This is a genomic window from Paenibacillus sp. 01T442 (assembly GCF_056398345.1).
Genome location: NZ_JBFTPF010000009.1, coordinates 1 through 57,671 on the forward strand (window position 1 = coordinate 1; position 57,671 = coordinate 57,671).

General features: G+C 45.5%; 53 protein-coding genes (1 of these 53 running past the window's edge). 46 read left to right on the top strand and 7 right to left on the bottom strand.

Translation table 11 applies throughout. The annotated features are described in order from the left end of the window. Positions 1 to 159 precede the first annotated feature (159 nt). The 28 genes from AC1DLM_RS10255 (at position 160) to AC1DLM_RS10390 (ending at position 31,938) form a co-directional block, all read left to right on the top strand. The gene (locus AC1DLM_RS10255) at positions 160 to 663 is read left to right on the top strand and encodes a hypothetical protein (protein WP_477569902.1); all 504 of its coding nucleotides are present in this window, start codon (positions 160 to 162) and stop codon (positions 661 to 663) included. 205 nt (positions 664 to 868) lie between these two features. Beyond that, complete coding sequence (locus AC1DLM_RS10260) at positions 869 to 1,783, top strand: DMT family transporter (protein ID WP_477569903.1); 915 nt, start codon at positions 869 to 871, stop codon at positions 1,781 to 1,783. A gap of 142 nt (positions 1,784 to 1,925) precedes the next feature. Beyond that, positions 1,926 to 2,570: a chromate transporter gene (locus AC1DLM_RS10265; RefSeq protein ID WP_441986938.1), complete on the top strand. Its 645-nt coding sequence runs from the start codon at positions 1,926 to 1,928 to the stop codon at positions 2,568 to 2,570. A gap of 19 nt (positions 2,571 to 2,589) precedes the next feature. Then, positions 2,590 to 3,132: a chromate transporter gene (locus AC1DLM_RS10270; RefSeq protein ID WP_477569904.1), complete on the top strand. Its 543-nt coding sequence runs from the start codon at positions 2,590 to 2,592 to the stop codon at positions 3,130 to 3,132. A 336-nt stretch (positions 3,133 to 3,468) separates the two neighbouring features. After that, positions 3,469 to 4,104 (top strand): helix-turn-helix transcriptional regulator, encoded by a 636-nt coding sequence (locus AC1DLM_RS10275; RefSeq protein ID WP_477569935.1) that lies wholly within the window; start codon positions 3,469 to 3,471, stop codon positions 4,102 to 4,104. A gap of 16 nt (positions 4,105 to 4,120) precedes the next feature. Further along, on the top strand, positions 4,121 to 4,924 hold the full coding sequence (locus tag AC1DLM_RS10280; protein WP_477569905.1) for a pyruvate, water dikinase regulatory protein: 804 nt from the start codon (positions 4,121 to 4,123) through the stop codon (positions 4,922 to 4,924). Positions 4,925 to 4,969: 45 nt separating this feature from the next. Then, on the top strand, positions 4,970 to 5,935 hold the full coding sequence (glpX, locus tag AC1DLM_RS10285) for a class II fructose-bisphosphatase (RefSeq protein WP_477569906.1): 966 nt from the start codon (positions 4,970 to 4,972) through the stop codon (positions 5,933 to 5,935). 97 nt (positions 5,936 to 6,032) lie between these two features. After that, positions 6,033 to 6,698, top strand: coding sequence for a hypothetical protein (locus AC1DLM_RS10290; protein WP_477569907.1), 666 nt, complete (start codon positions 6,033 to 6,035; stop codon positions 6,696 to 6,698). Positions 6,699 to 7,348: 650 nt separating this feature from the next. Further along, positions 7,349 to 8,434 carry a Gfo/Idh/MocA family protein gene (locus AC1DLM_RS10295; RefSeq protein ID WP_441986933.1) on the top strand — a complete coding sequence of 362 codons (1,086 nt, stop codon included), beginning with the start codon at positions 7,349 to 7,351 and terminating at the stop codon, positions 8,432 to 8,434. Positions 8,435 to 8,584: 150 nt separating this feature from the next. Continuing rightward, positions 8,585 to 9,367, top strand: coding sequence for an SDR family NAD(P)-dependent oxidoreductase (locus AC1DLM_RS10300; protein WP_441986932.1), 783 nt, complete (start codon positions 8,585 to 8,587; stop codon positions 9,365 to 9,367). Positions 9,368 to 9,869: 502 nt separating this feature from the next. Beyond that, positions 9,870 to 10,991 (top strand): glycoside hydrolase family 88 protein, encoded by a 1,122-nt coding sequence (locus AC1DLM_RS10305; RefSeq protein WP_477569908.1) that lies wholly within the window; start codon positions 9,870 to 9,872, stop codon positions 10,989 to 10,991. Then, positions 10,984 to 12,144, top strand: a complete 1,161-nt coding sequence (locus AC1DLM_RS10310) for a DUF2264 domain-containing protein (protein WP_441986930.1) — start codon at positions 10,984 to 10,986, stop codon at positions 12,142 to 12,144. The genes AC1DLM_RS10305 and AC1DLM_RS10310 overlap by 8 nt, the downstream gene beginning before the upstream one ends. A 257-nt stretch (positions 12,145 to 12,401) precedes the next feature. Beyond that, complete coding sequence (locus AC1DLM_RS10315; RefSeq protein ID WP_441986929.1) at positions 12,402 to 13,511, top strand: glycoside hydrolase family 172 protein; 1,110 nt, start codon at positions 12,402 to 12,404, stop codon at positions 13,509 to 13,511. Between the two features lie 99 nt (positions 13,512 to 13,610). After that, a complete protein-coding gene (locus AC1DLM_RS10320) occupies positions 13,611 to 16,130 on the top strand; it encodes an Ig-like domain-containing protein (RefSeq protein WP_477569909.1) in 2,520 nt (839 codons plus the stop codon). Beyond that, positions 16,090 to 16,458, top strand: a complete 369-nt coding sequence (locus tag AC1DLM_RS10325; protein ID WP_477569910.1) for a hypothetical protein — start codon at positions 16,090 to 16,092, stop codon at positions 16,456 to 16,458. Before AC1DLM_RS10320 ends, AC1DLM_RS10325 begins: the two co-directional genes overlap by 41 nt. A 197-nt stretch (positions 16,459 to 16,655) precedes the next feature. Then, a complete protein-coding gene (locus tag AC1DLM_RS10330) occupies positions 16,656 to 17,354 on the top strand; it encodes a DUF1961 family protein (RefSeq protein WP_477569911.1) in 699 nt (232 codons plus the stop codon). Positions 17,355 to 17,426: 72 nt separating this feature from the next. Then, positions 17,427 to 17,672, top strand: coding sequence for a Beta-galactosidase C-terminal domain (locus tag AC1DLM_RS10335; protein ID WP_441986926.1), 246 nt, complete (start codon positions 17,427 to 17,429; stop codon positions 17,670 to 17,672). Positions 17,673 to 17,802: 130 nt separating this feature from the next. Then, a complete protein-coding gene (locus tag AC1DLM_RS10340; protein ID WP_441986925.1) occupies positions 17,803 to 18,771 on the top strand; it encodes an ABC transporter permease in 969 nt (322 codons plus the stop codon). Positions 18,772 to 18,788: 17 nt separating this feature from the next. Further along, a complete protein-coding gene (locus AC1DLM_RS10345; protein WP_441986924.1) occupies positions 18,789 to 19,667 on the top strand; it encodes a carbohydrate ABC transporter permease in 879 nt (292 codons plus the stop codon). A gap of 41 nt (positions 19,668 to 19,708) precedes the next feature. Then, positions 19,709 to 21,244, top strand: coding sequence for an extracellular solute-binding protein (locus tag AC1DLM_RS10350; RefSeq protein ID WP_477569912.1), 1,536 nt, complete (start codon positions 19,709 to 19,711; stop codon positions 21,242 to 21,244). Positions 21,245 to 21,330: 86 nt separating this feature from the next. Further along, positions 21,331 to 23,127 (top strand): cache domain-containing sensor histidine kinase, encoded by a 1,797-nt coding sequence (locus AC1DLM_RS10355; RefSeq protein ID WP_441986922.1) that lies wholly within the window; start codon positions 21,331 to 21,333, stop codon positions 23,125 to 23,127. A 5-nt stretch (positions 23,128 to 23,132) separates the two neighbouring features. Beyond that, a complete protein-coding gene (locus tag AC1DLM_RS10360; protein ID WP_477569913.1) occupies positions 23,133 to 24,221 on the top strand; it encodes a helix-turn-helix domain-containing protein in 1,089 nt (362 codons plus the stop codon). 121 nt (positions 24,222 to 24,342) lie between these two features. Next, positions 24,343 to 25,617 (top strand): hypothetical protein, encoded by a 1,275-nt coding sequence (locus AC1DLM_RS10365; RefSeq protein ID WP_441986920.1) that lies wholly within the window; start codon positions 24,343 to 24,345, stop codon positions 25,615 to 25,617. Positions 25,618 to 25,873: 256 nt separating this feature from the next. After that, on the top strand, positions 25,874 to 27,529 hold the full coding sequence (locus AC1DLM_RS10370) for a PucR family transcriptional regulator (RefSeq protein WP_477569914.1): 1,656 nt from the start codon (positions 25,874 to 25,876) through the stop codon (positions 27,527 to 27,529). A 122-nt stretch (positions 27,530 to 27,651) separates the two neighbouring features. After that, complete coding sequence (gene ald, locus AC1DLM_RS10375; RefSeq protein ID WP_477569915.1) at positions 27,652 to 28,767, top strand: alanine dehydrogenase; 1,116 nt, start codon at positions 27,652 to 27,654, stop codon at positions 28,765 to 28,767. A 7-nt stretch (positions 28,768 to 28,774) separates the two neighbouring features. Then, complete coding sequence (locus AC1DLM_RS10380) at positions 28,775 to 28,969, top strand: hypothetical protein (RefSeq protein ID WP_441986917.1); 195 nt, start codon at positions 28,775 to 28,777, stop codon at positions 28,967 to 28,969. Positions 28,970 to 29,307: 338 nt separating this feature from the next. Next, on the top strand, positions 29,308 to 30,954 hold the full coding sequence (locus AC1DLM_RS10385; protein WP_441986916.1) for a hypothetical protein: 1,647 nt from the start codon (positions 29,308 to 29,310) through the stop codon (positions 30,952 to 30,954). Between the two features lie 24 nt (positions 30,955 to 30,978). After that, positions 30,979 to 31,938: an acetylxylan esterase gene (locus AC1DLM_RS10390; protein ID WP_441986915.1), complete on the top strand. Its 960-nt coding sequence runs from the start codon at positions 30,979 to 30,981 to the stop codon at positions 31,936 to 31,938. Between the two features lie 27 nt (positions 31,939 to 31,965). Here the strand turns inward: AC1DLM_RS10390 and AC1DLM_RS10395 are convergent, their stop codons facing one another. Both AC1DLM_RS10395 and AC1DLM_RS10400 read right to left on the bottom strand, forming a co-directional pair. Further along, positions 31,966 to 32,874 (bottom strand): helix-turn-helix domain-containing protein, encoded by a 909-nt coding sequence (locus AC1DLM_RS10395; RefSeq protein ID WP_441986914.1) that lies wholly within the window; start codon positions 32,872 to 32,874, stop codon positions 31,966 to 31,968. 1 nt (position 32,875) lies between these two features. Then, positions 32,876 to 33,082 (bottom strand): YrzA family protein, encoded by a 207-nt coding sequence (locus AC1DLM_RS10400; protein ID WP_436237274.1) that lies wholly within the window; start codon positions 33,080 to 33,082, stop codon positions 32,876 to 32,878. 182 nt (positions 33,083 to 33,264) lie between these two features. Between AC1DLM_RS10400 and AC1DLM_RS10405 the strand changes: the two genes are divergently transcribed. The 6 genes from AC1DLM_RS10405 to AC1DLM_RS10430 all read left to right on the top strand — a co-directional run bounded on the left by AC1DLM_RS10405 (position 33,265) and on the right by AC1DLM_RS10430 (position 41,260). Then, entirely contained in the window at positions 33,265 to 35,019 is a 1,755-nt protein-coding gene (locus AC1DLM_RS10405; RefSeq protein WP_441986913.1) for an ABC transporter ATP-binding protein, read from the top strand. Further along, entirely contained in the window at positions 35,003 to 36,823 is a 1,821-nt protein-coding gene (locus tag AC1DLM_RS10410; protein WP_441986912.1) for an ABC transporter ATP-binding protein, read from the top strand. The genes AC1DLM_RS10405 and AC1DLM_RS10410 overlap by 17 nt, the downstream gene beginning before the upstream one ends. An 86-nt stretch (positions 36,824 to 36,909) precedes the next feature. After that, positions 36,910 to 39,123 carry a GDYXXLXY domain-containing protein gene (locus AC1DLM_RS10415; RefSeq protein WP_477569916.1) on the top strand — a complete coding sequence of 738 codons (2,214 nt, stop codon included), beginning with the start codon at positions 36,910 to 36,912 and terminating at the stop codon, positions 39,121 to 39,123. A 42-nt stretch (positions 39,124 to 39,165) separates the two neighbouring features. Then, positions 39,166 to 40,032, top strand: a complete 867-nt coding sequence (locus AC1DLM_RS10420; protein ID WP_441986910.1) for an EamA family transporter — start codon at positions 39,166 to 39,168, stop codon at positions 40,030 to 40,032. Between the two features lie 108 nt (positions 40,033 to 40,140). Continuing rightward, the gene (locus AC1DLM_RS10425) at positions 40,141 to 40,770 is read left to right on the top strand and encodes a hypothetical protein (protein ID WP_056614876.1); all 630 of its coding nucleotides are present in this window, start codon (positions 40,141 to 40,143) and stop codon (positions 40,768 to 40,770) included. An 88-nt stretch (positions 40,771 to 40,858) separates the two neighbouring features. After that, positions 40,859 to 41,260, top strand: coding sequence for a hypothetical protein (locus tag AC1DLM_RS10430; RefSeq protein WP_441986909.1), 402 nt, complete (start codon positions 40,859 to 40,861; stop codon positions 41,258 to 41,260). Positions 41,261 to 41,581: 321 nt separating this feature from the next. Here AC1DLM_RS10430 and AC1DLM_RS10435 read toward each other — a convergent pair whose 3' ends face one another. The 4 genes from AC1DLM_RS10435 to AC1DLM_RS10450 all read right to left on the bottom strand — a co-directional run bounded on the left by AC1DLM_RS10435 (position 41,582) and on the right by AC1DLM_RS10450 (position 44,972). After that, positions 41,582 to 42,823 carry a threonine synthase gene (locus AC1DLM_RS10435; protein WP_441986908.1) on the bottom strand — a complete coding sequence of 414 codons (1,242 nt, stop codon included), beginning with the start codon at positions 42,821 to 42,823 and terminating at the stop codon, positions 41,582 to 41,584. 34 nt (positions 42,824 to 42,857) lie between these two features. Further along, on the bottom strand, positions 42,858 to 43,604 hold the full coding sequence (locus AC1DLM_RS10440) for a YheC/YheD family protein (protein WP_441986907.1): 747 nt from the start codon (positions 43,602 to 43,604) through the stop codon (positions 42,858 to 42,860). Then, a complete protein-coding gene (gene panD, locus AC1DLM_RS10445) occupies positions 43,597 to 43,998 on the bottom strand; it encodes an aspartate 1-decarboxylase (protein ID WP_441986906.1) in 402 nt (133 codons plus the stop codon). Before panD ends, AC1DLM_RS10440 begins: the two co-directional genes overlap by 8 nt. A gap of 209 nt (positions 43,999 to 44,207) precedes the next feature. Continuing rightward, a complete protein-coding gene (locus AC1DLM_RS10450; RefSeq protein ID WP_441986905.1) occupies positions 44,208 to 44,972 on the bottom strand; it encodes a sulfite exporter TauE/SafE family protein in 765 nt (254 codons plus the stop codon). A gap of 184 nt (positions 44,973 to 45,156) precedes the next feature. Here AC1DLM_RS10450 and AC1DLM_RS10455 point away from each other — a divergent pair, with 184 nt between their 5' ends. Continuing rightward, positions 45,157 to 46,482 carry an MFS transporter gene (locus AC1DLM_RS10455; RefSeq protein WP_441986904.1) on the top strand — a complete coding sequence of 442 codons (1,326 nt, stop codon included), beginning with the start codon at positions 45,157 to 45,159 and terminating at the stop codon, positions 46,480 to 46,482. Positions 46,483 to 46,566: 84 nt separating this feature from the next. Next, positions 46,567 to 47,001 (top strand): GNAT family N-acetyltransferase, encoded by a 435-nt coding sequence (locus AC1DLM_RS10460; RefSeq protein ID WP_441986903.1) that lies wholly within the window; start codon positions 46,567 to 46,569, stop codon positions 46,999 to 47,001. A gap of 83 nt (positions 47,002 to 47,084) precedes the next feature. Here AC1DLM_RS10460 and AC1DLM_RS10465 read toward each other — a convergent pair whose 3' ends face one another. After that, positions 47,085 to 47,981 (bottom strand): helix-turn-helix domain-containing protein, encoded by an 897-nt coding sequence (locus AC1DLM_RS10465; RefSeq protein ID WP_441986902.1) that lies wholly within the window; start codon positions 47,979 to 47,981, stop codon positions 47,085 to 47,087. Positions 47,982 to 48,127: 146 nt separating this feature from the next. Here AC1DLM_RS10465 and AC1DLM_RS10470 point away from each other — a divergent pair, with 146 nt between their 5' ends. From AC1DLM_RS10470 to AC1DLM_RS10515, 10 genes are all read left to right on the top strand, one after another. Then, positions 48,128 to 49,261, top strand: a complete 1,134-nt coding sequence (locus AC1DLM_RS10470) for a Gfo/Idh/MocA family protein (protein WP_441986901.1) — start codon at positions 48,128 to 48,130, stop codon at positions 49,259 to 49,261. A gap of 39 nt (positions 49,262 to 49,300) precedes the next feature. Beyond that, complete coding sequence (locus AC1DLM_RS10475) at positions 49,301 to 50,971, top strand: DUF4091 domain-containing protein (RefSeq protein ID WP_477569917.1); 1,671 nt, start codon at positions 49,301 to 49,303, stop codon at positions 50,969 to 50,971. Between the two features lie 165 nt (positions 50,972 to 51,136). Next, positions 51,137 to 52,033, top strand: coding sequence for a LysR substrate-binding domain-containing protein (locus tag AC1DLM_RS10480; RefSeq protein WP_441986899.1), 897 nt, complete (start codon positions 51,137 to 51,139; stop codon positions 52,031 to 52,033). Between the two features lie 137 nt (positions 52,034 to 52,170). Then, a complete protein-coding gene (locus tag AC1DLM_RS10485) occupies positions 52,171 to 53,052 on the top strand; it encodes a transporter substrate-binding domain-containing protein (RefSeq protein ID WP_477569918.1) in 882 nt (293 codons plus the stop codon). A gap of 40 nt (positions 53,053 to 53,092) precedes the next feature. Further along, a complete protein-coding gene (locus tag AC1DLM_RS10490) occupies positions 53,093 to 53,869 on the top strand; it encodes an amino acid ABC transporter permease (protein WP_441986897.1) in 777 nt (258 codons plus the stop codon). Further along, the gene (locus AC1DLM_RS10495) at positions 53,866 to 54,576 is read left to right on the top strand and encodes an amino acid ABC transporter permease (protein ID WP_441986896.1); all 711 of its coding nucleotides are present in this window, start codon (positions 53,866 to 53,868) and stop codon (positions 54,574 to 54,576) included. Before AC1DLM_RS10490 ends, AC1DLM_RS10495 begins: the two co-directional genes overlap by 4 nt. After that, positions 54,573 to 55,325: an amino acid ABC transporter ATP-binding protein gene (locus tag AC1DLM_RS10500; RefSeq protein ID WP_441986895.1), complete on the top strand. Its 753-nt coding sequence runs from the start codon at positions 54,573 to 54,575 to the stop codon at positions 55,323 to 55,325. Before AC1DLM_RS10495 ends, AC1DLM_RS10500 begins: the two co-directional genes overlap by 4 nt. Before the next feature lie 34 nt (positions 55,326 to 55,359). Then, the gene (locus tag AC1DLM_RS10505; protein ID WP_441986894.1) at positions 55,360 to 56,370 is read left to right on the top strand and encodes an LLM class flavin-dependent oxidoreductase; all 1,011 of its coding nucleotides are present in this window, start codon (positions 55,360 to 55,362) and stop codon (positions 56,368 to 56,370) included. 20 nt (positions 56,371 to 56,390) lie between these two features. Further along, on the top strand, positions 56,391 to 57,578 hold the full coding sequence (locus AC1DLM_RS10510) for a M20 peptidase aminoacylase family protein (RefSeq protein ID WP_441986893.1): 1,188 nt from the start codon (positions 56,391 to 56,393) through the stop codon (positions 57,576 to 57,578). After that, on the top strand, positions 57,575 to 57,671 hold the start of the coding sequence (locus AC1DLM_RS10515; protein WP_441986892.1) for a DinB family protein. Its footprint extends 380 nt past the window's final position; only the first 97 of its 477 coding nucleotides appear in the window; its start codon is at positions 57,575 to 57,577; the stop codon falls past the right edge of the window. The genes AC1DLM_RS10510 and AC1DLM_RS10515 overlap by 4 nt, the downstream gene beginning before the upstream one ends.

Here is a 57,671-nt window from a genome sequence, read left to right on the forward strand (position 1 = left end):
GGCTTTTGCTGTCGCTGCATCATATTAGGCCAAGCTCTCGAATATAGATGAGTAAACGAGGCGATAAAGTTAGCTACCTTTTCAAAGTAAAAGGATGGCTGTTTTTATTTTCATGCATATACTAATCCTACAAAGGCAGGAACGAAAGAGGTGATCTTGGTGGGAACACGGTTATTATCGGAAAAGTTAGTGAAAACTCGCTTTCCCCATTTAAGGTACATCCGAATTCACACTTCAGATAAATATAAGGCGACCATTTATGCATGGACGGAAGATATGCAGCTATCTAAGCAAGATGAACTGAATGTGGAAAAGTATGCAAACGCTTACTTGTATCCGTATGTGGTCTTTCAAGTGAAGGCGTATAACGCGGTGCGAGCAGACAAAGTGCCATTACTGCAAGAAGTTCCTTCCGAAATTGCACTAACTGCACTTCGCTCAAACTTGAATCAATATGGGATTCTAGCTGCGATCAATCGGCAATTTCCTTATGGGCGGCTACGATTTAAGCATTATGACGTCATTAATAGCATCATTCATTTTGACTTCGATGCGCTTAGGCGAATGGAGGAGCAAGAGAAGGGAAGCATGCTGCTGTATTTGCATGAAATGATTCCCCTCGGTTGTTTTTGTGAGGTGCGTTTTCAGGAAGATGAGATGTAGCATCAGTTGAATCACACTGTAGTCTCACAATTGCGCTTGATAGTTCACCTGAGGTCTCCGAGAAAACGGAGACTTTTGTTTGCGTTTTAATATTAATGCTTGCCAACGCTATGCTTTAGTATGTATCTTTTTCCAAGAGGCATTTCAAGACTGTCGTTCCTCTTATAAAAATCCATAACGTTAACTTAAAGGAGATACATATGCCATGTTGAAACAATCACCGTATTTCTTATTAATCCTAGCCACTTGCATTTGGGGAGGTAACTTTGTGGCAGGTAAGGCACTCGTCTTACATATTCCTCCAATTACTTTGGCGGCAGCACGCTGGATGATTGCTTTCTTGTGTTTACTACCATTTTATGGAAAAACAGCCTGGCGACTCAAACATGAATTTCTCGCGAATTGGAAAATGGTTCTATTCCTCTCCCTGACAGGAGTAGCCGGATTTAACTCACTCACGTATATCGCTGTCCAGTACACGGGCTCCATCAATGCTTCATTAATGAATTCGGCGACACCTATATTCGTTGTTCTCATTACTTGGGCTGTTATGAAGGAAAGACTTGCCTGGTGGGCGCTGCCTGGTATTGGTGTATCGATCCTAGGTGTGTGTTGGATTATTAGTCAAGGGGATTTGTCTGCGCTCCTCCGGTTATCCGTCAATCAAGGTGATATGTACATGCTAATCGCTGTCTTATGCTGGGCCTTATATTCAGTGGGCATGAAAAAAATGGCTGGTCGCTTTCCTTCAAGCCCATTTTTACTGGTGCAAGTAACCGTTGCTCTCGTGGTGTTGATTCCAAGTTCATCCATCGAGTGGATCATCAAGGCACCTAAGGTGTCGTGGAGTCCCGCCTTGGTAAGCGGGTTACTTTATGTGGGAATCTTCGCGTCCATCGTAGCTTTCTTGAGCTGGAATAAAGCCATAGAGCTTGCTGGTCCCCAGCGTTGTGCAGGATTTCTCAACTTCATACCATTGTTTAGCGCAATCTTTGCAACCACCTTTACGGGGGAATCTTTGCAGCTATATCATCTGTTGGGAGCCTTATCCATCGTGTTAGGTGTGTATTTGACGAATAGGGCTATGAAGCAGCAAATGCGCCCCTTTTTATCAAAGTGAATATAACTGGTTGCAGGCATTGTGGGGGAATTGGGTGGAAGTCCCAGAATATAAGCAAATATTTGTAAAGAGATTACGATTATTGATTGGATTCTCCCTCTACTTTAGTTCAATATAGAATTAAGTGGAGGGGGAGAACAAAATGACAGGGAACACATTCAGCAAGTTGATTCGCCTATTTTGGACATTTCTTCGGATTAGCCCGCTTACATTTGGTGGCGGCTATGCCATGCTACCTGCCATTCAACGAGAGGTAGTCTTCACGAAGAATTGGATGTCAGACGCGGAAATGTCAGAGCTCCTGGCCATCTCCGGTGCAGCCCCTGGTGGAGTTGGTGTCAATGTATCTGCGTTGGTCGGTTATCGTCTCGCAGGCATTGCAGGAGCCATCGCGGCTGTCGTAGGGATTACACTACCGACCTTTCTGATCGTCCTCGTGCTAAGTGTGCTTTACGCTTGGCTTGAGCATTACCCGAAAATGCAAGCCCTCATGGAGGGGATTCATGCTGCGATTATAGGTCTTATTGCGGCAGCCGCGTACAAAATGGCAAAATCTTCGATCTTCGATCGGATTACCCTCCTTATAGCAGTAGGAACTGTGATAGTCATGCTCGTCGTTCAGGTATCGCCTCTCGTGTTGATCACACTCGGCGTAGTAGCCGGTCTCGTCGCCATGTATCTTAAGAACAAATGGGGCATGGTAAAACCTCCATCTCATACAGAACTACCTGCATCAAATAATGCTGACAACAAGACCGCTGAATGGTTTATGGCGGATGGGATCTAAGGGACGAGGTGATTCGTAGATGCTACTCCAATTATTCATCGCATTTCTCAAAATTGGTCTCGTATCCTTTGGCGGCGGCTATGCCATGATTCCTGTCATCCAGCTTGAGGTCGAGCGGCATCACTGGATGACGGAAGAACAATTTTATCATGTGATTGCCTTGTCTGGCACCAGCCCTGGTCCCATTGCAACGAATAGTGCCACGTTAATTGGTTATGAGACAGCGGGTATCCCTGGGGCTATTCTTGCAACGTTAGGCATGGTACTGCCGTCTTTGGTGGTCATCATCCTCGTATCGGCCTTCTTGTTTCGTTGGCACTCGCATCCGTGGTTCAAATCATCCTTTTACGGTCTCAAGCCTGTTGTGACAGGTTTTATCATCTATGCAGCGCTGCATTTTGGCCAATCATCCTTCGGAACGGTAGATACAGGAGTCACGTGGAAACAAGTTGCAACACTTCTCATTGCGTTCGGTGCTTTTATGGCGATTGTAAAATATAAAGTGCATCCATTTGTTGTTATTGTTGGGGCTGGCGTTCTGGGAATCGCTTTTTTCTTGTAAAAAGTTGTCCGTTTCGACAGTTCCTGAGAACGGGAGATCTAGTTGCCGCTGGCGGACGGATCTAAGTCGATTTTATCGACTTAAAGGAATTGAAGGAGGAATCTGGACGCCTCAATGTCGATTACAGTCTTATTGATTGTTCACCCCTAATCCTTACCTCCAACCTCTATGAGGTGATGGGTAAGGATTTTTTCTATTTTCCGCTTGTTAAAGTGATAAAAAATTCTTTTATGGGCAATAAACATCTTTATATTTCAGATAAATGTTATATAATGTACAATATAAAACAAATAGAACATACTATATAACAGTACTTTGTTGCTTTAGGAGGGAAACATCATCGAACTTACGGCTCGCCAGTTAGAAATAATTGATCTCGTCGGCAAATATGCACCTATTACTGGAGAACGCATCGCTGAGTTGCTGGGGGTTAGTCGACCGACCATTCGCTCGGATCTAGCAGTCTTAGTCATGTTAAGGCATATTGATGCCAAACCAAAGGTGGGCTATTTTCTCGGAACAGCAGCACACGACGTCCATGCACCAAGCAAGTTGATCGAGTCCTTGAAGGTGAAGGACGTAATGGGCATTCCCGTTTTGCTTCGGGAAACAGTCACCGTTAGTGATGCTGTTGTTGCCCTTTTTCTCGAAAATGTGGGGAGTTTGATGATAGTTAATCAAGAGGGTGCACTAGCAGGCGTGGTTTCACGAAAGGATTTACTCAAGGTTACGTTAGGACAAGCAACGGCAACGGCAATGCCAGTCTCGTTGGTGATGACCAGACAACCGAACATTGTTACGGTGAACCCTGAAGATAACGTACTGGAAGCAGCACGGAAGATGATTCATCATGAAGTGGACACCTTACCCGTCGTCAAGGCAATTGAGGGCCGGGAAGGGCTGGAAGTTGTAGGCCGAATTACGAAAACAACAATGACCAAATTGCTGCTGGATGTAGCGCTAGGTACGTAAATCAGGGGGAATTTACATGGGAGAGAAGCTGCATACCATTTTCGTATGTTCGGATTCGGTAGGAGAAACAGCAAATACGGTTGTTCAAGCAACGATTCGGCAGTTTAATGCAAGTCAGGTTGTCGTGAAGCGACATGGATCCATTCGAACGGAAGATGAAGTACGAACGATCGTAGAAGATGCCTCGCGAGCGAAGGGGTTTATCGCCTACACGCTTGTATTGCCTGAATTAAGAGAAATGATGCGGCAAGAAGCTATCCGATTGAACGTGAATGCCATCGATATTATGGGCCCTATGATGCAAGCCTTTATTGACACGTTTAAGGATTCGCCTAAGCGTAAAGTCGGGCTGCTCTATCAGTTAGATGAACAGTATTATCAGCGGGTTGAGGCGGTAGAATTTACAGTCAATAGTGATGATGGCAAAGATCCTAGCGCAATGAAACAGGCCCATATCGTCCTGATCGGACCATCACGAACATCTAAGACACCGCTTAGCATATATTTGGCGCACAAAGGATTTAAGGTGTCGAATTATCCTTTAGTTCCAGAGGTTAAACCGCCTAGTCTCTTATTTGAGCTAGACCCGAAGAAGCTTGTCGGACTGACGATGAGTGTGGATAAGCTGATTGGTATTCGTACAGAACGGCTGAAAGCCGTTGGTCTTCCTTTTGGAGCTAAATATGCGACGAAAGAGCGCATAGAGGAAGAATTAGCTTATGCCATGAATCTGTATCGTGATCTGGGTTGTTCGATTATTGATGTGAGCGAGAAAGCTATTGAGGAAACAGCAGGCTTAATTTTGGCGGAAAGATCATAACGCATCAAACACGAATCAAACCAATTTCGAGAGGGTGGATCGCTTATGCACAGAGACTTATCTTTGGAAATCGTACGGGTAACAGAGGCAGCAGCTATTGCATCATCTAGCTGGACAGGGAAAGGGAATAAGCATGATGCGGATGGAGCCGCAACTTCCGCGATGCGGGAGTATTTCAGTGCTGTTCCTTTTCGGGGGACAGTTGTTATTGGTGAAGGGGAAATGGATGAAGCGCCAATGCTTTACATTGGAGAAGAGGTAGGCAGTGGCGTTGGACCTGAATTTGATGTTGCCGTTGATCCATTAGAAGGAACTGATATTGTGGCTAGCGGTCGGAATAATGCCATATCTGTTGTGGCTATCGCAGAAAAGGGCAATCTCCTCCATGCCCCTGATATGTATATGGCGAAGCTGGCGGTTGGTCCGCGATTGGCTGGCAAGCTGAGTCTTGAAGATCCTCTTGAGGTGACCATTCAAAAAGCGGCAAGCATTCTGCATAAGGAAATTTCAGAGCTGACGGTCTCCATCCTGGATCGCAATCGACATGCTGAACACATTATGATCTTACGTAAACTAGGAGTCAAAATTTATTTACTCAGCGACGGTGATGTGGCAGGCGCGATGGCGGTGGCGTTCCCAGAAACTGGGATCGATCTGCATGTAGGTTCGGGGGGAGCTCCCGAAGGTGTCCTTGCAGCAGCAGCATTGCGGTGTATGGGTGGCGAATTGCAAGGGCGTTTGCTGCCTGAGAATGAAGAAGAACATCAACGTTGTCTAGCCATGGGGATTGCGGATCCATCGAAAGTGTTAAGTATGCAGGACCTTGTGGGCGATTCCGATATTATTTTTGCGGCAACTGGGGTCACATCAGGTGATTTCTTAGATGGTGTCAAATATGGCTGGGGCGGTCGTGCGCAAACCCATTCGGTTGTGATGAGAGCCCAGACGCAGACCGTGCGTTTTATCCAATGTGTTCACCAGTTGCATGAGGAGCAACGCGGGAGTGCTTAATTCTAAAGAACAACGGAACTAGGAATATCATCAAATACATGTGCCAAGTTCCCCCCTGCATATACTTGTGTTGAGAAGATGCGAAAAGAGGGATAACATGAGCTTGTCTTCAATTGATTTTCTTTCCGTCGTCCGCAGTTGCATACCTGAAGAGGCCGAGATTGTCGTGCTGAAGCAGGAGGGAGATCCCGCGGCGATTCTATACGCCGATGTGGATGGTGATGGGTTTCCGGAAATCACAGCCCTATATAGATATTTAGACCATCAATATTTGTTTTCCTTGAAAGAGTACTCCGGTAATTGGTTTCCAATCGGGTCGGCATCAACAGGAAGAGATCTTGCTGTGAAGGACTTTGCTTCAGCGCCAGTTTCACGCAAAGAAGGCTGGGATGTCCTGATTGGTTGGGAGCGGGCGGATGAACCGATAGCAGAACTGGATATTATTCAATGGACGCAAACAGGTTTTCAGCGTGTAATTCCACCTGGTACGACCTATTCTCATTTGGAAATCGAAGATATGCCGACGCGGAATGGTCCAGATGGCTTATGTGAAATTGCCCTATGGACGCAGGAGCAAGGTCAAGCTTACCAGGTAGAAACGTATCGCTGGGATCCCTACCGGCTTGTGCCGACAAGTGATGTGCATGCCTACTATTTCCAAAAAGTTGCTCGCTACTACGAGAATTTAACGCAGGAACAACCGAATGAGGGGCTGTATCGAAGTTATTTGGAGGATGCTCAGAAGCGGGCAGGCGGTAGTTAGGGAAGTCAAGTATGTGCCAGGAGAAATTTCCTCCTGGTTTTTTTGTCGTGTTTGAGGTCTGGGGGAAGCGGAGCTTTCACCCTTGATTAATAGGTTGAGATGATGTGTGACAAGCTGGTTGCAGTAGAAATTGGTTTGAGTGGAGTAGGAGTAAGAGTAAGAGTAAGAGTAAGAGTAGTAGCAGGAGTAGTGTGCTCGTTTGAGTAGCTAGCTTTTAAATAACTGTAAAAAAATTACTGTTAAAATTGGCGTTTTATCCAAGATTTAACGAATAGATGGAAAAAATACAGCTAATATCAGGGAGATTGGCCGTTTTGGTGGATTATTGCGGAAATTAGCAGTAGGAAATCCATCTAATGCTCCCAGATGGGGAGAAGCAGTAAAATTAACTACCTAAAATCCATTAATTTGTTTAGTGCAGCGGAAAAAGGCTGGATGGGAGCGCTGAGATCCAGCATCCACCTCACATGTCCACATCACAGCTCCGTATCTGATGTCCACAATCAGTATCCCCATGACGTGTCGCAATTTCTGAGTGTCATTGTCCGAATGTTAGACTTAAAATAAGCGTTTTCATGTGCTACATTTAAGAAAGTTGTCTAGATATCATATATTTGCATGCAAGGAAAAAACCTACTGGAGGTCTTCACATGTCACGTAAGTATCGTATTGGTATTATTGGTTGCGGTGGAATTGCAAATGGTAAGCATTTGCCTAGTTTGAGCAAGTTGTCAAATGTTGAATTAGTCGCATTTTGTGACATCATCCAAGAGAGTGCAGCAACAGCTGCAGCGAAATATGGGATTGAAGGCGCGCTCGTTTGCGAAGATTATAGAGAAGTATTGCAAGATGCTACGATTGATATCGTGCATGTATTGACACCGAATATTTCACATGCGGAGATTTCAATTGCAGCTCTTGAAGCTGGCAAGCATGTTATGTGTGAGAAGCCGATGGCCAAAACAGCTGAAGATGCGAAGCGCATGGTTGAAACAGCGAAACGCACTGGCAAAAAGTTGACCATTGGTTATAACAACCGTTTCCGTCCGGATAGTCAGCATTTGAAAAACGTATGTGCTGATGGTGAGCTTGGTCACATTTATTTTGCTAAGGCACATGCCATTCGTCGTCGTGCTGTACCGACATGGGGTGTATTCCTTGACGAAGAGAAGCAAGGTGGCGGTCCGTTAATCGATATCGGTACACATGCACTTGATCTTACGCTTTGGATGATGGACAACTATAAGCCGAAGGTTGTATTGGGTACGTCCTACCATGAATTGTCCCACAAAGAAAACGCTGCTAACGCTTGGGGACCTTGGGATCCTAGCAAGTTTACGGTAGAGGATTCCGCTTTCGGGATGATCGTGATGGAGAATGGTGCAACGATTATTCTTGAATCCAGCTGGGCGTTAAACACACTTGAAGTAGACGAAGCGAAATGCTCGTTGAGCGGGACTGAAGGTGGAGCGGATATGAAAGGCGGCCTTCGCATCAATGGTGAGAAGCACAGTCGTCTTTACACAACCGAGGTTGATTTGAAAGCAGGCGGAGTTGCTTTCTACGATGGTAAAAGCGAAAGCGCAGCTGATGTAGAAATGCGTACTTGGATCAACGCGATTGATCAAGATATTGATCCGGTTGTTACGCCTGAGCAAGCTTACGTTGTATCGCAAATTCTTGAAGCTATTTATGAGTCCGCTCGTACGGGCAAAGCTGTTTATTTAAACCAATAGAAATGGTAATGGAAAACCATGAGGATGATACGTCCTGATGGTTTTTCTTTACTTTTAATTTAGATGATATTTGAAAAATGGCGCAGTGATGGCGTATGCTTATCAATAGATTGCTATTATTTTGTTATTGAGGGAAAGGAAGCGAACCATATGCAATTAGGCTTGCAAAATAAGGTGGCTTTAATCACCGGGGGAAGCAAAGGGATTGGACTTGCTACCGCCATTTCTTTGTCCCGCGAAGGGGCGAAAGTGGCTATACTTGCGCGAAATGTAGAGCAGCTTCAGGAAGCTGCAATCCAAATTGCCAATCTAACCGAAGGCGAAGTTCTCACGATAGGGGCGGATGTGACATCGGAAGCTGATTGTCAGAGAGCAATTGAAGAGACGGTTCGACGTTTTGGCGGTTTACATATTCTTGTGAATAATGCTGGGACTTCCGCTGCTGCACCTTTTGAACAAGTAGGTTCGGCTGTGTGGCGCCAAGATTTGGAGTTGAAATTATTCGGGGCTATCCATTGCTCGCAATTTGCGATTCCACATATGCGAGAAGCAGGCGGCGGCTCAATCGTGAATGTTACAACATCCGCTGCCAAAACACCTCCAGCCTCATCGCTTCCTACATCGGTTAGCAGAGCAGCTGGTTTGGCTTTAACGAATGCGATGAGCAAAGATTTGGGATCGGCACAGATTCGGGTCAATACCGTATGTATTGGAACTATTCGCAGTGACCAAATCGAGAAGGTTTGGAAAAAGCATGCTCCAGAGCTTACTTGGGAGGAGTTCGCAAGTGATCCGCGGCATGATATTCCATTAGGCCGTATTGGTAATGCAGAGGAAGCGGCGAATGTGATTACCTTTTTAGCCTCAGATGCAGCATCCTACGTAACGGGGACCTCTGTGAATATTGATGGTGGAAAAGGCGCAGCCTTATAAAAGTTCAAATAGAACAAAGCCTATGTCTCTCCGTTAAAGGAAAGCCATAGGCTTTGTTCTTTCTTCTATGTTTTTTAGGGCATGGTGCTAGGATTAAATTCTACGTTTCTTTCTTAGATACCAGATGATCTCAGAGATAGCATCCCGTATTGAAGTGTTAAAGTGAAAAGCTAATGTCATTGTCATAAGCAAGAAACCTCCCTAACCCTGAAAGAATGTCATGCATGAATAGTATTACGTAAGAAAATCGACGTTGGTTCTATTTTTTTTTAGTGGGTTAAGCCTATTTTTAAAAATAAAGCACCTCACTGATTCACTTCACCGATCGATAGTATTTGGGCATCAACGCTCTTGTCCAAAAATGACGTGAAAATCATTAATTTTGCTTGACAGGTTAAACGTTTCAATTTAATCTAAATGTAAGTGTTAAACGTTTAACACGCTCGTGAATTTGAAGCAGGTACTGAGCAACCTATAACAAGGGATACGGAGTGATTCTATCATGTGGAAACAAGCTATTGAGGATGCTTTGCAGAAGACGAAAGTGAATATTGAGCGTTTCGGGGATCAGTTCCCTCATGTCAGTGAGAACGATATTTATCATTTGAATCCGAATACCGATTGGACGGATGGCTTCTGGTCAGGGATTTTGTGGCTGAGCTACCAGTATAGCGGTGACAAAGTATTCCAAAAGGCTGCACAGAAAACGGTAGCGAGCTTTAAACAAAGACTTGAAAATAACGTTGGATTGGATCACCATGATATTGGCTTCCTATATTCCCTTTCTTCGAAGGCGCAGTGGATTCTTGAGAAAGATGAGAATGCGAAGCAACTTACTTTGCAAGCTGCTGATGTTTTGATGAAGCGTTGGAGACCGAAGGGCCAGTACATTCAAGCTTGGGGACCTGAGGGTGACGAGCATAATGGCGGACGGATTATTATCGATTGCCTATTAAACCTACCGTTGCTTTATTGGGCATATGAACAGACCGGAGATACGAAATATAAAGAAGTAGCAGTCATCCATGCTGATTTGTCACGCCGTTATTTGGTTCGTGGGGATGATTCCTCCTACCACACGTTCTACTTCGATCAAGAAACAGGGGAACCACTTCGCGGTGGAACGCATCAAGGTTATCAAGATGGATCTACTTGGACAAGAGGACAGGCGTGGGGAATTTACGGCTTTGCGCTTTCATACCACTATACGAAAAATCCATTATACTTAGAGACAGCCAAACGTTTAGCGCGTTATTTCTTTGAACGTTTACCTGAAGATGATGTTGTATATTGGGATTTCAATGCACCAATTAATGCCGAGACGAAGCGTGATAGTTCTGCTTCTGCGATTGCTTCAGCAGGGGCTTTGGAGATTCTTGAGCATTTGGCAGCAGATGATCCTGATCGTGCGTTTTTGGAAAATGGCGTTCAGCGCTCGATGGCTGGATTGGTGAAATCCTACGCTACAATTGGCAAGCCGGATGCACAAGGTTTCCTTGAGCGCGGTTCATACAGTGTTCGCGGCGGGGCTGCACCGGATGATTATGTCATTTGGGGTGACTACTATTACTTAGAAGCTCTGCTTCGTCTAGAAAAAGGATTCAAGGGGTATTGGTATGAGTAATTCACAACCGGCTGTGGCAACAGATCGCGCCTATTGGATTCAGACGATGCTTCGCATCGCTGAGCCTGTCCTTCGGGCGCTAGCAAGTAGACAACTTAGAGCCACCATGCCAGTTGAATGTAAAAGAGAAGAGCAACGCGCGTTCACGCATCTCGAAGCGTTCGGTCGTACCCTCGTCGGGATGGCACCTTGGTTAGAGACACCAGCATTAGATGCCGAGGAGGAACAGCTTCGTCAGGCGTACGGTAATCTCGTTCGAGAAGCGATGGATGCGGCAACGGATCCGGAATCACCGGATTTCTTGAACTTTGCTCAGGGGATGCAGCCAATCGTAGATACCGCATTCTTAGCGCATGCTATTTTACGTGCGCCGAATACGCTTTGGCATAGCTTGGACCCTCGCGTTCAAAAGAATCTCGCTGCCGCGATGAAATCATCACGCACTCGCAAGCCAGGCTTCAATAACTGGCTGCTTTTCGCGGCGATGACGGAAACCGCGCTTGGTGCTATGGGCGAGGACTGGGATCATATGCGTGTTGATTTTGCACTAAAGCAGCATGAACAATGGTATCTAGGCGACGGCATGTATGGTGATGGCGTGGATTATCATGCGGATTACTACAACAGCTTCGTTATTCAGCCGATGATGGTGGATATCATTGAGCATGTGCAAACGTATTATGCCGATTGGGGCAAAATGCGTGAGAATATCCTGAAGCGCGCGCAGCGATATGCGGCGGTTCAGGAGCGCATGATTTCGCCAGAAGGCACATTCCCAGCGATTGGGCGTTCGTTAGCTTATCGCTTCGGAGCTTTCCAATCGCTAGCGCAGACCGCACAGCGGCGCGAGCTGCCTGTCGGCGTTCAACCGGCTCAAGTACGCGGAGCTTTAACTGCTGTCATTCGCAGATTGATTGAAGCACCAGGCACCTTCGATGAAGGCGGTTGGCTGCAGATTGGACTATGCGGACATCAGCCAGAAATTGGCGAGCCGTACATCTCAACAGGTAGCTTATACTTATGCTCTGCAGTCTTTCTACCGCTGGGCTTGGCAGCGAATGATGAGTTCTGGCAAGGTGCGGATGTACCGTGGACCTCACAGCAAGTTTGGTCGGGTCAGACGGTTGCCATAGATAAAGCGTTATATGAATAAATACAAAGCACGTACTCGTCCCGATGGGATGGGTACGTGCTTTTTTTAACAGCATAACGCTCTAGCAGGGGACATCGGTGCTGCGAAAGGGAACCAGGTTCCTCTACTTGGGCGAGGTGCGTGAATGATGAAGTACCGTTCGATGTCTATGCAAATCGGGAGATTGCCTCATTGTTTGATTCTCAGACCACCCATACAATTAGAATTATGAAGCAGGGGCAACTTCCCTAAGACCACTAAACCAAGGAGAGATCTTAATGGGCTTATTGGATGAATTGTATCGATTTCAGGATTGCCGAACACTTCGAGTTTCGAGCTACGACCGATCGGGAGGAAATGACGATTATATCAGTATTAAAGCTGGGGAAACGGCGGTGCTTGCCCATCTTCAAAATGCGGGGATCATCAAGCATATCTGGATCACAATCAATGCGAAGGATCCTATGTACAATCGCAATCTGATTGTGCGCATGTATTGGGACGGGGAATCGGAACCAAGCGTACAAAGTCCGATCGGAGATTTCTTCGGGCAGGGTTGGGGTGAGAATTATCCATTTATCTCCTTACCAATAGCTGCGGCTCCTAAGGGAGGAAAAGGATTGAATTGCTACTTCCCCATGCCATTCGCCCAAGGCGCAAAAATCACAATAGAGAACGATTCAGAGTTTGATGTTCCTTCTTTTTATTATTACATCGATTATGAGCAGCATGCTTCGATACCGGATGATGCAGGACGATTTCACGCCTGGTGGAATCGGGAAATAACCGAACCGTCAGGCGAGCAAGAGAACGAGTGGGGACTTATGGGTGAACCACCGAAAAATCAAACGGATGAAGGCAATTATTTGTTTGCAGAAATTGAGGGACGTGGGCATTTTGTCGGCGTTAATTACTATGTCGATAGTCCAGGACCGATGTGGTATGGAGAAGGCGACGACATGTTTATGGTGGATGGTGAACCCTGGCCGGGATCCCTTCATGGCACAGGTACGGAGGATTTCTTCAATTCTTCTTGGTGCCCGAACGAGTTGTATGCCCATCCTTACTTCGGGTACGCCCGAGTACCTGATAAGCTCGGCTTCATGGGACGGACCCACTGTTACCGCTTCTTGTTGGAAGATGCCATTCATTTCCGCAAATCGCTCCGGTCTAGTATTGAGCATGGGCATGCCAATGTACTGACATTAGATATCGCCAGTGTGGCCTACTGGTACCAAAGTGAGCCGCACAAACCGTTTCCAGCGATTCCGCAGAGATCATTGCGTCAAAATATGCCGGTTATTACGGCGAGCGACGTTCACCGTTGGCGAGATGTGTGGAGAAAGTCCAAAGGTTCTGGCAAGCTTTGGGGGCATGAGTTGGAGTGAGTTAGGCCATCCGTCGGAGAAATCCCCCCTGATTTGCGCGGCATGACACGCTTATGCGGTTATGTATACATAGAATCACGATGAGGAGGTAAGTAGTGGATGAAAAGAATGGTCACGAGTATGTTGATCGGTTTCATGATGTTGCTTGCGTTATTGCTTGTTGGAAGCGCTGCAATGGCAAGCGGTGAACAGCAGATTATTAAGCCTGCTGCTGCTGGTGCGGCGACGGGCAGCTTATTTTTCCCGTTGGATTATGCCTTTGACAGTCCTGATATCGCTCTCGATTCTACCGGAGTGCCAGTAGGCGGTGCGGGAACGAACAATGCGCCTGCTTACTCCACAAGCCGGGTTGGTTATCTGGATCTAGGACCGAATTGGGCGAATGTACGAATCACTTCAACTTGGACGAAGTACAGAGCATCAAGTACCGGCGATATGACTCCTTACACCGAAATATGGTGGGACAATGATATCGACATGACGAATGATAGTGGCCTAACAGAAACTCGCATTAACTTCAACAGCGTACAAGGTCTTCCCAACACAGGAACGACAACTCCTTGGATACGGGACAATGATGTCAGCAGCAGTCCTGTTGAGCCTTTGGGACGGTATATGATGCTCCGCTCTCCGATCAACATGACAAACAGAGCAAGTGAGTATGCTATTGTCGGATATCTTTTTGAAGAGTCCATCAAAGTCATTACCCCTCCCTTAGCTGGGCAGGCGAGCGGAAGTCAGTTTTTCCCAATGGACAGATCTTTTGATGGACAGCCGACTCTCAGTCCGTTAACTGGGGATCCTACGGGAGGCGTAACAGGCATAGATGCGCCAGCATACGCAGACAGGGTCGGTTATATTGATTTTGGATCAGACTGGAGCAAGGTAAGGATAACTTCAACGTGGACCAAGTACAGAGCCTCAAGCACAGGGAATCAGACCCCTTATGCATCACTTTGGTGGGATGATGATACGGATACTACAAATGACAATGGTTTTGCGGAAACTCGGATCAACTTCAACAGTGCGCAAAACCTTTCTACAGGATCGACCACACCATGGATAAAAGATAATGATGTCAGCAGCAACCCTGTGGCACCAAAAGCCAGATACTTGTTAGCCCGCAGTCCTCTTACGATGACCAACAGGGCTAATGAATACGCAATTGTCGGGTGGATCGACGAAAATGGAAACGGAATCCAGGACTCGTTAAATCACCCTGTTAGTGGAATAACGGTTACGGGAGCCAGTGGAGCAACCAGTATATTAACGGGAAGTACGCTGCAGATGTCAGCTGCTGTACAGCCTTACAATGCGACAAATAAGAATGTTACCTGGTCGGTTGTCAATGGAACTGGCAGCGCTACCATTAATGCAAGCGGCTTACTCACAGCGGTATCGGACGGGAATGTAACGATAAAGGCAACTGCACAAGATGGATCGGGTGTATTCGGAACTCTCGAGATTGCTATTTCACAATACAGTCAACTGATATTGCCCGTTCAAGGAGCAACCTCTATCTATTATATTGATTTGCAAGCTTCATTCCCGAATGTGAATTGGCAAACACTTGAACGTTTGTACATTCCTGCCGGTAATTATCAATACATGAAACTTGGTAATCTTCCGCAACGAACTGCCAGCAATCCTCTGATTATCAGCAACTATGGCGGGCAGGTCAAAGTCAGCGGCACGTACTCGTATACCTTATCGATCGAAGGTGGTAAGCACTGGATATTAACGGGCAAATATGACAATGCGCTCAAAACCGGAAATATCAATTTCCAAGGGCATCTGAATGGAAATTATTCGACTTCAGATGGCCAATATGGGATAGAAGTTGGCCGCAACACTTCCAACGGCATCAGCGTAAGCAAGAATGCTACGAACTTTGAGCTATCGCATATAGAGGTCGCCAATGCCGGTTTCGCTGGCCTATTGATTAAAACGGACGGTGTTCCGACTGCCACTATGGATGGCGTTAAAATCCATGATATGTACATCCACGATTCGGAATCGGAAGGCATGTACATCGGTAATACCAGCAGTGATATCAGCAAGCAGCATATTTTTACCAATCTGGAAATCTATAATAACAGGGTATTGAGGGCGGGGACAGAAGGCATACAGCTGACCAATATGGGTGATGGCGTGAAGGTCTATAATAACGTTGTCATCATGAACGCGTTGGATTGGAAAGATCCGTTCCAACAATGGCAGGACGGTACGTTCCAGTATGGGCAAAGAACAGGCAGTGCTGAGATTTATAACAACGTATTCATCGGTACGGCGAGCACACTCTTTACGTTAAGATTTTCTGCGGCTCCCGGAGAGACGCCGGATCCTACGGATGAAGTGGTGATGCATGATAATTACTTCTCCCATAGCAGAGATATTCTTGCCTATATTCATGATACGCCTTCCAATTATGCATCTAAATTCAGGTTTGAAAATAATGTGATTCGACAAATCAATTTCCATTACGATGAAATTCCTGGCGGACATGTGAATTCGAACAAAATGTTCTATGTTTCTGACAATACGCACAATCCGATGGTCTTCACGAACAATACGCGAGATGGAGGTCAAGTATTTTGGAAACAACGGGACCGTAGGTAATATTTCCGCATCGGGCAATACCACAGTAACAAACTTGGCTCCGATTAAATTCAAGGATGTAACGCCTTTCACTTCCACTTTTGACTGGAGCTTGGTAGAGAGATGGGATGACTATTCGGATTTATACGCGGTTCCGATCTATTTTAATTATGGTGATTATGTGTATGATTTCCCGACAGGCAATCTGTACCAAAACATAGAAGCGGGGACCCATACGGGTAAAAATCCTGCCACGAATCCTACCACATGGAGTCTTCTGACACCGATGAAGAATGATTTCAGACTGGATCCGACATCGCCTTACCAGGGAATGGGCCTTCTGCCTTAATGAGCTGGGAAAATACTGCCTCCATGTAAGATCAAGCCGTTCTGCATATTCAGAACGGCTTGTTTTGTAATAAAATCATGCTATCCTATGCAATTCGGAAGATCTCCTCATTGTTGGGTGCAGGCAACGGACATAGAAAAAAGATAAGTGAACGTCTATTATTAGTAGGAGACATTCTTGAAAGGGGAATAAAGACAATGACGAAAGAAAAGCGAACGCTAATCTACGAAAACAAGCTGGCATCGATTGAGGATATTCGGGGCTTCAAGTTAGAGGGACAGGCCAAAATCTCATTTCCAAACGGCAGGATGCGGATGGAGAACGCTCTTGACCCAAACTTGGGGCAAATGGCCAACTATGTATTCTGGTGCCCGGAGGAATTTCCTGGAGACATTCAGGTAGAGTGGGATTTCTGGCCAGTCAAGGAGCCGGGGCTGAGTATGATGTTTTTTGCTGCAGCCGGAATGAAGGGTGAAGATTTGTTCGACCCCATTCTGAACGAAAGGTACGGACAATATGAGCAGTATACCCATGGAGACATCCGCACGCTGCATATCGCGTATTTCCGACGAAGGTACCCTGAAGAAAGAAGCTTTCATATCAGCAACCTGAGGAAAAGCTCCGGCTTTCATTTAGTGGCCCAAGGAGCCGATCCGATCCCGAATGTGGAGGATTGTATGCCGCCCTATCATCTGATGCTTAGGAAGCAGGGGGCTAAGGTCCATTTTGCAATTAACGAACTGCCTATATTGGAGTGGGAGGACGATGGCAGGACATTCGGTCCCATTCTGGGTAGTGGCAAAATTGGTTTTCGTCAAATGGCGCCTTTAATCGCCGAATACGCGAATTTACAAGTTTACCGTCTGGATGAAGACGGAACAACCCGCAAGATTTAGGAGGAGAAAAGCCTATGTATTTCGGTGCATGTTATTATCCGGAGCATTGGTTAGAAGAACGTTGGGAAACAGATGCCCGGTTGCAGTGAAGCGGGCATTACCCCGATCTTGTTCGGATTACCTGAAGGCGTCGAAGCTATGGTCAGAGTTGGAACTGACGATAGCGGAAGGAAAATTCTCTTTGTCATCAACCATACGGAAGAGGTAGTAACCGTTAACCTTGATACCACATATACCGATGCATTGACGGACAGAGCTGTCAGTGGAGTGGTCGTACTGAACCCCCAAGATGTGATGGTACTGTATGTTCAGCAATAAGGTTTTCAACAACCTAAGACGATTCCTATGCTTTTCGGTTGATCCCCTTATTGTTTCGTGTAAACGCTTCACTTACAATTTAAGTAAGAAGACATCAAGGTACATCTTAGAAAAGAGGGAGGCGAACTTCATGAGTACTGCACCGACAAGTGCGAAGGATGCGGCGCTTCAGAATAAGCACACGCGACTTGCCGGAACCCCAACATTTCGTTATATGAGGCGTTTTTGGCCGTTTTATGCGATGTTGGCGCCAGGTATTTTATACTTTTTAGTATTCAAGTATGTTCCTTTATTAGGAAGCATTATAGCGTTTCAAGAGTACAACTTGTATGGGGGCTTTTTGCAAAGCGAATGGGTAGGCTTCAAATGGTTTCAACAGTTTTTCGAGTTTGTACACTTCCGACGGCTGTTATGGAATACGTTGGCCATTAGCTTTTATCAACTGATCTTTGCTTTTCCTGCTCCCATCATACTTGCCATTCTCTTGAATGAGATCAGAAGCATGGCGATGCGCCGAACCATACAGACCATCGTTTATCTGCCTCATTTTCTATCGTGGATCATTATTGCGGGCTTCGGTTACATGCTCCTGTCCCCCCAGATCGGACTTATTAATCACATGGTAAAGGCCTTCGGTTACGAGCCCATCTTTTTCCTGCAAGAGCCGAGTTGGTTCCGTACGATAGTTGTCAGCTCTGGCATGTGGAAGGAAGCGGGGTGGAGCGCAATTGTTTTCCTAGCAGCTATTGCTGGAATCAATCCTTCGTTGTACGAAGCTGCTCGAATCGATGGAGCTAGTCGCTGGAGACAGCTCCTGCATGTAACGCTTCCGGGTATGATGCCGGCGATCATGCTGCTTCTGCTATTGAAAATCGGGCATACCCTCGATCTGGGCGTCGAGCAAATCTATGTCTTCCTGAGTCCCATTACATATGAAGTTGGGGACATTATCGATACGTACGCTTATCGGGAAGGCATTCTCAAAGGTGAATACAGCATGACAACGGCGATTGGTTTGTTTAAGTCAATTGTCGGGTTCGTACTATTGATTGTTGCTAACCGAATCAGTCGCAGCACGACAGGCGAGCGTTTATTCTAAGAGAGGAGGAACAAGCGATGCGCTATCGTCTCACATTCGGAGAAAAAGTCTTCGATGCGCTTAACTACATCGTACTGCTCATTGCGTGCGCTGCGGTTATGCTGCCCTTCCTCTATATCATCGCAAGCTCGCTTAGTTCGCCAGAGGCGCTGATCCGGGGGGAGGTCACTTTTTGGCCCAAAGGTTTAAATGTTACGAATTATCAAGTTGTGATGGAAAATAAAGTGTTCTGGAGATCATTTGGCATCACCCTATTCATCGTCGTTGTCGGAACGGTGGTCAATATGTTCATGACAGTCGTAACGGCATATCCGCTCGCTAAGCAGGGTCTTAAAGGAAAAAATATCATTTTGTTGCTGATTGTGTTCACGATGATCTTCCAAGCGCCAATGATTCCGACATACTTAATTGTAAAAAATCTTCACTTGCTGAATACGGTATGGGCTTTAATTATTCCTGGTGCGATTTCGGCCTTCAATATGTTCATATGCCTGACATTCTTCCGGTCGCTGCCAGAGGAACTGTTCGAGGCAGCCCGTGTAGATGGGATGAAGGAGTTCTCCATTTTGTGGCGAATTGCAGTTCCCTTATCAACCCCAATCATGGTGACTTTAATTCTCTTTTATGCCGTCAGTCATTGGAATAATTACTTTTCCGCTCTTCTGTACATTAACGATTTCAAACAGAGGCCGTTGCAGCTGTATCTTTACAATTTGATTGCACAGTTCAACATGAACGAGGAAATGGCATCGCTAGTTGAATCCAACGTCGTTCTTTCACCCCAAGGTCTGCAGATGGCTACAATTCTAGTCGCGACAGTTCCGATCCTTTTGGTTTACCCTTTCATCCAGAAGCACTTTATCAAGGGTGCACTCATCGGTTCGATCAAAGAATAACACGCTTTGATTTATAAACAAGATCTGAGAGGAAGGTTTATATGAGAAAAGGGTTCAAGCAAACAGCATTTATTTTGTCCGCTTTCTCGCTACTAGCTGCAGGCTGTGGAAACAGGGAAGAGAATACGGTCAGCACGCCAGCAGCAACTAAAACGGCAGAAGCAACGCAAGCACCTACCGCAACACCAGCGGCACCGGTTAAAATCAGGATGTTTGCTTCCGATCAGTCACTTCCTCCATTGGATGCGAATGATCCCAACATTCTCTTCATGGAGAAGAAAACGAACACGGATGTGGACTTGGTATCCCTACCTCATTCGCAGTATGAAGACCAGCTTAAATTGAAATTTGCATCCGGCGATTTCCCAGATGTCTATCAATCCTGGTCTGGTCCTGAAGCCGACCTGATTGCCGCAGGCAAGGTTCTTGAACTGAACGATCTGATCGATAAATTTGGTCCTAACTTGAAGAAGAATATTCCCCAAGCTGCATGGGATGCAGTATCTGTTAACGGTAAAATTCTAGCCATTCCGCAGCCTTCCAGTAATTCGAATTCAACGCTGTACGTGCGTCAAGACTGGTTGGATAAGCTAGGACTGCAGGCTCCGAAAACTTCGGAAGAATTGATGACTGTGCTGAAAGCATTCCGGGATAAAGACCCGAACGGAAACGGCAAGAAGGATGAGATCCCATTCTCCATGCGGGAGAAATTCACTTGGGGCGACAATATCTTCGGGATGTGGGGTGTCAATAACTCCTATACGGAAGTGTATTACAACAACGAAGTGATCATCCAGAATATTCATCCTAATATGAAGCAATCACTTGGATTTATCAAATCGATGGTGGATGAAAAAGTAATGGATTCTGAGTTTCTGACGAATTCCAGAACTGTTTGGGAACAGAAAATCAAATCCGGGTTGGTCGGCATGTGGTCGCACACCCAACAACTGGCATGGCAATGGCAAGCGGATTTAGACAAAACGATTCCTAACGAAAAACCGAATGTCGTCGCTATTCCGACTCCGCGAGGTACAGGTTATGACGGTCCTCTGGGCACCCGCTGGAGCCCGGTTGCCAAAACGTACATCATCATGAAGAGTACCAAAAATCCGGAAGCAGTCATCAAGTATTTTGATTGGCTGATGAGCGAAGAAGGCCAGATGTTCACCGATTTGGGGCAAGAAGGAGATTCGTATAAAAAGGAAAACGGCAAGATCGTAGTTGACACAGCGAAGATGGAGAAAAATAAAGCGTTTAACGTGATCTTCAAGATTCATGGTACGAATCCAGCGGTAGAGGAAGCCAAGCTGAGCAATCCTGCTGCTTTCGCCAAGTTGAAGGCTGCATGGGCTGTAGGCGATAAAGAAGGGTTTAAGAATGAGGCTGTAGGTATGCCAGCAGCCAAAAACACGTATAACATCGATACGATGTTCCTTGAAGAAGGCAGCAAAATTGTACTTGGCAAAGCACCTGTTGAACACTTTGACGAATTCGTGAAAACCTGGCGCAAGCAGGGCGGGGATCAGATGGTCAAGGAGCGTACAGACTGGTACAATAAAAATAGGAAAAAATAGGTCATTGGGTTTGGAAAGCAACCCTCGATCGGGTTTCCCGGGAGAGGGTTGTTCTTCTTCACCTATATGGGGGTGCAGACGCAGAAGTGTGGAAGAAAATACATGCCTCCTTAAAATGGAAGCTGGTTAGCCTGCTCATCGTTATCATTGTGTCAATGGTGTCGATGATCGGGTTTTTCAGCTATTACGATACGTCTCGGACCATACGGCAGGACGTTTCACATTTCAGCGAGCAGATCTTGCGCCAAGCCAATCTCAATCTGAACCGGCAGTACATGGAATATGAACGTGGACTTCTGGTTCTTGGAACAAGCAATGAGTTCACGGAGTGGCTTAAAGTTGATCCAGCGGATCGCTTCGAGCTCATTTCCGGTTTTCATTCTTTGGAGCGTAATTACTTGCGGTCTTTTCTAGTGCGCCAGCCTGAGATTATGTCTATATCCATGCTATCGGATAAGGGCGGCGAATTTAATTATGCACTCACTTTTGGGTTATCCAAGGATTATTCGATGGCCAACGAGCCATGGTTGAGTGAAGTCGGTCGGCTCGAGAAGGTCCATCATCGTGTCGTTCAAAGTACCGCATACGTAAATTATAAAAATAATCCGGAGCAAGTACTCCTCTTGTCGATGGCTGGACAATTTGGTGAGCCTGAGGCCAAAGGGTTCCTGAAGATGGATATTTCACTGGAACCAGTGCAAACCATTCTCAACCAGATGCAGCTTGGGGATAAAGGCATAGGTCTCATTGCCAAACCTGATGGAACCATCTTGGTTCACCAGGATCAATCGAAAGTGGGCAGCGTTCTGGAACCTGATATTACCGAACAATTGACTGCTCAAAGCGGTACTTACCTTCGGAAAGAAACACAACAGCTGATTGTATTCGATACGATCCCTTACACCGGTTGGAAAACGGTCGCGATTCTTTCCAATCAAGATATTACGTCCAGCATCAACAGGGTTCGTAACGTCACGATCGGGATCGCATCGACGGGAATTATACTTGCAATCATTCTTGTCACGTTGGTTGCCACTTCGATTACAAGCCGTTTGTCCAAACTCAGGTCCCATATGAAGCGGGCTCAGTATGGGAATTTCAGGGATCGCATTCATATTGAAGGTACGGACGAAGTGTCGGATTTAAGCCATTCCTTCAATCGGATGTTGAATGAACTCGAAGACTCGATCCTACAGTTGACGGAGACACAGTTGATGCAGCAACGAGCTGTATTTTCTGCGATGCAGTCCCAGATTCGCTCTCATTTTTTATATAATTCACTAGAGTCTATTAATTCTATGGCTCATTTAGCTGGACATTCGGACATCGAGAAGACCTCCATCTCGTTATCCCGCATGCTTAGATACACATCCAACTACCAGGATATGCTTGTGAAGTTGGAGGATGAAATTGCGCATGTCAATCATTATATGAATATAAGCCGGATCCGTTTTGGAGAGGAAGTCAGCTACCAGATTCACATACCAGAAGACTGCCGAGAGGTACTCTGTTTAAAGGTTATTCTTCAGCCAATTGCGGAGAATGCGATCAAACACGGCATTGAAACCACTGGTGAGCCGACGCATTTGGAGGTATCAGCGCAGCGGGACGGTGACTTCATCTCGATCATTTTTGAGGATAATGGTAAAAACTATGACGAAGAGAAGCTGGAAGCTTTCCGTATTCGACTGCTTAAGGTGACGCCATCGCAAGAAGAGTACGCATCGCTAACGAATGTCGGTCTCTTAAACGTTCACTTCCGTTTGCAAGCCTTTTACCAGATGAATGGTGTAGGTGTGGCAATTGATAAAGGAAGCCGTCTTGGAGGCGTTAAGGTCACTGTAAGGATTCCCCATAGATTCAACAGCCCAAAGGAGCGATAGCTGAAATGTTCCGTGTACTTATCGCAGATGACGAGCACCTTATACGGTCGAGTTTAACTAGTAAAATCGAGCAATTCAGCGAGGAAACCGTTGTTTCTGGCTTGGCAGCCAACGGTGTGAAGGCTCTGGAATGGCTGGAGGAACATTACGCGGATATCTGCGTGACGGATGTCAAAATGCCGCTGATGGGCGGACTGGATCTGATTGCGAAGGTCAACGAGAGATATCCGTGGATGATTTCTGTGGTCGTTTCCAGCTATGATGAATTTGAATTTGCCAAAACGAGCATGCAGCTCGGTGCCATCGATTATATTATCAAGCCTGTGGACCAGGAACAGTTGAATGGAGCACTTGCCAGAGCAATTGGTGAGGTGTCCTCGCAGCGGCGAGCAGAAGCCGCCATGCTGTTCATGCGATCGATTCCTCATCATCAGGACATGCTGCAACGATGGGTGCTGCAAATTCAGACCGTTCAACTCGAGACGCTTCCGCTCCTAGTCGTGGATACATTGGATATGTTGGAAAGTCTAGCAGGGGACCGATTCTATTTGTTAAATCCACTCTCCATGGCATGGTTGGAAATGATTGTGGAAGAGCTGAAGAAAGAAAAGGTAAAGATCGAGCTTCAAGAGGGCAAGGATTTGGGCCTGTGGGAGAAGACGATTCTACATGATAAAGTGCGCAGCTATTTTCGGTTGTGTGCTGTTCGCCGTCTGGAGGAAGGGGCACAGCGGATTTTTGCAGTCACGCAAGCCGTTAAGGACCAACCTTCCCGCAGGGCGATAGAAGAGGTAAAAGCGTTCATCAACGAACATTATGCGGATAAGCTGAATCTGCAGGAAATTGCGGATCGGGTTGCAATTAGCAGGAATCATTTCGCCCATTTATTCAAACAGGAAACCGGTACGACGGTTTGGAACTATTTGATTCAAATCCGAATGGGGAAAGCGAGAGAATTGCTTCTTGGGACCGATAAGCGAATTTATGAGATTGCACACGATGTAGGATACGATAATAGTGTTCATTTTTCTCAGGTATTTAAAGAACAGTTTGGCTTAACTCCCGCCGAATTCAAAAAACGAATGGAGCGCTAAGTCAGATTCATTTTCCGACTATTCCGATATATATCGTGCCATGCCCTCATTGTGACGCGGAATCGATTCTCCTACAATGAAATTAAAGCGATCTCATTGATTAGTTCATAGGAGGAATAGCATGAGTCAATTCTATAAAGTAGAGCAATCTAACGGAAATTGGTCGTTTATATCGCCACAAAACAAACCCTTTTATTCCGTTGGTGTAAATGGTGTACATAATCAGATCGTGGATCAGGCACATTGGTTGAAAACAGATCTGGTACACAAATATGGCGGAAATCGAGAATGGTTTCCCAAATGGGCTACGGAAAAGCTAAGCCAGGTTGAGCAGTTCGGCTTCAATACATTAGGCGCTTGGCATGAACCCTATTATTGGGGAAACGGTACGCCGAAAACGGTTGAAATCCGCATGTCTAGATTTGCTCCGAAGGTGAATACAGATTGGGGGACAGGTTTCCCTGATGTATTCGATCCCAAATTCCATGCTTCTGTGGAACGCGCTTGTCTGGATTGCTTTATGAGCGGGCGTGGCGAAGCATTATTGAACGATCCGGGTGTTATCGGGTATTATACCGATAATGAAATACATTGGTGGGGACACGGGGGCCAATGGGGCAACAATGACCCTGGCAACGGTGCTAACGATACGAGCTTAGTTGACGACTATTTGGAACAGCCGGCAAGAGGGTACGGCAAGATGGCTTGGATCGAAATGTTGAGGAAACACCACAGCTCGATTGAGGTTTTGAATGAGACATGGGGAGCAGAGTATACGGACTTTGAAGATTTGGCGCATATTGCGGTTTACCGAGCGGATCATCCGCAAGCGCTGGAAGCGGATAAAATGGCTTTCCTTCGTCAGATAGCAGACGTGTATTACCAAACGACATCGGCTGCGCTCAAGCGATATGATCCAAACCGGCTTAACCTAGGAGACCGGATGGTTGGAACGAGCACACCAGAGGTTGTTTTTGATGTGATGAAGGACTATGCCGATGTCATTACGTTGAACTTTTATAGTTTCAACCTGCCTGAACGGTGGATGCGTCACATTCATGAGCGAACCGGATTACCGATGATGATCACAGAGTTTAGCTTTTGTGCAGGTGCGGAAGCTGGATTTCTGATCAATACGAACGGTGCCCGCAATGTTATTGTCAGGTCTCAGGCTCGCAGGGGAGAAATGTATCGCAACTTTGTGGAAGAGGCGGCTCGCATGCCCTTTGTTGTGGGAACACATTGGTTCGCCATGTACGACTATGGGAATCCGCAAGGTTTGATTGGGAACTATGGGCTGCTGGATCTTGCTGACGAGCCCTATGGAGAGTTCGCGGAATTGGTTTGTCAAGCGAATGAAGATGTACTTCGGATCAGACATTCGCAGGAATTGTAATTAGGTGAAGTTGATTGTACGCATGGATCATACGCCGCTAGCTCATTGTTCTTAGAGCTGGCGGCGTTTTCATGTTGGAAGTAGACGGACGAAATTGGCGTAGGGATATGAATCTTTTTAGATTTTCGTGTACACTTAAAATGAATCCATTATGAACGTAATTCATTTATCGTATCCACAAATACTCTGATTCAGATATTGTGGATAACTTTTGGTGAAGCATAGATCGAGAACGAGCAGAGAGAAGTGAGTTTACATGCATCAAAACTATCAATTAACCGTTGAAGAGGTATTGGCACGCCCATCCTTTCAACAGGCTTATATCGCGGCTGGCAAAATGGGCTTAGGACGATTGGTACGCTGGGTTCACATTATCGAGGTGATTCAGTTTGAACAATTGCTGCAAGGTGGCGAGATGATCTTAACGACGGGTGCCGCATTTAAGAACGATACGAAATCGTTCATGATCTATCTAGAGCAGCTAATCCACAGAAACGTAACCTGTCTTTGTATTGAGATGGGACACTATATAAGTTCAGTTCCCCAAGCATGGATGGATGCGGCCGAGGCTCACGATTTCCCGCTCATTATTTTCCCGGAAGCGGTTCGATTTATTGATATCACACAGGATATCCATGCCCATATTATTAATCAGCATCATAAAGCACTTCAGGATTTGGAGAAAATATCACGTGAATTTCATCGCATGACGTTGTCTTCCCAGGGTGTCACGCATGTACTTGCTTTATTGCAGAGCAGCACGAAGGGTCAAGTTATTTATGTGCCAGTCGATGCTGGGCCGAAATTCACTCCGCCGCTTGGCAAACGGGAGTCAGCGCAATGGCTGGCTTTCCTAGCAAGCAGAAGTACAGAAAGCGGGTATGACGAAACAGGAGCAGGGTTGTATTTTGAAGACGTAGAGGGTCAATCCGTTATTGTTCAGCCTGTTGGGGCTATGGGCAAAACCTGGGCACACATCCTGCTCGTGCTGGATCGCAAGCCACAGGAATACGAGTATTTAATTCTAGATTCAGCCTCCCTGTCTATTGCGCAGGATTTGTTGCGGAAACGGTACATGGAAGAGCGGAAATTGTATTCGCAAACACTGTGGGTAGATGATCTGCTTCATATGCGCATTCAAGAGGAGGAGCAGATCAAGGAGCTGATCGGTGCCGAATTTAAACGTCTAAATGCACTAACGTATCAGGTTCTTTTGATCGAATTTGAGCAGGAGCAAGAAGACGGTATGACCGCAGAAGATGATGGGATCGAATCTGCGGGTCTGCATTTGTCACTCGCGGCTAGACCGATTTTTGAGGGGCAGCTATTTCACCCCTTAATTACGTTAAAACATAACAGACTTGTTGTCCTTGCCTTCGATAAAGCTCCTAAGAAACCAGCGAAGGATCGCTTACAGCATGTGCTTGACTCGCTTCAAGGGATGAAGGATCACGCGGGGACACGGTTGAAGATCGGCATTGGGCAACCTAATCAAAGCTTCTTGAACGCGCATCGCAGCTATCAGGAGGCACTCCAAGCGTTGTCATTAACAGTTACGCTGCAGCAGAAGAACGTCATGTTTTATGATGAGTTAGGCGTATTTGAACTGTTATTTCATATCGCGGACAAAGGCATTTTGGCGTCATTCATCCGATCCTATCTCGGTCCGATCATTGATCACGATAGCCTAAAAGGCAGCGAGCTGCTGCGAACGCTTAAAGTGTATCTCGACCATGATGGATCGAAGCAAATTGCTGCGCAGCAGCTTTTTATCGTACGACAATCTCTCTATTATCGATTGGACAAAATTGAAGAGCTGCTGGGCGCTGATTATATGCTTCCCGAGAAAAGATTGGCACTGCAAGTGGGAATCAGAGCCTATCAGCTCCTTCATCCGGAGAAAAAATTGTGAAAAGAAAAGCGGTAGTTTTTTGACAAAATGTCTAATGGCATGTAGCAAATTCTCTCTTATACTTGGAGACAAGTAGAGAGCGATCCTTTCATTAGGGGGTCCTCAAGAGAGGTTGATGGGGCATGATTATTGGCGTTCCGAGAGAAATTAAAAATAATGAGTTTCGCGTTGGCATGACACCGAGCTCGGTGCTTTCATACAAACAAGCAGGACATGAAGTACGGGTCGAAACGTTGGCAGGGCACAGCATTGGGTTCACAGATGAAGATTATGAAGCGGCAGGAGCGACGATTGTTGCAACCGCAGCGGAGGTATGGTCGTCAGAGATGGTCGTCAAAGTGAAAGAACCACTGCCTGAGGAATATGGCTATTTTCATGATGGATTGATTTTGTACACGTATCTGCATCTTGCTCCTGAAGCGGAATTAACGCATGCCCTTGTTAGTCAAAATGTAACAGCCATCGCGTATGAAACGATCCAGCTTGACAATGGGAGCTTGCCGCTCCTGACACCGATGAGTGAAGTGGCTGGACGCATGTCAGTGCAGATCGGTGCTCATTTTCTAGAGAAGGCTCATGGCGGCAAAGGTATTTTGCTAGGCGGTGTCCCTGGTGTTGAGCCAGGTAAAGTAGCCGTGATCGGAGGCGGTATTGTCGGCGCAAATGCTGCAAAAATGGCCATAGGCCTTGGTGCTGACGTAACGATCATTGACTTGAATGCCGACCGGCTTCGTCAATTGGATGATCAATTTCACGGCCGTGTGAAAACAATCATGTCCAATCCCTACAACATCGCTGAAGTTGTACGCCGTGCGGATCTTGTAGTTGGCGCGGTGCTCATTCCTGGCGCTCGCGCACCACGGCTCGTGACCGAGGAGATGGTGAAAACGATGAGTCCAGGCAGTGTCATCATCGACGTTGCCATTGATCAGGGCGGATCGATCGAGACGATCGACCGCATTACAACCCATGATCAGCCAACCTATGTGAAGCATGGAGTCATCCATTATGCCGTAGCCAATATGCCGGGAGCCGTGGCGCGCACCTCTACATTGGCGTTGACGAATGTGACGACCAGCTATGGTCTACAAATCGCGGGCAAAGGCTTCGCGCGTGCAGCGCTCGATAACAAAGCCATCGCCAAGGGGATTAATGTGACACAAGGTCATGTCACATATCAAGCCGTAGCAGAGGCACATGGTTATGCGTACACGGATATTTATTCGCTGATTCGATAGAAATAAGATGAAGGGCCTCCGCGGGATTGCGGAGGCTCTTTTTCATGGGCAGGCGATTTCTAATTTCAAAATGGAATTGATGATGAAAGTAACGACTAGCTGTCCTAAGGTTCAAGACGGCTGGATGCTTACACTAGCCATGTTCTTACCGCAGATAGATGGATTTTATCCAGTTGCTGAAGTCCGTTTAAATATCAAATAGATGAATTTTCTGTAGTTATTTTCAGTGGAGTTGGCGGGATTGAAAAAAAGTGGGATATTTACCTACATACTTTACATTTAAATCGATTTTTCGGGGAGATTTCATCGAAATAGCTGTACAATTTCCAGTTAATCCGTTTCCACAAGGTCAGGAGTCGACAGGGAGTCCCCTGATGCTTCATAAGTAACCCAACCCACTAGCAATCCCACATCTCTCAAATTCGCATTGACGCTACATTTATTAACATATAAAATTGGTGAAGTGAAACGTTTCAACACAAGTTTTGGACTTCGAAAATGTTCTTCACTTGACTATGTTCCTCAATAGGAGATGACCAATTGACTACGATACAGCAACGCCAAGACGAAATTATTGCGAATATTGCGCAAGCAGCTTATAAACAGCCAGTTCTAAGCAATGGCTTTCTTTTTGAAGGGGACGTGCGTGACAATTTCTATTACGCATCTTATCTATTCGCTGCTTCTGTGGATCCCACGATCACCTTCGAAGGCGATCGCAAAGAGGCAAAGGATAAAGCTGAAGGTGTTTTCATTCACCTACTTGAGATACAAGATCAAGATCCAGCTAGCAGCACTTATGGTCACTGGCCACTCAATTTAAGACCAACGCCTCAAGAGGCGTCGAAGAATACATTGCCAGTTGAGCTCATGGGGAGCTTGATGGTTTATTTTGCCCAGCGATATCAAGAGCAGTTGAGTGAAGCGCTCCGCGTGGCATTTGATAAGACGCTTCGTCATATTTACGACAGCAACTTTTATCGGAAACCGCTAACAAGTTATGGTCATCACGAAGCCAAATATACGGCTGCGAAGCTGATTTTCGGACAACGTTATGAAGATGCTGCTTTAATCAAGGATGGTTACGAAAGTCTGCAATTGACACTCAAACGTGTCACAGCCAATGGGATGACCGAATACGGTGGACTGCCATGGTTCTGGCATTGGGTGCAGGCTTTTACCTGTGCGTGGCAGTTGATCCAAGATACAGACATCCGAAGCGAATTAGCTCGCATGCTGGACTATTTATGGAGCGAGCGCGCGACGTTCTACTTGGGTGGCGCTTGGATAGGCCCGCACGCGCGGATATGGCCGCATGACATGCCGAAGGATACGAATGTGCTGCACGATTATGTGCAATACGGGGACTTCAAGCTGCCGGCTCACATGCCAAGAACTGAATATGCGGGATTCCTTGCGTATGAAGCGCCAGCACAAACTATTCAGACTGCCTTGCATCGGTCATCAGTACCCGTCGAAATTAAACGACAAATTCCTAAACAAATCGGTCAAGCTCAAAAAGAGAATGATCATCTCCACAGTTATGTATACGTCACAGAAAGCTTTGCAATGGGCGGCATGTGGGAACGAATTCGCGAGTTCGACAACGAACAGCATCGCTGGGACATTGCGTTCCCGCTAGATCACGTACAAGGTGTGAATCATGCTTATTTTTTCCATCCGGATTTGGAGCAGCCAGAAGGAGATTTGCGCCATCAAAGCGAATACACAGAAGTGCTTTTTCATAAACAAGTAATTATGGCCTCTTATTCCATTCCAGAAGACCAACCTGGCTATATCAAAGGGTGCTTGCCGCTAGGTGAGTGGGTAGAGTCACCAAGTGGACTTTTTGGACGGGTAGGCAACGCCTTAATGGCCGTATACATCCAGCAACCGTATCATCGTGAAGTTCTGGAGGATCGTTGTTTTGTAACTAGTCGTGGTAGAACGAATGCAGTCGTCGTCGAATGCCTTGATCAATCCAATGCAGAGCTACTTAGCATTCGCGATGTTCACCATTTTGCAGAAATGATGAAAGACAAACAACCTACATACGGTGAAAATAACACGATTACATATACTTCCCTGTCCAATCAAACATTGTTGTTAAGCGGCGATCCAACGAAGGAAATCAGTCCACGTATTGATGGTGAAGTCATCGATTTCACTTCGTATACGATCGCTTAAATTCATAGAAATGAGGATGGACACATGCCTGCAGTTGATTATCCATTAGAAAAGCTTCACACGTACGAAGGACGAAATCCAAGACCTGAAGATTTTGATACGTACTGGGAGCGTGCAATCGCTGAAATGAAGGCGGTAGATCCCCAAATCGAGCTTCGACCAAGTGAATTTCAAGTACCTTATGCGGACTGCTTTGATCTGTATTTCACAGGTGTTAAAGGTGCTCGCATTTACGCGAAATATATTCGTCCGAAGAACATGACTGAACCGCATCCAGCTATTGTTCAGTTCCATGGCTACTCCGGTAATTCAGGTGATTGGAACGATAAACTTTCTTACGCAGCGCTGGGCTATTCCTTCTTCTCCATGGATTGCCGTGGTCAAGGTGGATTCTCGGAGGATGTTGGCGGAACCAAAGGGACGACTCTACGAGGACACATCGTTCGTGGATTGGATGATCACCCGGATCAGCTCCTGTTCCGTGATATATTCTTAGATACCGCACAGCTTGCTGGCATAGCAATGAGTATGCCTGAAGTGGATCCTGCACGCGTAGGCGCAATGGGAGGCTCGCAAGGCGGTGCGTTAACGATTGCTTGTGCAGCACTTGAGCCGCGTATTAAGAAACTAGCACCCGTCTATCCTTTCTTAAGTGACTATAAGCGTGTATGGGAGATGGATTTGGCGAAGGATGCCTATCAAGAATTGAAGGATTTCTTCCGTCGTCATGACCCACAGCACAAACGTGAAGAAGAATATTTCACGAAATTAGGCTACATTGATATTCAAAACCTAGCTAATCGAATTCAAGGTGATGTGATGATGGCCGTAGGTCTCATGGACACTGTATGCCCGCCGTCTACCCAATTTGCTGCTTACAATAAAATCACTGCAAACAAAAAGCTAGAAATCTTCCCGGATTTCGGACATGAAGGACTTCCAGGCTTCAACGATTTGACTTTCCAATTCATGATGGATCTTTAACAAATTAAAAAACCACTCTCATTCAATTCATGTGAGTGGTTTTTTGCGCTCAGCTTGCTGCTGGCGATATTGCCTCGGTGTGACACCGATCATTTTTTTGAAAAGCTGATTGAAGAATTTCATATCTTGATATCCGACACGTTCAGCAATATCGCTGATTTTATCGGAGGACTCACGTAAATACTGACAACACGCTTCTAACCGGGCATGCTGCACATACGTTGTGAAGCTCATACTTGTGAGCTTTTTCAATTGTCGTTGGAGCTGGCGTTCACTCAAGGAAAGCTTTGAAGCCGCCTCGACAAGCGTGATCGGATTGCTGCAATTCATTCGAATATATGTCAGCAAGTTTTCAATGCTATTCATGCTAGTTGGAGGAACTTGAGGATGCCGATCAAACTTCGCACGATGCATATAGACGAACAGTTGCTCAACACACGCTTGCATGACTGTAATAAAACCGGCTCTTCGAGCTTTAAACTCGAAATGTAATTGCTCAAACAATGGTTGGAACTCACCATTTTGTTCATGGAATGAAAGGAATTCTACACCGCCACTAGCGTCAGTTGCTTTTTGAAAAAAATGTGGAATTTCTTGCTCACCCATTGCCGCCGCATGCTGGAGTAATTGGTCCATCCATGCCTGTGTAAAAATACAATTATACACGATCAGCGGCTTATTCTGATTCGTAGATGCGGGACGAAATACATGAGATATGCCAACAGGCAAAAAGAAGAGGTCGCCTTTCGTAACATTCATACGAACACTGTCCATATAATGCGAGCCTCTGCCTTCTGCCACATAGCTGATTTCAATAAAATCATGTGTATGCTGCTGCATGTCGAAGGATTCATGAACTCGATTCACGTAGAGTGGGAGTTCGGGAACGAAATATAAGTGGCCTCCCGATTCCGTAATGCTGCGCTTCATCTTCATGCTATTTCACTTTGAAATGAACAACAGCGCTATACAGCATTTTCCCTGCATTCGGGTCGAATACGATGTTATGCTGGATGGCATATACATCGAGCATCAGCGCCTTGTTATTGTCGATTTGATCATTGATTTTCTTTTCAAGTGTTTTTAAATCATAAGCCTGAAAAAACTCAATTTTATTTTCGATACGATCTAAAATAAAGTCCATGATCCTGCGCCTCCTATAGGTCTATGTAAATTTATGACGACTTCTCTTATTATAACGTCAATATCTGATATAGGAAGTGGAACTGAATAGGCGTATACTGGGAAATGCATGGAACGGACGTTTTTAATACATGGAGAAAGACTTACAAGCGAGTCAAAATTGTAATAGGAAGTGATGTCGTTTTGAAGCCTACACGGTTATTGGTTGACTTCTTGTTAAAGAATTGGCCGGTGTATGTCATCGCCGCACTCTTGATTTCGGTAGGGAATATTGTTCACTCGTACTATCCCAAATTGCTAGGCATGTTTACGGACCAGCTCCAGAAGGGTGGACTCAGTAAAAGTTTAATTGCGCAGTACAGCGTGCAGCTACTCATAATAGGTGTTACGTTTGGTGTATTGTGCGCGATTGGACAGTACATGATTATGCGGAGCGGAAGACGATTTGAGTTCGAAACGAGAAATCGGTTATTTGATCATTTTACCCGGCTTGGAGCAACGTTCTATTCCCAAAATGGGGTCGGTAAGCTGCTGAGTTATGTGATGAATGATGTGACGGTTATTCGAGAGTCCATCTCTTTGGGAATCAACCAGATTACGAACTCCGTCATTTTAATAGCAGCCGCAATTGTTTCGATGTTGTTTAGCTCCATTCCGCTCTATGTCATTCTGATCTGTATCGTGCCCTTATTGCTCATTCCAGTGTTATCTGCTAAGTTTCAGCCAGTCATCAAGCAGCGTTCCTTACAAGTTCAGGAAGCATTGGGAACGATGACAGAATCAGCCGAGGAGCAATTTGGAGGCATTCGTGTTGCTAAGAAATTCGCTGTAGAACCGATCATGATTAGCAGATTTAGCGAAACGGTTGATCGGATTCGTGACAATCAGCTTCGGTTAGTACGACTTTCCTCGTTATTTGAAGCGTTAATTCCGTTTCTGGGTGCGGTATCGCTTATTATTGCGATTGCCTTCGGGGGCTATTTGACGATTCATGGGCGTATTACGATTGGGCATTTCGTTGAATTAACGTTGTATATTCGGATGATGGTGAATCCCTTACAACAAATTGGGCGTGTCATTAATGCGCTGCAGCGGTCACGAGCTTCCTTAGAACGAGTCAATGAGCTGCTAGCGAAGGAATCAGACATTAAGCAGAATGAGCTTGCTCAGCCTACGCACCTAGATCAGGAAGAGATTCGGATTGAGCATCTGTCATTTGCTTATCCGGATGATGAAGATGAAGTGCTTCATGATATCTCACTGACCATTGAACCAGGGAAATCGATCGGTATCATTGGTAAAACGGGCAGCGGGAAGTCTACGTTGATGAAAATCATGCTGCGAATCTACGATCCGCCGGAAGGAACAGTCTGGATCGGAGATAGCGATATCCGTGATGTGACACTTGAAAGTCTGCGGAATCAAATCGCTTACGTGCCACAGGAGGGCTTTTTGTTTAGTACATCGATTCGGGATAATATTGCCTTCTTCAAAAGGGAATCCTCCATAGAACAAGTGGAACGTGCTGCCAATAAAGCACAAATATTGTCCAGCATCGTGACATTTCCAGAAAAGTTTGAGACAAAGTTAGGTGAACGAGGAGTAACCTTGTCAGGTGGTCAGCGTCAGCGAACGAGCTTAGCAAGAGGTATTATTAAAGATTCGCCTTTGATGATTCTAGATGACAGCGTAAGCGCTGTAGATTCGGTAACGGAAAAGCACATTATTGATGCGATTCGGAAAGAACGAACGAATAAGACGACGATCTGGATTGCACATCGGATCTCTGCGCTTAAGCACACCGATGAAATCATCGTGCTGCATGAAGGAAGAATAGTTCAGCGGGGCACCCATCATCAACTGATAGCACAAGACGGTTTATACGCGGAGCTGTATGCCATTCAAGAAGGAGGTAACGACGATGTTCAAGCGGAATAAACTTCCACAAGATCTCAGTCAATCGAAAGCTTCCTTACGTTCGTTAGCTGTTTACGCCAAACCGCACAAGCTCACGTTTGCTGTTGTTGTCGTATGTGCCTTATTGGGTATCGCGGCAGATCTATTTCAGCCATATTTGGTCAAAATTGCAATCGACGACAATCTCATGATCGGGAAAAATGATTTCAATGCACTGATTAAGATCTGCTTGCTGTACGGGGTATTATCTATCTCTAGCATGTTTTTCAGTTACTTACAAAATAATTTGCTGCAATTCGCAGGTCAAAGCATTGTAGCCAAAATCCGCAAAGATTTATTTCAACATATTTTCAGGCAGTCGATGTCCTACTATGATAAAACGCCGAGTGGAAGCTTGATCACGCATGTGTCTAGTGATACGGAAACATTGAACCAGTTTTTCACCCAAGTGCTCCTAAGCCTTGTGCGTGATAGCATGACGTTGGTTTTCATTATCGTGCTCATGTATCATTTGGATCCGATGCTAACGTTGTATAGTATGATCGTCATTCCCATCATCGCTCTCATCGCGGTAGGTTTCCGTCAATATATGCGCAAAACGTATCAGCTATCACGTTCCAAGTTGTCCCAGATGGTAGCGTTCACAGCTGAAAACTTATCGGGTATGCACCTTATTCAAGCGTTCCATCAAGAGAAAGAGCAGATGAGTCGCTTTACGGATAAGAACACAGGTTATTTCCGAGCGAATCTAAGAGAGATCCGAACTAGTGTGTTATTTAACCGCTCTTTTGACATTTTGGGGAACTTATCCATAGCCTTTATTACTTGGGTGGGCGGTATTGCCGTCTTCGATAAAGCGATAGAGTTTGGTGTGCTTTACGCGTTCATTACGTATATTAGACAGTTTTTTCAGCCTATTAATAACATCACACAGCAATGGAATACACTACAATCCACACAAGTATCCATGAGTCGGATTTGGAATATTTTCTCGGCGCAACCGGAAGTCAAGGATAAAGAGGTTTCAGAACTGGTTCCGCTGGTTAATGTTCAAGGTGACATTCAGTTCGATCATGTGCATTTCGGGTATCAGAAGGATACCGCGGTCATTGAAGATTTGGACTTACATATCGCACCTGGCGAAATGATTGGGGTTGTAGGTACTACTGGTGCGGGCAAAAGCTCATTGATCAGTCTGCTCTGCCGCTTTTATGATGTGCAGGGAGGCGCCATACGTTTAGATGGCATTGATATTAGAGACATCTCCCAGGCGGATCTCCATCGAACGATTGGTTTGGTCCAACAAGAACCTTATTTATATGCCGGAAGTATTTTTGAAAATGTAAGGATGTTCGACCCCACGATTTCACGTGAGACGGTCATTGAAGCTTGCAAATTGGTCGGAGCAGATGCGCTCATCACGAGGATGAAGGACGGGTATGATTCACGAATTTCAGAAAGAGGCAGCGGGTTGTCGGCTGGTGAAAGGCAATTGATTTCTTTTGCCCGCATCATCGTATTTCAACCCAAGGTTCTTATTTTAGATGAAGCTACGGCTAATTTGGATTCACAAACCGAGCAGCTTATTCAAACGGCCTTGAACATTGTTGCTGAAGGAAGAACATCCATCGTGATTGCCCATCGGATATCAACCATTATGCATGCCGACCGTATTATCGTAATGAGTCATGGGGAAATTGTTGAAGAAGGCACACACACCGAGTTGCTTGCCATGCAAGGCATTTATGAACAACTCGTGCATCATTCACAAGGAAGTCATGCTCAAGAGAATGAAGCAGATGGTCGTATTTCATCCATAGGCTAATGATCAGGTACTAGGAATAGATAGTACTTCTCAAATCAGTGTTCTCCTGTAGAATTAGAAGCATAGTAAGAGAGGAGATGAACAGCATGAAAGCCAACAAAATCATGGTCCAACTTGGTTATGTACTGGGGGCTAGTGCTCTTTTAACTGCTATTGGTTACTTCTTTGCTTCTAACTGGGAGAAGTTGAACCGATTAGAGAAATTTATTCCTATATTTGTCCTTATATTGGGGTTTTACGGATTATCCGTTTGGCTTTCGCGCCAGGTGGGAAGAGAGTTTTTAAGTAAGTTAAGCTTGTTTGCCAGCTGTATTTCTTTCGGAGTTGGGGTTGGGTTGATCGGTCAAACCTATAATTCACACGCAGACAGTTATAGTTTGTTTCTAGTGTGGTTTCTACCAGCCCTTCTATTTGCGATCTTAACCCGATGGCAGCCCTATTATGTCTTGAGTTATATACTTGGACATTTAGCCTATGGACTGTTCTTCTTTCCAAAATGGGGCAGTTATTCCGAATCCGAAGGTGCTACAATCCTTATCTGGTTAGGGCTTGCGATCGTGAACGGTACCTTGTTCGTCTTATTTGAGAAAGGTCGCTTACAGTCCCCATTCCTCAAATGGGTGACCTTTCAAGCGACAATTTGTATATTCGTTATCTTGTCCGTATCCCATATGTTCGAGAGTTATGGGATTTGGATGAACTTGCCACTGATTGCCGCGCTGGCAGCAGCTGTCCTGTATGCACATCGGACACAGAGTAAAGTTTATCTGCTGTTCGCAGGGCTTTGGATTTCAGCCGCGATCACAACGAAGTACGTTGAATTGATAATTGAGTACCATAATGAACTCTTTTTTATCTTAAGCTTGTTGTTCGTGATCGTGTTTATCGGTGCGAATGTGATGTTTATGAACTATGTGCGTGCTTGGAAGCCATCTTCTGAGAAGTTAGAAGAGGGTATTGATACGGAAGAAACGACAGAAACCAATGGTGACGGAGACTTCACGAAGTGGATCGTACGTGTTCTTACGATTTCTGTCATTATCATTGGCTCACTGTTAGGAAGTTTCACGCTGATTGGGCTCGTGACTGTCGTGTTAGGGTTTGATGAGCCTGCTAATATTTTAATCGGCTATGGCTTTCTAGCTGTGATTGGGATGCTATTGGCGCGAGGATTTAATATATTAGCTCGCTTTACCATCTTAATCAGCGGACTCATGTTGGGTACTGGTGCTGCAGTTGTTACGGACAAATCGTTGATGCTGCTCATCTATTTAGCTTTAACACTTGTGGCTTTTGTTTTTTTACAGGGATTGATGACACGGATTCTCTTCTTCCTAACATCTATCATTATCTTGGCATTTGTCTTATTTGATTGGATCCATAGTGGCGTTGCCGTGCTTAGTATTCTTGCGGGATTGCTCTTCGTGCTTTTCGCTGGTGGTCAGGTGATTCGACTGTCAACATTCCGCGAGCCCGTCCTTTATAGCAGCTTCCCAGCTTTCTTATTAGCATTGTTTGCCTTAACCTTTATGACAGAGTCAGCGTGGTACTATACTACGAATGTGCTGTTCTTCGTTCTCGTTCTAGCGGCAATTCTGATAAGTCGACAGCTTCATATCAAATGGATATTTAATTGGTCGATGGGGTTCTGGATCGCTTTCCTCGTCTACAAATATTACGATTTAGCTTGGAAGCTCTTGCATAAATCCATCAGCTTCGCGATTATCGGTATTCTGATCATAGGAATCACAGTGTGGATTGAGAAAAAGAACGGACTCGAACCAGACGATGCAACGCAACCACAACTTGGGCTTGGATCGAATCGTTGGATCATCGCCTTATTAGTCTTACTTCAAGTAGCGGCTATGTCTTTGCAAATTGGCAAGAGCGAGTATCTTCTCAGTCATGGGAAGCTGATCAAGTTGCAGCTGCAACCATTGGACCCGCGTTCCTTGATTCAAGGGGACTACGTTCGTCTACGCTACACGATTTCAGAGCCTGAGATCTATCAGCACGTGGAAGATCTGAAGTCTAAAGGGAAAATTAGCGTTGTTCTTGCACTTGGCAGTACATCTGATGTTTATGAATTCCGTCGGGAATATAAGGTTGGCGAACAACTTGCCCCTGATGAAGTCCGCTTGAATGGTGAACGAGAAGGGTATGAAGGAATTAAATATGGTATCGAGAATTTCTTTATCCCAGAAGGCACCGGGAGAACGTATGAACAGAATGCTAAGTTTGCTGAAGTGAAAGTATCCGCTAACGGGGATGCGATCTTAGTACGATTAACAGAAAAATAAATTAGCATGTTAAGAAATTGAAAGAATGAGGTAAAGAACATCATGTGGCTACTATTTTCCGTCCTTGCGGCTCTCTGTTTTGGGCTGCGAGGAATTTTATATCATTGGTCTAGTCAGCAATCACTGAATCGAAACGTACTGCTCTGTGGCACTTTTGCAATGGGTGCGGTCGTAAGTTTAGCATGTGCCCTAGTGTGGCAGTCGGAATGGGAAACATCGGCGCTTATTGGGATTCAAATGGGGTTGTTCTCCTTCGGAGCCAATGCCAGCATGTTCAAAGGCTTCGCAGTCGGCAAAGCTTCCTTAGTTGCTATTTTGACAGGATTGCCATCGGTTGTAGTTGTACTATTTGCATATATCCTATGGGGTGAACGGCTGAACTTGCTTCAGCTGTTTGCTTTTGTTGTTATTGTCATTGGTATTTTATTCGTTAGGTATTCCAATGATATTACGTTGAGTAACTTACAAGGTGCTGGCTGGGGTGTGATCGCGCTCCTCTTATTTGCAGCGAACGACTTGTCCAGTAAATGGACAACCCTCGTGCATGCTTCCTTATTTCCGACCTTGTTCTTTATGTTTGCAACAGGCACGATTTGTTTCGCCATCTGGTGGTGGAAAGATAAGAAGAAGGGTGCTGCCCAGCAAACAGAGAGAAGTACTTGGACAGAACGCAAGACGTTCCTATTTGGTATGGCTGTTGGTATAACAAATGTCATGGGAATGATTCTTATCATTCATGGATTTGCGAACGGAATTACCGGATTGGTTTCGGCGGTTGTCGCGCTGAATGTACTGATCGTGCTGTTGTATACGCGATTTATTTTGAAGGATAAATTCTCGAAACTAGAACAATCTGGTTTAGCGATTGCGATGGTTGGCATCCTTATGATGAAGTTAGTTGCCTCTTGAGATTGCATGTCGGCATGTAAATTACAACATATACTTTCTGAACAGGCGTAAATGCGTTACAATAGAATTATTCGTGCCATTAAGAATGATTCAGGAGGCTATACCACAATGACAGACAAAGATATCGAAACACAAGCAACCGAAGAGATTGAACATGATCCAGAACGTGATCAGGCCCAAGTCATTATTACATGGTTTCAACATATCCAAGAAATTGTGAAAGAACAGTTCCCTGAGTATGAAGTGGATGGGCAAATTGGCAATAACCCAACCTACGGTCCAATGTTTGCTTTTACACTCAAAAAAGACGAAAAGTCCACAGCATGCGGATTTTTCTTGAATGAAATTATGCGAAATTTCCAAACGAATCCAAATGCAGGACTGTGGATGTCCTCTTTCTTCGTTGATTTGTTGAGAAGCGAAGAGAGTCACCTTCTTCCGAATCCGCCTCAATCTGAAGATGAAGCCAAAGAACTGCTGGACAAGCATATTGTTCCTTATTGTGCGGCAGCCGTTCGCGAGGAGTTCCCTGAACAGAAGATTTACGTAGATCTAGAGCTTCATGAGGAACATGGTCCTGTACTTGAAGCAGGATTTGTTGCTGTCGAAGATGGCAATAACACATGTGCACTTCCGCTTCAATACTTAATGACTTTATATTTATTGAATCGTGATCCAGCAGAACCGTTGATTCAAGCGATGTATCGATTGTATGAGGAAAATAATTTAGGTCAATAAGATAGCAACGATTCATGCGTGAAGCACACGCCGCTAGCTCCTGTTTGTAGGAGTTGGCGGCGTTTTTATTTGTTTAGGGGGGATTGAATTGTTTGAGAAGGAGTATGAGGTCTTTTGGAATGACCAAGTTCGAGATGCACAAGGACAAAGGCTGGATATGCTGCGAAGGGATTTGACGGGAACGAAGATACTTTTGAAGGAGGTGCTGTTGCCTGTTTTGGGTTCGTTTGATGGGTTGGAACTCGAATATGAAATGATAAGTTTGTCAGGTGTGAAGATATATGGGGACGTCTGCCATCCTATATTGCGGATCGTGTTCGAGGAGGACAGCTTCATTACGCCGCTGAGAAAATTACGAGAGACCGTTTCTCATTCGAAAGGGCACGTGCTCGAAGTGTTGCGATGCTCGGATATACCTATTTTCCATATAGCCGGGATGAGCTTGAGAAAAAGCCGAGTTTCTGCCAAAGAAATCTATTTGAATGGATAGGCAGATTCGGCAATGCGCTGGGAGCTGGGTTGCACGAGTTGCCGGTTTATGAGCGGGAGGTTTTGAGGTTTGCTTTAACATGTAAGCCATTTAGTGTGAAGGAAGTGTGTCACTGGTTGCAGTTTGCGTGAGTAACTTGTAGCAAAATATTACGAGAATTGGTGGATAAGGGCTTACTCAGCCCAAGTGGTGGAAGTCTGATAAGAAGTTATCAATTCTTGATCACTGAAAAAGCCATAGCACTTTTGCATCGCAGCAAGTGAGGCAAAAGTGAGGAGATAGTCCGAAAAATAGACTATCTCCTACCCACCATCAAACCGGCTATAAGTTCCGATAAATCATAAAGTCATCATACGTCCGAATGATGGGAATAGCCGCACTCGCCCCAAGCTTTGCATATTTCATCGCATGCGAAGTGTTGAAAAGTACCACGGAGTCCGTGGGGCGAAGCCAGCCTTGGTCACAAAGGGCAAGCATCGCTGCCCAAGTGGCCGCGCCTTCGGGAGAAGAGGAAATGCCTTCCGAGCCTAAACTATGCGTGGCTTGGGAAATTTGCGCTTTGGACACCGCGATGGCCGTTCCACCGCTTTGCTCGACAATCGACAGAAGCAGTTCCAAATCCGGCGGATTCGGAACACGCATCCCTGTTGGATTGGGAATAATTCTGTCTCCAACAGGCGAAGCCGTGTTACTTTCAATCGGAGGTGTTTCCCCCAACGATCTCTTCATACCATCCACAATAGGCTGACAGCCTTCCTCTTGTACACAAACGAATCTCGGCATGTCGCAATCAATGAAGCCTAATTCCTTCAACTCCAGGAATGCTTTCCACATGCCAATAATACCTGAACCGCCGCCCGTGGGATAGATGATCACATCGGGGAATGTCCAGCCTAATTGCTCCGCAAGTTCAAGTCCCATCGTTTTTTTGCCTTCTACACGGCCGGGCTCTTTCAATGTGCCGACATTCACCCAGCCTTGCTCGATGCGGCCTGACTCGATGATCGCGGCAGCATCATGAATAAAGCCATCAACGAGTACTGTCGTAGCTCCGTACATCGGGCATTCATCGACAATGAGCGAGGGGCAGTCCATAGGGATGAAAACAAACGCTTGAATGCCGGCTCTTCCTGCATAAGCAGCTAATGCGCTTGCTGCATTCCCGTTCGATGGAACTGCTGCTTTCGTTGCTCCGGCTTGTTTCAATAAAGAAACCGCCACCGAAAATCCGCGTGATTTAAAGCTGCCTGTTGGATTTTGTTCCTCACGTTTGATCATCAAACGTTTGAGCGATAGCTTGCTTTCCCATTCTGGCAGACGCAGCAATGGTGTCCAGCCTTCACCTAGGGAAATGATATGGGACGGATCGTGAATAGGGAGCAGTTCGTGATATCTCCACATAGATGGATATCTAAGCGCAAGCGATGTTTTCGTTAACGTTTGTGCAACATGCTCAAGATCATAGTTAACCAATAAAGTGCCGCCGCATTTGCATTTCATGTCTTGATAGCGGAAGGGCAGTTTTGCAGAACATCGTGAGCAATGCAGCTCCCATTGTTTCATATCTGGACCTCCTCGGCGTCTCTAGTAGGAATGATCATGCTTGTTTCCTACGTGCATGAAATGATTTGATTGTACGGAAGGTAGCTTTATTAGGCAGCTTTAAAAATAATTCGAGCATAGGCGCGAAATTCACTTCGATAATCCAAACATGTCCTTGCTTATCGAAGGCCATGTCGATCCCCATCGTTTTGACCCAACGATAGGAAGGACCTAACTGATCAGCTGAACGGAGTGCAACGGCATGCAGCTGAGCAAGGAGCTCAGAACTCTGCATGTCCTTAAGCTCAGAGCCACGGATAGCATTCTCTACAGTAACTACACGACCGCCGCTCATGCGAATATTCGTGACAATAAAGCCTTTGCCGGCCACCTTCGCGAGCATCCCTGTCACTTGCCAACTAGACTTCGTGTGTCGTTGAACCATCACTCTCATATCAAAGGGACGGCCATTCTTGGTGGCAAGGCGGATACGTTGTTGGACGATGTAGTTTTTATTTGCTTTCTTCTTAACAAATGCATTGATCTCATCTAGCTTCGTGTACGTTCGGCGTTTGGCACCATCATGGACCTCAAAGGAAGAGCTTCCTACGGTTTTGACCCGAATAACGCCATTCCCGCCATAACTGCCGGTCGGTTTTAGAATGATTTGACCATATTTGGTCAGCATGCGCCAGAAGCTGCTCTCACTCAACCAATCTGTTTCAGGCAGAAACGCTTGAAGTTTTTTTGATTTGCGCAGTAGTTTATATTTCGTCCATTTACTCGTGGATAGATTACTCATTCGCTTTCTCTTCTTGCCTTTGAATGACGAGATCATGTTCTTCCACGTGAAGTAGTTGATTCTGACTATCAACGAAAACAACCTGTGGTTTGAGTGCGCGTATTTCCTCTTCATCCATGAGTCCCATACTGAGAATGATTACGAGGTCTCCGGGAGAGAAGAGATGGGCAGGCGGACCGTTTAATCCGATTTTGCCGCAGCCTTCTGGAGCGGGAATGGCATACGTTTTCCAGCGGGTTGCATTGCGAAGACTTGTGACTTGAACCATTTCATACGGGTGGATATTCGCCTTGCGCATCAATAGCCCATCAATCGTGATGCTGCCTACATAATCCAAATCGGCTTCCGTTACAGTCGCACGATGTATCTTCCCTTTACACATTAGTCGCTGCATGTGCAGTAGCGCTCCTTTATGATCACATGGTGTTCTTCACAGGGTATGAGTGAGACTAGTCTCACGGTGTAGGTTAAAGCCTATTGTATGGAAAAATGGGCACTTGATGGCAGGAAATGAACTGGTTATTTCCTGGGCAACCGCAGAATACGACAGGGAAGTCGAGTCCCATGAGAAAAAAAAGCAGAGCCTAGGGCTCTGCTTCAACGTCAAATTAATTTAAGACCGCTAATTAATACTAAGGTGGCAATAATCGTACGAAGTACAGTTGTTGGTGCTTTCGTTGCGAGCATGCTGCCGATGAGTACGCCAGGGATCGAACCGATAAGCAGATTAATAACGAGCGAATAATTGACATTCCCCATACTGGCATGCAGAATTCCTGCTGTCGAAGAGAGTAGAAAAGCATGCGCGATATCCGTGCCCACGAGCTGTACGGGAATCATTCGGAAAAAGTAGAGCATGGCAATCGCATATAAGGAGCCAGAGCCAATAGACGTTAGTCCAACAATGAAGCCAAGAACGCCGCCAATCGTAATCGTCAACCAACGCTTCTCTTCTAAAGATTTGAGCTGCCAACGATTCTCTTTCATCCGATGTCCGAAGAATACTTTGAACAACGTTGCGAAGGATACCAGAATCAACACATAGCCGAGTGCGTGCTTAATGACTACTTCTTGATTGTCGAAGAAAGAATCAAATAATTTCAGGAATACAACGGCAAGTACGACACCTGGAATACTACCCATAGCAAGCATTTTCACAAGTTTAAAGTCGATTGTTTTCTGCCGCCAATGCTGGACAGTACCGAAAAGTTTCGTGATCGAGTTATAAAGAAGATCTGTTCCTACAGCAATGGAAGGATGAATGCCAATTAAAATTAATATGGGAGTCAGCAAGGAAGCGCCGCCTACACCTGTCATTCCGACCAGAAATCCAACAATTACACCCATTAGAATAATACTCAAAGTCATGTTGTCATGTCCTCTTTTCATTACCCACTAAACATATTGGATTAATTTTATTCCCCTGAAAGGCATTTGTAAAGAGAAATTTTCCAAGCTCGTCTCTATCCCGAGTAAATCGCTTGCTATTCATCAATTCTGGAATCAGGTACAATGGATAGATGTGTCAAAGTCAGTTTAGGGAGGACAATTCATGCGTAATCGAACTACCGTGATGGTCAGTATCGTACTGGCCATGTTAGTCGCGTCTATGGACACGACAATTGCCAATACAACGATGCCGATCATTGTGAATGACATTGGTGGAAACAGCCTCTATGCCTGGGCGTTTACCTCTTATATGGTACTATCTACGGTTCTAGCTCCTCTAGCAGGCCGTTTATCGGATTTATTTGGGCGCAAACGCATATATGCCGCGGGTATTCTCCTATTTCTTGGCGGTTCCGTACTCTGTGGTTTAGCAGACACCATGGTGCAACTCATTATTTTCAGAGCGATTCAAGGGATCGGTGCTGGGGTGATGATGCCATTCCCATCCATTATTGCCGGTGATATTTACCCGGTGGAGCAGCGTGGCAAGGTGCAAGCTTTTTTCACAGGCATGTGGGGGTTATCCGCAATTTTAGCACCTACATTAGGCACATTTTTTGTAACGTATTTGAACTGGCGCTGGATTTTCTTCGTGAACATTCCGATATGCCTTATTGCCTTACTAGCTCTGATGCCATACAAAGAAGTGTATCAGCCGAAGAAAGCCGTCATTGATTATTGGGGCGCACTCTTATTTGCCGCAGGGATTTCGTCTTTATTACTCATAACGGTGGTCGATTCATATACCTATCTGTATGGAGTCGTTGGTGTTCTCCTGCTTGTTGCCTTCTTCTTGTATGAAAAAGGGCATGCAGCCCCGCTTGTTCCACTGACGCTGATGCGAAATCGGCCCGTGGCCTTGATGATTGGCGGATCATTTCTCAGTTGTGCGGCGCTTTTCGGGACGTCCAGTTTCATTCCGTTGTTTTTGCAGAATCAAGGGCACTCTCTGTTCATCAGCGGTATTGCCCTCCTAGGTACATCCATTGGGTGGATGGTTGTTGCCGTCCCGAGTGGTAAATGGGTGATACGCTTCGGTTATAAGCCGTTGCTGCTAGCGGGGAATGCCTTACTTGTCGTCACAGCCGTTTTACTATTCTTCATCCGTGAAGGCACCTCTTTTGAGTATGTATTCAGCACGCTAACCATGCTCGGACTCTCATTTGGACTTCTGTTTACGGTGTCAACGATCGGTGCTCAGCAGTTAGTCGAGGCCCATCAGAAGGGGATTTCAACCTCATTGCAGCTATTCGCACGGAATATTGGTACAGCGGTCAGCGTCACGGTGATGGGCTCGATTGTAACAAAATCGGATGTCTTCTATACGGGGATTCACGGGATGTTCGTTTATGGGTTAATAGCAAGCATTGTTGCTTTTGCAGTACCTTTAGCGATTCGAACTGTGAAGCAAGATGCCTTGTCAGGATAGAGTATTCAAATACTCGCAAGTTGACAGTCTGCAAGCATTAGTGGAAAATTAGAGCTATATGAATATAGAAAGAAGTGAGTGTACGTGTTACTGAATGTGAAATCCCGCCTTCATGAAGGTGATATTCAACAATTACTTGGCTACAGCGTGTTTCCAGATCCAGATAGTCTTCAAGAAGCCCTCAGCCAATATGAAAATAATGAAAACACATGGTTATTTGCTTATGAGTCGGAAGGTTTACCCGTTGGCATTATCGGCTTCGAGCTGAATGAGAAGCAGGAAATGATACTTCGCCACCTCGCAGTTGAGCCTGAGAGTAGAGGAGAAGGCTTTGGACGCGGCATGTTGCTTGAAATTATTGAGGATATGCAGCCAGTTCGCATTACGGTGGAAACCGATGAAGAGGCTGTACAATTTTATCGCAACGTTGGATTCGTGATTCGTAGTCTGGGTGAGAAATACCCGGGCGTAGAGCGGTTCCTGTGCACGTACGAGGTTGAGGAAGAAGACGAAGAGTAATTATCATAGGCGAGCAAAGAGAAATCCCGAGGAACTGCGAACTGCAGCTTCTCGGGATTATTGGTTTTTAGAAAGATAAGTGCTTACATGCGGGATTTGACCGTCCTTGCATACTCGGATGGACTCATTAACGTTGCTTTCTTAAAAGCCTTGGAGAAATAGTGAACTGAGCTGAAGCCCAGTTGCCTGGATATCTCAGTAAAATTATACGATTCTTCGCGAATTAGGATTTTGGCTTGCTCGATTTTCAATTTGGCGAAGTACTCCATGAGCGTATAGTTCGTATGTTTTTTGAAAAGATCCTTGAGCTGTGTTTTGCCTACACAGAACACTTGGCTAATTTCGTTAAGAGTAAGATGAGCATCGATATGCGCTTCCATGTAGCTCATGACTCTACTAGTCAAATCATGAACTGACTTCTCCTTGGCAACTGTAGAGAGCGGCGTATCGGCCTCTACCTGAGCAGATTTCCGTAGCAGACGCACCAACAGAATTTCTAGGTAGCTTTGAATCATTTGTTCACTGCCTACAGGCGCATCTTGCCTGCGTACAAGGGGATGACCGAATGGGAATTCGAAGGCTTGTTGTCCTTCGCGTACGATTTGGGCAAGGAGATTGCGTTCCTCATCTTCTAAATGCAGCACTTTTTGCTCAAAAAATTGCATAGCTTTCGAATGACAATCAAACGTCATGACGATCAAATTAGGCGCTTTTCCTTTGGTCGCATAGAAGCTATGAAATTCATTGGGTTTATGAAAAATGATAGATCCCTGTTTCAGTAAATAGCGCTGATCATCCGCATGAACTTCCACTTCGCCGCGATCGACATAGAGAAATTCCCAGAAGTCATGCTTCTCCCCATTAAACGAATAATCCTTGCCAAACTCGAAGTAATGCATCGTAATGACTTTTTGGATGACCAGACTCATTTTCAAGTGTGTCCGTTGATACTCGGTCGTTTTCGTTTTGCTTATCGTCATGGGTGTCACTCCTGATCTTTCGATGCAATGCCTATATGTCTATCATAACACAGCAGAAATAACAAAAAAATCGGCTTTCAAGACAAAGAAAAGCTTCGGTGCATCTTTTATAATCAAGGTATCGCAAAGTTCGAGGGGGAGCTAGCATGAAGATAGGCGTTATTGGTTATGGACATAGGATTGAGCATGTGATTAAAGAAGTATTGAAGGCAGATGCGGACTGCCGAATTGAAGCGATTGTTGATGTACGTAAAGATCAGATTAAAGCCAAGTTGCTTGAGCAAGGGTGGGATCATATTAAGTACTATGATACACCGGAACAAATGTTGGAGACGGAGCAGCTAGATGGGGCCATGATTGGCACTCGCTGTAATCTGCATACAACAATGGGGTTGAAAGTGTTACAACATGATCTACCTCTTTATATCGAAAAGCCAGTAGCTACGAACTATGAAGATCTTCTTCGTTTGAAACAAGGTTACGAGGCATCTAAATCGCCTGTCGTGGTATCCTTCCCATTACGAGTAACCTCCATCGTGGAGTTGGTTAAGGAAATCATTGAATCGGGTAAAATCGGTACGGTAGAACATGTACAAGCGATAAATAATGTACCTTATGGCCGTGTTTATTTTCAAAGCTGGTACCGAAACGAGCAAGAAACAGGAGGGCTTTTCCTCCAAAAAGCAACGCACGATCTTGATTATATACAAGCTGTACTAGGGCAGAGACCAATCACTGTCTGTGCGATGACATCCAAGCAAATTTTCAAAGGAAATAAATCCGCGGGGCTCAAATGTGTCGATTGTGAAGATAATCGCACCTGCTTGGAGAGCACAGTCAACACGTCTGAACAGTTAGATCCAACATGGCAGTATTGTTGCTACGCCAAAGATACAGGGAATGAAGATTCAGGCAGTGCCCTGTTCCAATATGAAAGCGGTATGCATATGTCCTATTCGCAAAACTTCTTTATTCGAAAAGGTGCTGCTGCACGTGGAGCACGATTTATGGGGTACAAAGGTACGGTAGATTTTGATTTCTACACAGGTATTGTCAAAGTGCATATGCATCATACAGCAAGGGTGGAGACCTATGAGATCGGGGCTGGGAGTAATCATTTTGGCGGTGATGAGAAGCTGGCTCGGAATTTCACTGAAATTATGAAGGGGACGGCTAGTTCCATCTCGACGCTTGATGATGGATTGATGAGCGCTCTGATGTGTATCAAAGCGCAAGAGTCTGCACGAACCGGGACGTTCCAAGCGTTAAATTGGGATTAAGTAACCCATTTGAAATTTTAAACGGTGGAGGATATGCACATGAACCCCAAGGCTACTTTTCAAACCATTTGCTTGAGCTCGTTATCCAAAGTATTTGCAGATGAAGCTCCACAAGAAGCATCTTACAAACAAGCATCGGTACTAAGAGGAGAGCACTTTGGTTTCCAAATTGCTTTTACTTCTAATCAACTATTGAAAAACATCGGTGTAGAGGTCTATTCGACACTGGGGATTCCTTTTACAATTCGTGCTGTGGGTCTCGTTCCTTCTGAAATGCCTTGCTATGCGGACCATGATGGGCATGTTCTGCGGACGACGGCGGGGTTGTATCCCGATCCCTTGTATCCTCTTGAGGATTCAACCGTAACCGCACTTCCTGGCCAATGGAGATCTGTCTGGATTCACGTTGAATTAGATTCCTCTGTTCTTGCGGGTACGTATAACGTGCATGTAGGTTTCCTTTCGCCAGAAGGAGAGAAGCTAAGTGAAGAAGTGTTGGAACTCACTGTACTCTCAGCAACACTTCCGAAGCAAAAACTCATCCATACGGAATGGTTTCACACGGATTGCCTTGCGACACATTACAACATTGATGTATTCAGTGAGGAGCACTGGTCACGCATAGGGCAGTTTCTAGAAACTGCCGTCAAACATGGTATCAATATGATTCTGACGCCGATCTTTACCCCACCGCTGGATACCGTAATTGGGGGTGAGCGCCCAACCGTGCAGTTAATCGATGTCTGTGTTGGTGGAAGTAAAATCGATATCAGCACGACGTATGCTTTTGAGTTCACAAAGTTAGAGCGTTGGGTTGCACTTTGTCAGGAGAAAGGTGTCGAGTACTTTGAATTCTCGCATCTGTTCACCCAATGGGGGGCTAAACATACACCGAAGATTATAGCGAGTATTGGTGGTGTAGAACACCGGATTTTTGGTTGGGATACAGATGCCACCGGGGAAGCTTACGCTCATTTCCTGGGACAACTCATACCAGAACTTGATCGGGCCATTCGTCGTCTGGGCATCGCGTCTTGCAGTTATTTCCATGTGTCAGATGAGCCTACTAAGGAACACTTGGCGTCGTATAAAAAAGCGAGTGATCTCGTTCAGAAGCTCCTTCCTTCGGATTACCCGATTATCGACGCACTGACGGAGATCTCCTTCTACGAGCAAGGCATCGTCCAGAAGCCGATCCCATCGAACAATCATATCGAGCCTTTCCTCCAGGCAGGCGTCCCTGATTTGTGGACTTATTATTGCTGTTCACAGTTCAAAGAGGTGTCGAACCGCTTCTTTAACATGCCGTCTGCACGCAATAGAATCATTGGTTTGCAGTTGTACAAGTTTGGCATACAAGGGTTTCTACATTGGGGCTATAACTTCTACTACTCCCAATATTCCATAAAACCATTGGACCCTTTCAAAGTGACTGATGCTTTACACGGGTTTCCTTCAGGAGACAGCTTCCTCGTTTATCCAGGTGAAGCGGGGCCAATTGAGTCGATTCGGTTGGAAGTATTTCATGAAGCGCTGCAGGATTTGAGAGCTTTACAATTGCTCGAGACGATGATCGGTAAGGAACGAACTGTTGCCTTAATTGAAGAAGAATTGTCAGAGCCACTCACATTCTCCGTGTATCCGCGCAGCACGGAATGGATGCTCGAGATACGAGAGCGAATTAATCAGGCGATTGAATCGAACAGTTGAATAGGGTTGAAACATGAAAAAAGCTGCTCCCAGTAAGAAAGGGAGATCAGCTTTTTTTGGTATTGACACATTTTAGGTGTTGATCTATAGTTATACCAACATAAAACCAAGTTAGTTAATCGGAATAATAAGTTTACGGAAGATTGCTGAAAGGAGGGTTTCAAATTGAACATTGAGAATATCGAAGCCTTCGTCTATGTTATTCATTATGGCAGCTTTAACAAAGCGGCGGAAGTGCTTTTTTTATCCCAGCCATCCGTCACAGCACGCATACAATCCCTAGAGCGTGAACTGGATTGCCGACTTTTTGAGCGGATTGGGAAGCAGATTTCGTTGACGGATGATGGGAAGAAATTTCTGCCGTATGCCCAACAACTCTTGCAAACTTTTCAGAAAAGTAAAATTCAATTGAAGCAGAAACGTACCCTGCCAAACGAGTTGCGTGTAGGTTGTACCGTATCCGTTTCGAACTATATCATGCCAACCATTATTCCAAAGCTCAAAATGAAATATCCAGATGTGAACTATAAGCTGACTACGGCTTCGTCCGAGGAGATCATTAATAAGGTGCTGAATCGAGAGCTTGATTTCGGATTTGTACGAAACATTAGTCACCCGAATCTACTTTCAGCCAAAGCGTATGAAGATCCTATTCACCTTTATGTCTACGAAGGCCATCCCTTTATAGGTAACGAAGCCATTACTATTGATGAAATAGGTGAATATCCCCTTGTTTTCTTTGAATGCGGATCACTCGATTGGATGCGAATACACCGCCTATTCGCGAGTATGAAGCAACCGCCGAACATTGAATTTCAGACGGATACGTTGGAGACGGCGAAGAAATTAGTACTTGGACGTGTGGGTATTGCGTTTCTTCCTAGTCTATGCGTCGAACAGGAAGTCAAGGAGGGGAAGCTGTTCCCGATTCAGTTTCCGGAAATTGCAGGTATTTCCCTGCAAACCAACATGATCGTGTTAAATGGTGAGAACACCTTATTTTTCAACTCTGCTTTAGAATTATGTAAAGGAATCGCTCAGTCGATTCGGGATACGATCTAACTTCTCGATATGCATATAGAAAAACTCTATTATCCAGTTCGACAACTTGATGATAAATTAAAGGCATAGTAATAATTCATACAAAACAAGTAGGAATTATAAGGATTAAATACATGAGAAAATCGGAGGGGTTCACAATGAGACATTTCACAACACTTACGGTTACAACATTAGCATTAGCTTTGGTAGCGGCAGGCTGCGGTGCGAAAAGCGAGACAACGAATGCTTCTTCTAGAGGAGCTGCCGATGCATCAAAAGCGCCAGTAGCCTCAACGGCAGCAACGGCTGCACCTGTGAAAGTAAAGAAAATCATCGTAGGCACTGGGACACAATTTCCGAATGTAGCCTTTCTCGATAAGGACGGAAAACTAACAGGATACGATATTGAATTAGTGAAAGAAATCGATAAGCGGTTGCCAGAATACGAGTTCGAGTTTAAAACAATGGACTTCGCTAATCTGCTGCTTAGCTTGGAAACGAACAAAATTGATTTTGTTGCACACGAAATTGAGAAGAACAAAGAGCGTGAGCAGAAATATTTGTTCAATAACGAACCCTATGCGTATTGGAAAACCAAAGTTATTGTAGCCAAAGATAACACGACCGTGAAATCGATCGATGATTTGAAAGGCAAGAAAGCATTAACGACGGCTACAAGTGCAGAGGCAACATTGCTGGAGAACTATAACAAAGCCAATGACAATGCGATCAAAATTGTTTATCAGAGTGGCGCAGCCAACGACTTGGTCACCCAGCTTACAACCGGACGTGCAGATGGAGCACTTGGAGCGGATTTCTTGCTTCCACTCGTAGATCCGCAAAGTAAATTAAAAGTAGTTGGACCGATCATTGAAGAAGCTGAAGTACGTTTCTTATTCCGCAAAAATGATAAAGATGGGCAAGAGCTTGCGGACAAAATTGACACTGCTTTAAAAGCCGTCAAAGCAGATGGTACGCTCTCGAAGTTGAGTACACAGTGGTTAGGCGGAGGCTATACCAAGAAAGATGATGCGAAATAGCTAAGCATTCCATGATTCTAAGAAAGGTGAGATCACCATCATGGCAACCCAATTCGATATCACCTATGTATTTGATTTCCTGCCTAAATTGCTGAATTACATCCATATTAGCCTTTTCATCGTAGCTTGCTCGATGGTGCTCGGGGTCGTCTTTGGATTTCTCATTGCATTGCCCCGGCTTTATCAAATACCGATCGTGCAAAGACTATCTCAGATCTATGTTTCCTTTTTTCGCGGAACACCGATTCTGATCCAGTTATTTCTGATCTATTACGGCTTACCTGAACTGCTGAAGGCGATCCATGTGGATGTCTCCAAAGCCCCAGTCTTATCATTTGTTATTCTCACATTTGCTTTACACTCTGGCGCTTATATTTCTGAGGTCATCCGTGCAGCAGTCAAAGCTGTAGACAAAGGGCAAGTAGAAGCTGCCTATTCTGTAGGCATGACGGGCTACCAAGCATTTACCCGCATTATTATGCCGCAGGCACTTGCGATTTCGCTGCCCAACTTTACGAACCTGTTGATTGCCAACTTGAAAGATACCTCATTGGCCTTCTCGCTTGGTGCAATGGAATTGATGGGGAAAGCACAAACGCTCGGAGCGGCCACACAGCATTTTATGGAAACGTACATTTCGTTATCCATCATTTACTTCGTGATCTGCTTTGGACTAGAAAAGCTGTTTATCTATATCGAGAAACGTTTGCTCCAACACGAGCAACCGCTTGTGACGGAAGAACGTCAACCATTATCGCGCCGATGGTTCAAAGGTGTATGGTCCTCGCAGCCGGATAAAGGGGGCTTCCAAGCATGAGTATCGATCCTGGATTCATATGGACGGCTTTTGTTCAATTGCTTTCTGCACTGCCTACTACACTGCTTATTACCGTAGTTTCTGTCTTTTTTGGATTTCTAATAGGTGCTTCCGTAGCCTTAATCCGACTATACCGCGTGCCTTATATTCATTATATCGCAACAGCTTATGTGACATTTGTTCGAGGTACACCGATGCTTATGCATCTGCTGCTTATCTATTTCGGATTGCCGATGATCATTGACTCGATTGCGGTTGCTTTCGGTTGGAGTTTCCGTTCTGTGTCTATACCTATGATCGGCTTTGCCTTTCTCTCCTTCTCCATCACTGCTGGTGCTTACCTTTCGGAGGTAGTCAGATCGGGAATCGTGGCGATTAATCGAGGGCAGATGGAAGCTGCTTATTCAATCGGGATGACGACGACACAGGCATTACGACGAATTATTTTGCCACAAGCATTAGCCGTAAGTTTACCGAACTTATCCAATACGTTGATTGGCATGCTGCACGGTTCCACACTGGCTTTTACCGTATCTGTAGTGGAAATCAACGCCAAAGCACAAATTGTCGCAACGACGAATTGGAAATTTTTCGAAGCGTACATTGCAGCAGCCTTGCTGTTCTGGGGGATCACCTTCTTGATCGAACGAGCCACAGGCTTACTAGAGAAACGAATCAATCTGTATAACCGAGGTGGCGTGTCATGATTCAACTGACGAATATCACCAAATCGTTTGGTAAAAACGAAGTGCTGAAAGGGATCAACCTTACCTTGCAAAAAGGAGAAGTCGTCTGTATTCTTGGCCCCAGCGGTTCAGGTAAAACAACGCTGCTCCGTTGCTTGAACTATTTGGAAAAGCCGAGTCTTGGTGAAGTGAGAATCGGGGATTTCACCGTGAATTGCAAGCGTCCCAGCAAAGGTGAGATTCATACGCTCAGGCAAAAAACGGCCATGGTGTTCCAACATTACAATTTGTTCAAGCATAAAACGGTCCTCGAAAACGTCATGGAAGGCCTTGTCATTGTGCAAAAGCAATCGAAAGACATAGCGAGAGAGACCAGTGTAAAAGTGTTGGAGAAAGTGGGGTTGGGAAGCAAGTTAGACGCATATCCAAGTCAACTATCCGGCGGACAGCAACAACGTGTAGGTATTGCACGTGCGCTGGCACTGAATCCTGAAGTCATTTTATTCGATGAACCGACATCCGCACTCGATCCTGAACTTGTTGGTGAAGTGCTGGACGTGATCCAGAAGATTGCGAAGGAAGGTATCACGATGATTATCGTCACCCATGAAATGGGCTTTGCCAGAGAAGTGGCCAATCATGTGGTCTTTATGGATGAAGGTGTCATTGTGGAGGAAGGCAAACCGAGGGATATTTTCGGCAATGCCAAAGAAGAGCGTACGAAACAATTCCTGAAGCGCATTACGCCTGAATGGAGCTACAACATATAGCATCAACTCAGTTATGGAAACGGAGTGTAGGAACATGGGGATTAAATTGAGCATTTTAGATCAAAGTGTCGTATTTCCAGGCGAAACAGCCTATGACGCTTTTCAGCATACGATTGAGCTTGTACAGAAGGCGGAGTCGCTCTCGTATAACCGATTCTGGGTATCCGAGCATCACGATTCCGAACAAGTAGCGGGCTCTTCGCCCGAGGTTTTAATTTCATATTTATTGGCCAAAACAGAGCGCATTCGCATTGGCTCAGGCGGCATCATGCTGCAGCACTACAGCCCCTATAAGGTGGCTGAGAACTTTAATGTATTAGCTTCTCTAGCTCCAGGCAGAGTAGATCTCGGCATCGGCCGTGCTCCAGGCGGATTACCTCGTTCAACGAAAGCATTGCAACAGGGAATTACAGAAGCAGCTACCTTGTCGGATAAGTTGGAGGATCTGCAGCAATTCGTAAAAAATCAACTGCATGATGAGCATCCCTTGAAGGGATTGAAAGTCTCGCCAATTCCTACAGTGCCTGTGGATATTTATATCCTCGGCGCAAGTGCCGCGAGCGCACAGTCCGCTGCTGAGGCCGGTTTACCCTATGTTTTTGCCCAATTCATCAATGGGGATCATGCAATTGCTGAAGCAGCTTTTGAAGCTTATCATCAACATTTTAACACCGAAAAAGGCACACAACCCAAGCTTCTCTTGGCACTCTCGCTTATCGTAGCTGATACGGAAGAAGAAGCTGCCGAGCTTGCAGGCGAATACAAGAATGTCAAAATTCATTTGGAAAATGGCAAGACGTTAACCGTCGGCACGCTTGAGCAAGCGGAGGAATATGGTCGCCAAACGCAGGCCAAGTTTACCGTTGAAGAGAAGCAGGCGGAAATTACGAAGGGTACCAAAGAGATCGTACGTCAGAAACTGCTCGAGATTCAACAAAAATATAACATCGATGAATTTATTGTAACGACATCCGTGAAAGATTTTAGCAAACGTCTGCGTTCCTTTGAACTGTTGAGTGAAGCTTTCGCGGAATTGTTGGTGTAGGTTCGAAGGAGGCATGTGATATGTGTGCAACAACTTTCCAACAGACGTCATCAACATTGGCACCAAAGCTGGTGGGGATCCGACGTCATTTACATCAGTATCCTGAACTATCGCATGAGGAAATACAAACAACGGCTGCGATTCGTGGCTGGCTCTCGGAAGCTGGGATTCGTATTGCGGATTTCAAGCTGAAAACGGGGCTTATTGCAGAGGTCGGCGGCTTGCAGGAAGGGCCGATTATTGCTATACGGGCTGATATCGATGCCCTTCCGATTCAAGAAGATACTGGGCTTCCGTATGCGTCGCAAGTAGCAGGTAAGATGCATGCTTGTGGTCATGATTTTCATACGGCTGCTGTGCTAGGCGCTGCGATATTGCTCAAACAACACGAGAGTGAGCTAAAGGGAACAGTTCGATTCATCTTTCAAGCAGCGGAGGAGAAGGCGCAAGGCGCGGAGCAGGTGATAAGCAGCGGCGCACTAGAAGGGGTTCGCGCGATTTATGGCATGCACAACAAGCCTGATCTTCCTGTCGGGACGATAGGGATCAAAGATGGGCCTCTGATGGCAGCGGCTGACGGATTCGTGATCGAAGTGGAAGGACGCGGCACCCATGCGGCTGTCCCGGAAGCGGGAATCGATCCGATTGTAACGGGAGCACATATCATCACGGCACTTCAATCTATCGTTAGCCGCAATGTTAGTGCATTGCAAAGTGCAGTCATTAGTGTGACACGCATTCATAGTGGAACTGCGTGGAATGTGATTCCTGATAAAGCCACTCTGGATGGTACGCTGCGCACATTTGATGAGAATGTCCGCGCACTAGTGATCGAGCGATTGGAGCAGGTTGTGCATGGTGTAGCCTCTGCTTATGGGACGCAAGCTGCTGTTCGATGGATCAAAGGACCACCATCTGTGTTCAATGATAAACAATTAACTCAGTTGGCGAAAGAAGCTGCAGATCAAGCTGGTCTGGATATTATTACTCCTGTACCGTCACCAGCAGGCGAGGATTTTGCTTTTTATCAGAAGGAAATTCCTGGAGTCTTCGTATTTATGGGCACATCAGGTCCACAAGAGTGGCATCATCCTGGTTTTGATATTGATGAAAGAGCTTTGCCAATTAGTGCGCGATATTTTGCTATTTTAGCTCAGAAAGCCTTAGAAGACCTATCATCCGACAACCCAGTGGAGGTATCCATATGAGCACAACGACTCCCGATTTATCAGCTTATTTGCATACGCATCAACAACTTCAGGAAGCTATCCAGGGACTGAGCGAAGGGCAATTAGTTTGGA

Coding starts and splice junctions, on each gene's coding strand:
- AC1DLM_RS10260 (WP_477569903.1), top strand. CDS start 869: ATGTTGAAACAATCACCGTATTTCTTATTAATCCTAGCCACTTGCATT.
- AC1DLM_RS10265 (WP_441986938.1), top strand. CDS start 1,926: ATGACAGGGAACACATTCAGCAAGTTGATTCGCCTATTTTGGACATTT.
- AC1DLM_RS10270 (WP_477569904.1), top strand. CDS start 2,590: ATGCTACTCCAATTATTCATCGCATTTCTCAAAATTGGTCTCGTATCC.
- AC1DLM_RS10280 (WP_477569905.1), top strand. CDS start 4,121: ATGGGAGAGAAGCTGCATACCATTTTCGTATGTTCGGATTCGGTAGGA.
- glpX (WP_477569906.1), top strand. CDS start 4,970: ATGCACAGAGACTTATCTTTGGAAATCGTACGGGTAACAGAGGCAGCA.
- AC1DLM_RS10290 (WP_477569907.1), top strand. CDS start 6,033: ATGAGCTTGTCTTCAATTGATTTTCTTTCCGTCGTCCGCAGTTGCATA.
- AC1DLM_RS10295 (WP_441986933.1), top strand. CDS start 7,349: ATGTCACGTAAGTATCGTATTGGTATTATTGGTTGCGGTGGAATTGCA.
- AC1DLM_RS10300 (WP_441986932.1), top strand. CDS start 8,585: ATGCAATTAGGCTTGCAAAATAAGGTGGCTTTAATCACCGGGGGAAGC.
- AC1DLM_RS10305 (WP_477569908.1), top strand. CDS start 9,870: ATGTGGAAACAAGCTATTGAGGATGCTTTGCAGAAGACGAAAGTGAAT.
- AC1DLM_RS10310 (WP_441986930.1), top strand. CDS start 10,984: ATGAGTAATTCACAACCGGCTGTGGCAACAGATCGCGCCTATTGGATT.
- AC1DLM_RS10315 (WP_441986929.1), top strand. CDS start 12,402: ATGGGCTTATTGGATGAATTGTATCGATTTCAGGATTGCCGAACACTT.
- AC1DLM_RS10320 (WP_477569909.1), top strand. CDS start 13,611: ATGAAAAGAATGGTCACGAGTATGTTGATCGGTTTCATGATGTTGCTT.
- AC1DLM_RS10325 (WP_477569910.1), top strand. CDS start 16,090: ATGGAGGTCAAGTATTTTGGAAACAACGGGACCGTAGGTAATATTTCC.
- AC1DLM_RS10330 (WP_477569911.1), top strand. CDS start 16,656: ATGACGAAAGAAAAGCGAACGCTAATCTACGAAAACAAGCTGGCATCG.
- AC1DLM_RS10335 (WP_441986926.1), top strand. CDS start 17,427: ATGCCCGGTTGCAGTGAAGCGGGCATTACCCCGATCTTGTTCGGATTA.
- AC1DLM_RS10340 (WP_441986925.1), top strand. CDS start 17,803: ATGAGTACTGCACCGACAAGTGCGAAGGATGCGGCGCTTCAGAATAAG.
- AC1DLM_RS10345 (WP_441986924.1), top strand. CDS start 18,789: ATGCGCTATCGTCTCACATTCGGAGAAAAAGTCTTCGATGCGCTTAAC.
- AC1DLM_RS10350 (WP_477569912.1), top strand. CDS start 19,709: ATGAGAAAAGGGTTCAAGCAAACAGCATTTATTTTGTCCGCTTTCTCG.
- AC1DLM_RS10360 (WP_477569913.1), top strand. CDS start 23,133: ATGTTCCGTGTACTTATCGCAGATGACGAGCACCTTATACGGTCGAGT.
- AC1DLM_RS10365 (WP_441986920.1), top strand. CDS start 24,343: ATGAGTCAATTCTATAAAGTAGAGCAATCTAACGGAAATTGGTCGTTT.
- AC1DLM_RS10370 (WP_477569914.1), top strand. CDS start 25,874: ATGCATCAAAACTATCAATTAACCGTTGAAGAGGTATTGGCACGCCCA.
- ald (WP_477569915.1), top strand. CDS start 27,652: ATGATTATTGGCGTTCCGAGAGAAATTAAAAATAATGAGTTTCGCGTT.
- AC1DLM_RS10380 (WP_441986917.1), top strand. CDS start 28,775: ATGAAGGGCCTCCGCGGGATTGCGGAGGCTCTTTTTCATGGGCAGGCG.
- AC1DLM_RS10390 (WP_441986915.1), top strand. CDS start 30,979: ATGCCTGCAGTTGATTATCCATTAGAAAAGCTTCACACGTACGAAGGA.
- AC1DLM_RS10395 (WP_441986914.1), bottom strand. CDS start 32,874: ATGAAGATGAAGCGCAGCATTACGGAATCGGGAGGCCACTTATATTTC.
- AC1DLM_RS10400 (WP_436237274.1), bottom strand. CDS start 33,082: ATGGACTTTATTTTAGATCGTATCGAAAATAAAATTGAGTTTTTTCAG.
- AC1DLM_RS10410 (WP_441986912.1), top strand. CDS start 35,003: ATGTTCAAGCGGAATAAACTTCCACAAGATCTCAGTCAATCGAAAGCT.
- AC1DLM_RS10415 (WP_477569916.1), top strand. CDS start 36,910: ATGAAAGCCAACAAAATCATGGTCCAACTTGGTTATGTACTGGGGGCT.
- AC1DLM_RS10420 (WP_441986910.1), top strand. CDS start 39,166: ATGTGGCTACTATTTTCCGTCCTTGCGGCTCTCTGTTTTGGGCTGCGA.
- AC1DLM_RS10425 (WP_056614876.1), top strand. CDS start 40,141: ATGACAGACAAAGATATCGAAACACAAGCAACCGAAGAGATTGAACAT.
- AC1DLM_RS10435 (WP_441986908.1), bottom strand. CDS start 42,823: ATGAAACAATGGGAGCTGCATTGCTCACGATGTTCTGCAAAACTGCCC.
- AC1DLM_RS10440 (WP_441986907.1), bottom strand. CDS start 43,604: ATGAGTAATCTATCCACGAGTAAATGGACGAAATATAAACTACTGCGC.
- panD (WP_441986906.1), bottom strand. CDS start 43,998: ATGCAGCGACTAATGTGTAAAGGGAAGATACATCGTGCGACTGTAACG.
- AC1DLM_RS10450 (WP_441986905.1), bottom strand. CDS start 44,972: ATGACTTTGAGTATTATTCTAATGGGTGTAATTGTTGGATTTCTGGTC.
- AC1DLM_RS10455 (WP_441986904.1), top strand. CDS start 45,157: ATGCGTAATCGAACTACCGTGATGGTCAGTATCGTACTGGCCATGTTA.
- AC1DLM_RS10465 (WP_441986902.1), bottom strand. CDS start 47,981: ATGACGATAAGCAAAACGAAAACGACCGAGTATCAACGGACACACTTG.
- AC1DLM_RS10470 (WP_441986901.1), top strand. CDS start 48,128: ATGAAGATAGGCGTTATTGGTTATGGACATAGGATTGAGCATGTGATT.
- AC1DLM_RS10475 (WP_477569917.1), top strand. CDS start 49,301: ATGAACCCCAAGGCTACTTTTCAAACCATTTGCTTGAGCTCGTTATCC.
- AC1DLM_RS10485 (WP_477569918.1), top strand. CDS start 52,171: ATGAGACATTTCACAACACTTACGGTTACAACATTAGCATTAGCTTTG.
- AC1DLM_RS10490 (WP_441986897.1), top strand. CDS start 53,093: ATGGCAACCCAATTCGATATCACCTATGTATTTGATTTCCTGCCTAAA.
- AC1DLM_RS10495 (WP_441986896.1), top strand. CDS start 53,866: ATGAGTATCGATCCTGGATTCATATGGACGGCTTTTGTTCAATTGCTT.
- AC1DLM_RS10500 (WP_441986895.1), top strand. CDS start 54,573: ATGATTCAACTGACGAATATCACCAAATCGTTTGGTAAAAACGAAGTG.
- AC1DLM_RS10505 (WP_441986894.1), top strand. CDS start 55,360: ATGGGGATTAAATTGAGCATTTTAGATCAAAGTGTCGTATTTCCAGGC.
- AC1DLM_RS10510 (WP_441986893.1), top strand. CDS start 56,391: ATGTGTGCAACAACTTTCCAACAGACGTCATCAACATTGGCACCAAAG.